Source organism: Pseudomonas sp. LBUM1673 (genome assembly GCF_059695645.1).
Genome location: NZ_CP166780.1, coordinates 2,688,333 through 2,743,704 on the forward strand (window position 1 = coordinate 2,688,333; position 55,372 = coordinate 2,743,704).

Sequence of the window (55,372 nt, forward strand, 5' to 3'; positions counted from 1 at the left end):
TGAGTCAGCCTAGTGATACTCACCTCAGTGGATTCATTCGAATCCGTGCAGCCAATCTCGATGAGGCTAAGGAGTTGCTTGCTGGCAATCCAGTTTATGAGGCTGGCGGTACAGTGGAGATTCGAGAGCTGCCCCACACCTAACGGCAAGACTCAAATATCATGACGGGCCGCTTTGGGTTGCGAGCGGCCTTTCACTACCGGCGGCTCTCGTTCCGAAGTGGTCATCGAACCTTGCGGCATCCATTTTGCCCTCCTGCTGACTCTTTCAATCCCACCTTCAAGGACCGAACCTGTGATCGCATCCCCCGCCAAACTTCTCTTCCTGCCCGGAGCCTCAGGTAACACCCGGTTTTGGCATCCGGTTGCTGAGCGCCTGGCCCACCCGGCGCAGCAGGTTCATATCGGCTGGCCCGGCTTTGGAGACACTCCACCCTTGCCTGGCGTGACCGGCATGGATGATCTGGTGACTCGCGTGCTGGCCGAGATCGACCGGCCCACAGCGCTGGTTGCGCAGTCCATGGGCGGTATAGTCGCTGTGCTTGCAGCGCTTGAACGCCCTGAGCTGATCACGCACCTGACGCTGACCGTTACCTCTGGCGGGGTGGATATGTCTGCTCTGGGCGCGCATGACTGGCGCCCGGATTTTGCTGCCGCCAACCCGACACTACCGAGTTGGTTTCTCGACGACCGCACCGACCTCACGCTCCGGTTGGTCGAGTTGCGCATGCCAGTCCTGCTCCTCTGGGGAGATTCTGATCTGATCAGCCCCGTTCGCGTCGGCCAGCGCCTTGCTCAACTGTTACCCCGCGCGGAACTACACGTTTTCCCTGGCGCCGATCACAGTCTGGGCTTTACTCACGCAGCCGAGGTGGCGAGGTTGATCGAGAGACATCTGGCCTGCTGGTGAGCGGAACACTTGTTGCCACCGCGTCGGGCTGATTGTGCGGCCCCGTGCGTTTCAAGACCTCTCGGATAGCGGACAGACAACCGGAGGCATATCGCTCCTAACCTCGCCGGATACTCTGCGCAAACCGCGTAGAGATGAGAAAAAATTAAAGCGTAGTCAAAAGTATACGAACCAACATTGAGTCTATGACATGTGATTTCGCACCTCGTTGACCACCTGCTACGGGGCGTTTTCTGCCGACTTTGACAGACAGAAAACGGCCAAAAGCAGCCGGCGAGTACCAACAAGAATCGGAGATCATTGGGGCGTTCGGTTGCGTCTACTAAGCCAGGGGCTATTCAATGCTACGCTTCCTGTGATTCGTACTTGAACCCTCATCTAGGGCCAAAAAATGACAGCACTGAGGTTCTTTTTCGTGAAGTACAGATATCGCCTCAAGTCGTCGCTCGATAGCGAGTCCTGGTCCGAAGGCACAAGGCCGATTCGGGCGGATAGCCAAGAAGATGCCAATTACAGTGCTAGTCAAATGCTCCCGCAGGAGATGCCAGATCATGTGGTTGAAATTTTAGACCTCAGAAACGAACCATAGGCCGCATACATGTCAACCGAACACCATCACGCAACATCTGTGTCGCTTCCTCCGGAGTCGGCGATTGCTAAAGCCTACGCATCGATGAATCTCGCCGACGCTTACTCGATCGAGCTTCCCACCGGAGCGTCAACCAATCCCGAATTGTTGGCGAGGTTCATCTTCGCTCACCAAGCGCCTTGGGTCAGCAGCCTCTTGACGGTTCGAGACGCGCTCGTAGCCGGTTTCGGCCTCAAGACAGCTAAGCATCTCGCATCACTGGATGCGGAGAGCGGAGCGGGCCGACTCGGCATCTTTAAGATCTACAGCACAAGTCCAACTGAAGTTGTTCTTGGAGAAGACGACAAGCACCTGGACTTCAGGCTCTCTGTTCTGTGTTCCGGTCAGTCGTCGCCGGGAGCTAAACGTCACTTGACTCTGTCGACCGTTGTTCATTGCCACAATCGCTTAGGTCGTCTCTATATTTTTCTCATTGCCCCGTTTCATCGCTTAGTCGTTCAGTCCAATCTTCGTAGTGCGGCACGGATCGGCTGGCCGTCGGCGACGGAGGCGTAAGCCAAAGTCCAAATCATCATGCGCGGCCAACTGAGGTCTAACCCTTCCCTCAACCCGGACCGCAACCGAAGACTGCCGCTGCGCGGCATAGGTTGCGGCCTGTTAGCTCGGCGTTGAACGACAGCTTCCGGGAAGCATGACCGACGGCAAAGGGTCGTTCTCTGCCAATCGTCATTACGGCGTGTGCTGGTCAAGTCGAATGCAAACGACTGGTAAGTGGCAATGCAATTACGCACCAAGATAAACTAGACAGGCATTTGACAGAGTTACCGGGCCTCCTCCGACCTTAAGCATGCAGCCATGCCGAATTGAAAAAACGCAGCCGGAGGACATACCAGCATTGGTGCTTTAGCTGGACAGGTTTTCGAGCACATATTCGGCCGCGGCCAAGTCCTGGGCACCAATTCCCACGAGTTTTGCCACTGTGATATCTGCACTCTTCGTGCGTCCAATTTTGTGCCCAACCAACACCTCACCTATTTCCCCTGCCACGCTCTCAGGGCGGTATTGTCCTTGTTGAATTGCGCGTAAAACATCTCCGTTCGAAACCGTCGTCTCGACCGAGTCTACGAAGACCCGAGCACGTTGCAATACCACGGCGTCTAACTCGCACTTGGTCGGATCGTCTGCGCCAACGGCTGTTATGTGCTGCCCTTCGCGTAACCATTCTCCTCGTACCAGTGGTTCCCTTGAGAGCGTCGCAGTGATGAGCACATCGGTGCTGCGAACCGTTTGTTCGAGGTCACTGGTGACACGGATTTCGACATTGGGCAGCCTCTCAATCAGGCGGGTTTTCAGAGAGTTGGCTTTGTCCTCGTTACGTGCCCAGATCAACAGAGTCTCGAATGGGCGCTCGCGATAAAGAGCTTGCGGTTGCCAATATGCCTGCACACCCGAACCGAGCACGGCCGCTGTTTTGATTCTGGTTGGCGCGAACGCTCGAGCAGCTAACGCACCCGCTGCGGCGGTGCGTATGTCCGAGAGGTAATGTTCTTCATTGAGCAATGCAAGCGTATGCCCCGTGTCTGCGTCGAACACTCCAATAAATCCCCCCTGGGGCTGGCCGCGTTCGAGGTTGACCTTAAACCAGGGTGAAACCTTGACGATGTACACGCGATGTCCGCGTAAGGTTCCGGTTTTGATGACAACATCACCCAAATCTGGTGTGGCTGCGGGGAACATTACGATCAAGCCGTTCTCGGCCTGCTTAGCGCTAGACTCCTGAAAGGCTCGGGAAACAGGTTCGATTAAGTCCTCAAATTTCACCAGTGCCCGAAGTTCATCGGCGTTTATTATGCGGACACTCATGGCAGCACCTCCAGCGTGCCACGCCCAACGAAGGAGACGTCCCCACCTACCTTAACCGTAGTGACCGCAAGGCTGCTGCCTTCAGGCTGCACACGAAGCACACTAGGGCGCCCAGTGAAGCGCCCCTGATGAAGCATGAATACTTCACCCGGGTTCGCCAATCCATGCTTCAAACGGTACGCACCGATAACGCCTGCGGCGCTGCCGGTGGCGACGTCCTCCATAATCCCGTCATTGTTCCAGTGGCGCACTTCGAGCGCCGTCTCGTCGAGCAGTACCGCAAATTGCGCGCCTAGGTCTAATAGCAGTTCGGTAATGTCCGCCACGATACGCGCACGTTCAAGTACGTCGGCTTGAACTGGCACAACCAGGTAGCGAAGGCCCGTACTGACCACCTCTATCGGCAGGTCGGCACGTAAATCGCTGAGTTTCAGGTTAAACGCTTGAGCGATTGCATCGCGGTCACAGACCGAGCCGAGGAATTCAGGCGCTCCCTGATCGAGCAAGCCGTAGTAGCCGCAATCGGTACGCTCGGTGGTAACGCTGACGGTTTTGCTTGGCAAAATCACCTGCCAGGTTTGGCGCACGGTTTTCTTTGTTGAATCGTAAAGCGTTGCCGCTGCCCCGATGATCGGATGGCCCGCAAAAGGTAGCTCCCCGAACAAATCATAGACTCGAGCGCGAACTGTCTGAGGGTGTTCGGTCTGCTCAAGAAAAATCGCTTCGAAGTGCCGTAGTTCCTGCGTAATGCGTAGCATCTGCTCGGAGCTCAAACCTCGAGCATTGGGGAAAACCGCAAGGCTGTTCCCGCTGTATGGAGTGGAGCTGAAAACATCAACGTGAATGAATTCAATGGTCATGGTAATCCTTCACAGTTCTTTAAGGTCTTGGGAGAATTGCGTGATAGCAACCTCATTACGTCGGTAAAACACCCAGCCTTTTTTACGTGTCGCAATAAGCAACTGAGCATCGGTTAGAAGCGTCAGATGACGCGAAGCAGTGGCAGCGGCAACGCCGAGTTTCTCGCGGATGAAATCGGCGCAGACGCCGTCAGTCTCAAAGTCGCCATCCACTTGCGGCGGGAAATGCGTAGCGGGCTCTTTGAGCCATTCGAGAACACGAAGACGTGGCTCGCTGGCCAATGCCTTAAGCACAAAAAGATAATTCATCACAATCAAGCCTTTAGCTATTTCGCATAAAAGCTAAATAGTACCCGCCATGCCTAATAAGTCAATACTGACGAGCCTGCGTATCCGTCCGGCCAAGTCATCTACATTTGAAGACTACGGATTGCTAATGCTGAGTCTCGGGCGACGTCCCTTTTGGTCAGAGCTGGAGCCTCAGTAAAAGCGCGTCACCGTTCACTTTCTTACTGTGAACCGATTGCTTTGGGTTGTTTTCTGCCTGTCACGACTGACTACTTTTGGCCGTTTTCTGCCTGTCCCAACAGACTGAAATCGACCCTTTGTCGCCTCTCGACTGATCACGCCTTTTAGGGTGTCTACTTCTAGTTAGGCCGTGTATGTACAGAGAGGAGGGTACGATGAGCAACGAACAGGTGGCACCTGAGACGAAAGGGGTTGCGGTGAAGTTACTTGCAACGGTTGACCTCGGCCCTGAGATCGAGGGCATGGCAGGGCGCCAGCTTAGAATGCGTATGGTGACCATCGAGCCTGGAGGCGTCTTCGGGCCGATTCACAACCATAAAGACAGACCAGGCACCGTCTACATACTGCAAGGAACGATAACTGACCATCGAAATGGAGTTGCCACGGACTATGGGGCGGGAGTGGGCTGGCCCGAGGATAGGGACACCACACACTGGCTTGAGAACAGAGGAACGGTTCCGGCGGTGGAGATCTCGGTCGATATTGTCAGGCAAGAATAAGCTCAGGCCCGATATCAACACGGTCGGGCCTGACACGTAGCTCAACCGGATGTGCTCCAGTCGGCTTCGTCTCCCTTCGCTCTCGACTTGGTCAATCTGGGTTTTGATCACAATCAGCCCCAATAGCGATTTCCCCAACGCCACAGTCACGAACCCTGTCGCCCGATGACAGGCGCATGCTGCGCCATCAACTCAGCAACCCAATCGATAAACACACGCAACTTGATGCTGATATGCCGATTCGGGGGAAATGCCACGTACATCGGCATCGGATCGAGGCGCCAGTCTTCGAACAGGGGCACTAACTCGCCGCGTGCCACGTGAGCCTTGGACATGTAGTCGGGCAGCCAAAGAACGCCCAGGCCGGCGAGGCCCGCCGCGAGGTAGGCATTGCCATCGTCGACCGCCAGCACGTAGCGCCCCTGGATATGGACGCTCTCACCGTTGAGGCGCATGGCATACGGCAGGGCTTTGCCGGTGCGTGCCCACAGAAAGCCGACGATACGATGACGAGAGTCTTCCAGCTCTCGCGGGTGCGAGGGTGTACCGATGCGTTCCAGGTAGCTCGGCGCCGCATAGACGCCAAGCTGAAGATCGCCAATACGCCGAGCCATTAGAGACTGATCGGTGAGCTCGCCGCCGCGTACGACGCAATCCACATTCTCACCGATCAGATCCACGATGCTATCGCTGACACCCATGTCGATCTGGATGTCGGGGTATCGAGCGTGAAATGCAGGCAAGGCCGGCACCAGAATCATGCTGGCCAGCGGGCTGGGCACATCCACTCGCAGCCGGCCCCGGGGTAGCGCCGAGGCGCTGGACAGGCTGGTTTCGGCATCGTCCATGTCGGCTAGAAGCTTTACCACGCGCTCGTAATAGACGGCGCCGTCGGCAGTGACGTTGACTTTGCGCGTCGTGCGATTGAGTAATTTGACGCGCAACCGTGCCTCCAGTTGCTGCACCAGTTGCGTCACGCTGGTTTTGCTCATATGCAGTGTTTCGGCTGCCTTGGTGAAGCTGCCTGTTTCCACCACCCGAGCAAAGGCCTGCATCGCATCGAAACGGTCCATTTTTGCCCCAAATATGTATGCGATTGTTTGGGTTTTACAAACAGTGATGGCTAGGGTTGCTCGTTTATCGTCAGAGCGCGTATTGCACGCGGGTGTAGTAGTAACCACCCGGGCCATTGAATATAAATCCATGAGCAGCATCCTTGATGCCTGGCCGACAGCGCTCATCAAAGCTGTTTATACCCTGATGCTCTAATGCCGGCGTTACGTTCATCACCCGATTTCACGCTACAACACAGGCAAATCGCTAGAAGGTCTGAATCCGACTTCAATACAGTCCCCAGAAGCCTCAACCATCAGCCAGTTTTGCGCTTTTTTTAAGGCACACAATGCCTATGTTTTCCTCTCCTCCCGCTAAATAGTACTTCGCCAACATTTTCGTACAGAAAACCGGATCTAGATCCTTCGGCACCAAATCAATATTAGGCACCTCGCACCGAGTTCTGGTTACGACGTATTGGGTGGCCAGGCCACGTTCAACGTGCTGTACACCACCGAGAAATTCCACGACGAAAACCCGAAAACCTACAAGGCGTTTTACGCGGCACTTGCCGAGGTCGAGAAAATAATCAAGGCCGATAAGCCCACAGCCGCCCAGACCTATATCCGGGTGGAACAATCGAAGCTGGCCCTGCCACTGGTTGAGAAAATCGTCGCCGACCCTGAAATCGACTTCACCGTCGTGCCGCAGCGCACCTTTATCTACGCCGAGAAACTTCAGGAATTAGGCGTACTGAAAAACAAGGCCACCAGCTGGAAGGATTACTTCTTTGAAGAAGCACACGCTAGCGAGGGCAGCTGAGCGGGTCTGCTACAAAGCGTGCGTCGCGGCTTAACTGCGCGGCATCAGGGCTTGCGCAGCACAAGCAACAGCAACGCCGCGGCCGCCAGCACCGCCCCTGCGATGAAAGTACTGGCTGAACCCGAGGTCTCCCACAGTGCGCCGGCCAGCACACTGGCGATCAACAGGCACACACCGCTGATCAGATTGAACAGACCGAATGCCGTGCCCCTGAGGTGTTCGGGCGCGGTGTCGGCGATCAGCGTCGCGAGAATGCCCTGGCTGAAGCCCATGTGCAGGCCCCACAGGGCGACACCCGCCAGCAGGGTCATGATCGAGTCCGCTTGCGCCAGTAGCAGGTCCGCCAGAATCAGCAGCCCCATGCCGACACACAGCACTTTGGTGCGGCTGATCCGGTCGGACAGCCAGCCGGCAGGGTAGGCCGACACCGCATAGAACAGCGACATGACCACCATCACCATGGGCACCCAAGTGGCCGACAGGCCTGTTTGCTGTGCTTTCAATACCAGAAAGGCTTCGCTGAAACGGGCGAGCGTGAAAAGCCCGCCGACGATCACGACCCACCAATAACTGCGGGAAAAATCCCGCAAAACCTTCCAGTGAATGGGCGAGCGAAAGGCCCGTTCGTCCGCGACGGCGATCGGCTCTTTAACCCCGCCGACAATCAGCGCCACCGATATCACCGCCGGGATCACCGCAAACCACAGCACCAGATGGATCTGCCCGAGCCAAAGCATCAGCACGATCGCCAGAACCGGCCCAAGAATGGCCCCCACGGTGTCCATCGACTGGCGCATGCCAAAACAGGCGCCACGGATTTCGGCGGGTGCGACATCGGCGACCAGTGCATCGCGCGGCGCGCCACGAATGCCTTTGCCGATGCGATCCAGCAAACGCGCGGCGAACACCACATCCACCGACTGCGCGAGGGGAAAAAGCGGTTTCGACAACGCCGCCAGACCGTAGCCCATCAACAGCAGGCCTTTGCGCCGGCCGATAAAATCGCTGATGGCGCCGGAGAATATCTTGCTCAGCATCGCGGTCGCCTCGGCGATGCCCTCGATCACCCCGACGGTCAATGCGCTGGCGCCTAAGGTCGTGACCAGAAACACTGGCAGCAGGCTGTGCACCAGCTCTGAAGACAGGTCCATGAACAGGCTGACAAAACCCAGGGCCCAGACCGTGGAGGGGATACGCAATGAGGCTGGTCTGGGTTTTGAGCGGTTGTCCATGCTGGTTTCCGGGGTCGAATACTCACCGATTGTTTATCTCGCCAACCCCGGCGATCAGGCCTTAAAGGTTCTGACTCAAAAAGACCAGCGTATTGCCATGCGCCTCGACCGCCGCCCGCTGGTTGTAGCTGTCACGGTGTGAGCAGTTGAAGCCGTGTTCGGCCCCCGGATAAACCTCGATATCGACGTCGTCGTTGAACTCGAAACGCTCGGCAATTTGCTTCACGGCGTCGATGGGGATGTGGCTGTCCTGTTCGCCGAAGTGCATCAATGTCGGCACCTTGATTTCACCGGCCCGATCCAGTTGGTTCTGAATGCCGCCGCCGTAGTAGGCGATCGCCACGTCCACGAAACCGTTGGCCGCGGTGTTGTACGACAGCATGCCGCCGAAGCAGAAACCGATAGAAGCGATCCTGCCGTCCAGCCCCGGCTGTGCCTTCAGGGCGTCGATGGCCAGTTTGATGTCGGCCTGGGCCTTGCTGCTGTCGGTGGCGTTCATCAGCTCGACGGCACGTTTCCAGCCGGCTTCGTCGTAGCCCAGTTCGATACGGTGGCCGTGGCGCCAGAACAGATCCGGCGCCACCACCAGGTAGCCATCGGCGGCGTATTGCTCGGCGACCGAGCGGATGTGCTCGTTGACGCCGAAAATTTCCTGAATCAGCACGATCCCCGGACCTTTACGGGTGTGGGGGATGGCCAGGTAAGCGCCGAATGTGCCTTCGGCGCTGCTGATCTCGATCCATTGGGTGGTTACGCTCATGATGGCTCCTTTACACAAGTTGGTTGGGTTATCGAGACGCTGGCGTATCAGCGGTGACTGCCCCGCCAGAAGAGTCGAGCCAACAACGCGTCCATGCTGAGTTTGCCGGCCCCCGAGAGCAACAACGGCAGGAGGGCTGTGAGGTAGATCAGCGGCAGTTTGAAGTTGCCGTGGCCTTTGTTGCTGATGGCATAACCCTGGGCAAGTTCACTCAATGTAGACCAATCGGCCGGCCAGTGAACGGCAGCGGTCGCAACGATCGTGACCACGATCAGAATGATCGCCGAAACCCGCGTCCCCAGGCCCACCAGCAGGGCGAGGGCGCCGATCAGCTCGGCCCACATCGCCAGTTCCCAGTTCAGCGTGGCGGGAACGTGGTTGAAGGGAAACGGGAAGCTGTTCTGGATGTCGGCGAACCAGTTCTGGCCGTTCCATTTTTCCAGGCCAGACTCGAAAAACTCCCAGGCCAGAAACACCCGCAAGGTCAGGGGCGCGATCCAGCGGCCGGCACGGTCGAGGTTCAGGTGCAGGCCTTTGATGGCCGACGAGAGAGAAGTATTCATGGGCTTGAGCTCCGGGATTTGATCGACAGGCGCATTCATTGTGGGAGCGGCTGTGGCGAGGGGGCTTGCCCCCGTTCGGCTGCGAAGCAGTCGTAAACCCGTTACATGCGGTTTAACTTTGAAATGCCGGGGCCGCTTCGCGACCCAACGGGGGCAAGCCCCCTCGCCACAGCCCCACATTGGATTGTGGTGTTATTGGGGTTTCATTCGGTCAATAACGTGTTCCTGGCTGACCGTTTGTACTTCAGCGCGATCTTGCCCAGCAGCCGAATGGCGATGGCCGAAAACATCAGGCCGAACGGCAGGACGTACCAGGCGCTCAGGGGGATGCGTTTGAAGTTGGAATAGGTGAACACCGCGGCGAGTACCCACATGCCGCTGACATGCAGGGCCTTCCAGGCGTTGGGGCCGATCAGGCGCGCCGTGGTTTTGAACGAGGTCAGCGCCATCAGCAGGATGAACAGGTGGCCGACCGACCCCGGGATGTTGCCGACCGTGGTACGGCCGGGCCAGAACTCGGGGTTCAGTTGGCCATAGCGGTAGATCAGAATTCCATGGACCAGGTGGGAAAACGCGAAGGCCAGGCCAATGAAGCGTCGCTCGCGCACCAGCGATCGGGTGAAAGGCGAAGGCACCAGCACGGCGGAGGCGGATGCGGTGAACGCGGCGAGAAACAGCGCAAACGAGGTGCGTGCCGTGGCGCGAATGGCGCTGCGGGTGGCGTCCACCAGATCCGGGTTCAGCAGCAGAATCAGGCCGGTCATCAACAGCACCAGCAAGGCCAGCAGGCTAAACAGCGACCAGCCGTGGTAACGGGGAACCTGGGTCATCATGACAACACTCCTGAGCAAGGGCCGACCCGGTTTTGCCGGTGGTCAGCAGACAGCCGGAGTGTTTCAACCGGGTGTGTGGGCGGTATGTCCGAAAGGTCGCCTTGTGCAAGTTCGTGTATCCAGGGCCGCGACAGATACATTCGCGTACAAAACTGTGATTCGGGGCCGACAGGCGTCGTCTAGCGACAGTGTCCCCGCAATCCCATGGGGCGAGACTTCGGAACCCGGCATGCAAACGCTGTTGAACGAGATCCTTGACGCAGTCCGACCGTTGATCGGTCAGGGCAAAGTGGCTGACTACATTCCCGCTCTCGGCACGGTGCCGGCCAATCAGTTGGGCATTGCCGTGTACGGCAACGACGGCGAGCTGTTTTGCGCGGGGGACGCCGACACGCCGTTCTCGGTGCAGAGTATTTCCAAGGTGTTCAGTCTGGTGCAGGCCATCGACCATTCCGGCGAAGCCATTTGGGAACGCCTGGGCCACGAACCGTCCGGCCAGCCGTTCAACTCGCTGGTGCAGCTGGAGTTCGAGCGCGGGCGCCCGCGCAATCCCTTCATCAATGCCGGTGCGCTGGTGATTTGCGACATCAACCAGTCGCGCTTTGCCGCGCCGGCACTGTCGATGCGCGACTTTGTCCGCCGTCTGTCTGGCAATCCGCACGTGCTGGTGGACAGCAAGGTCGCCGATTCCGAATACCAGCACCGCGCGCGCAACGCGGCCATGGCTTATCTGATGCAGTCATTCGACAACTTTCATAACGACGTCGAAGCGGTGCTGCGCAGCTACTTCAGCCATTGCTCGCTGCGTATGAGTTGCGTGGATCTGGCCCGGGCGTTCTGCTTCCTGGCCAACGACGGTTTCTGCAAGCACAGCGGCGAACAGATCCTCAGCGCCCGCCAGACCCAGCAAGTCAACTCGATCATGGCCACCAGCGGGCTATACGACGAAGCGGGCAACTTTGCCTATCGCGTCGGTTTGCCGGGCAAGAGCGGTGTGGGCGGGGGCATCGTCGCAGTGGTGCCGGGGCAATTCACGGTGTGCGTCTGGTCCCCGGAATTGAACGCCGCCGGCAACTCCCTTGCCGGCATGGCGGCGCTGGAGTTGCTGAGCCAGCGCATTGGCTGGTCGGTGTTCTAATGACATGCCTTGACTAGCGCCCGATGACCGCTACCGTGAAGCCATTCTTTGACTCACTCGAATGGGTGAAGGGGCGGGTGACTTCATGGTGAAATTCGGTTCCGCGTTGCTAGTCTTCAATGAGGCGGACGTTCATCTGCGCGACGGGTTGTCTGCCGTGGTGCAGATCGGCAATACCCTGTGGGTCGCCAATGATGAATCCTTGAGCCTTGAACGTTTCACTCTGCGTGAGCGCGCCAGCCCGGGCGAATTTCTTTTTGATGAGCAGAAGCGGTTCCCGTTGACGTCCCTGTTGACGCTGTCGGTTATGCCGGACGTTGGCAAAGAAGACGTTGAAGCGGACCTGGAAGGCATGAGTTACGACCACGACACGGGGTATCTCTGGATCGTGGGGTCCCACAGCCTGAAACGGAAAAAACCCGATAGCACCAAGTCCCTGAAGAAGAACGCCGAGCGTCTGGCAACAGTCATCCGCGATGGCAATCGTTTTCTCCTGGCCCGGATTCCGGTGGTCGAAGAAAACGGGACGTTCACTTTGGTGAAGAGCGCCGCCAGCGATGATCGAGTCGCCGCCCAATTGGCCGGTAACGAATTGCTCGATGAGCTCAAGGACGACGAGCATGTGGGGGCCTTTCTGCACATTCCCGGCAAGGACAACGGGTTCGATACCGAAGGCCTCGAGATCAACGGCAAGCGCGTTTTTATCGGGCTGCGAGGGCCTGTGCTGCGGGGCTGGGCAATCATTCTGGAGGTCGAACCCGAGGACCATCCCAAGGCGGCTCACACCCTGACGCTGAAAAAAATCGGGCCTGGGGGGCGCAAGTATCGAAAGCATTTTCTCCAGCTGGACGGGCTCGGTGTCAGGGACTTATGCATCGATGGTGACGACATGTTGATCCTGGCCGGGCCGACGATGGACCTCGACGGGCCTGTCAGCGTATTTCGATGGCGCGACGGCGCCATGCCAACAGACGAAGGTTTTGTCTTCGGCGAACAATTGACGCCGGTCCTGGAGGTTCCTTACGGGCAGCGAGAGGATAAAGGCTTCGATCATGCCGAAGGAGTGACCTTTGTCAGCACGGCAGGCGTAGAAGAACCCTTGCTGCTGGTGGTCTATGACGCGAACGCCCCGTGGCGCAAACAGGGGAGCAATCGCCTGGAGCAAGATGTATTTCGACTTGAGAAAAAGTAACCGCCACCGCACCCCGGTGAATGACGCTCCACGGATTTTCCTATACATTTTCCGACCGCCCCCCTGCATAGTGAAACCGTTTCATGTCTCTTGCGCTCGAACGTCTAGTCGCTGGCACGCCGATCCCTTTTGCCGGTAATCGTGTCACTGTCGTCAGCCCCGAACTGGCGGCGCGCTTTCAGCCCGGCGACCATCTGCTGGTGGAGCAGGTCAGCGGCGAGTTGTTGCTGATCCCGGTGGTGGACCAGCAAGCGGCGGCGGTCGCCATCGAGCGCGCCGAAGCGGCGTTCAGTGCGATGTCCAGCGTCTCGGATAACGCCATCAGCGCGTTCTTCGATCGCTTTGCGCAACGCCTGGAAATCCCGGAATGCTGGGCCTTGATTGCGGCCGCCAACCTGGCCGACATCGAGCGGGCCAAGGCGCGCGGGCGTTCCACCACGCGGTTGCTCGCCGATGAACGCATGCGCGGCGACATGATCGCAGGCCTGCGGGCCTGGCGCGATGCACCGGCCACCCGTGGCAAGGTGGTGAGCTGCGTCGAGCACGACGGCTGGAAAGTCGAGCAAGTGGTGTCGCCGCTGGGCATTGTCGCGTTCGTGTTCGAAGGCCGGCCGAATGTCTTCGCCGACGCCGCCGGTGTATTGCGCACGGGTAACACTGCGGTGCTGCGCATTGGCAGCGATGCGTTGGGCACTGCCCAGGCCATCGTCACCCATGCATTGAATCCGGCATTGGCCGACGCGGGGCTGCCGAGCGGTGCGGTGTCACTGGTCGAAAGTGTTAATCACGCCGCCGGCTGGGCGATGTTCGCCGACCGGCGCCTGTCGCTGGCCGTGGCCCGTGGTTCGGGGCGTGCGGTCAGTCAGTTGGGCAGCATCGCGCAACAGGCCGGCACCGCGGTCAGCCTGCACGGCACCGGTGGTGCGTGGCTGATCGCCAATAAGGACGCCGATGCCCAGCGCTTTGCCGCCGTGGTGCGCAACTCCCTGGATCGCAAAGTCTGCAACACCCTGAACGTTTGCCTGATCCACCGCGATCGCGCCGCCGAACTGGTGCCGCCGTTTCTCGACGCACTGCAACAGGCCGGCACCGCTCGGGGCCAGGGCTGCAAGTTACATATCGTCGAGGGTAGCGAGCAGCATTTGCCAACCGATTGGCAGACCGCGAGCGTCGAGGTGTACCGCGCCGAAGGCTATCAGACCGAAGCGTTGGCCGAGCTGCTGCCCGAGGATCAATTGGGTCGCGAGTGGGAGTGGGAAGAAACTCCGGAAGTCAGCCTGAAGATCGTCGACGATCTGGACCAGGCCATCGTCTTGTTCAACCGCTACAGCCCGCAATTCACCGTGTCGCTGATCAGTGAAGAGGCGCAGGCTCAGGAGCGTTTCTACAATGCGGTCAACGCGCCTTTTGTCGGCAACGGAATCACCCGCTGGGTCGATGGGCAGTACGCGCTGAACAAGCCGGAACTGGGGCTTTCGAACTGGGAGAGTGGCCGCCTGTTTGCACGCAGTGCGATTCTCTCGGGTGATGGCGTGTTTACGATCCGTAGCCGCATGACCCAGACGAATCTGTCGGTCAAACGCTGAGACGGTACTCCAAAAAGGTAAGTTAAGCCGCGCAAACCTGTGGGAGCGGGCTTGCTCGCGAAAGCGGTGTGTCAGGCGACATCAATGTTGACTGTGCCGCCGTCTTCGCGAGCAAGCCCGCTCCCACAGGATTTTCGTCGCTCTTATTACTTTACCGGCATTAGGGACAGCCCCCCGACCGCAGGCAACGGTCCGAACTATACTTAATGTGTGTCCGCGTCTGGTGGGGACGGACAGTACATCTGATTACGTGAGGGAGGGTTGCGCCATGAAACTTCATTCCTTTCAACATTACTCTCATGATCTGGAAACGGTCGTTCACGACACGTGGATTACCACGAGGGTGAAGTCGGCCCTGGCAATGGCCAAACCCGCCCTTGGCCTGAATGTCCATGTCAAAACCCATGCGGGCAGGGTGGCATTGAGCGGTCGCGTCAACACCCATAGGCAGTGTGAGCAGGCTGTTGCTCTGGCCCGTTCGGTGCCTGGTGTCGTCGACATTGATGCCAGCGAATTGCTCACCCACGTGTTCACGCCAGGCAGTTTTCCAGAAGCGCCTAATGCCGAAGACACGCCTGAACGTCGGTCACAATCGTCTACAAAGACGGACGACAAATGACCCTTCAGGCGGCTTCGACCGCTTTGCCATAAACGGCGCAGGTGTCCGGATGCTCGGCCAGCGACACGAAGTTGCGACGGCTGGCATCCAGGGCATCGACCGAACCGGTCTCGATGTCATAGACCCAGCCATGCAGGTTCAGCAGACCTTTTTCCTGGGCCAGGCGCACGCTCGGGTGGGTCTGAATATTCGCCAGTTGGGCGATCACATTTTCCCGCACCATCGAACTCACCTTGGCCGCGTCGTTGGCGTGAGGGCGGGATTCGTTGATCACCTTGGCCGACTCGGCATGCTGCAGCCAGCCACTGACGGCGGGCAGATGATCCATGCATTTGCACTGGGCAATGGCGGTCATGGCGCCACAGTCCGAATGCCCGCAGATCACGATGTCCGTCACGCCCAATACCGCGACCGCATATTCCACCGTGGCCGACACACCGCCGGGATGTGGGCTGTAGGAGGGCACGATATTGCCGGCATTGCGCACCACGAACAGTTCGCCGGGCTCTTGCTGGGTCAGCAGTTCCGGCACCACGCGACTGTCAGAACAGGTGATGAACAAGGTGCCGGGATGCTGGGTGGTGGCCAGGTGTTTGAACAGGTCAGTACGTTGCACAAAGGCTTCGTTCTGGAACTTCAATAAACCTTCGATGAGCGCTTTCATGATTGCGTCCTCATGTGTGAGTCGGGTAACGGTTCTGTAGCAGCTGCCGAGCCCGCGAGGCTGCGTCCGGCTGCGGAGCAGTCGCATGGATCGGCGAGGACTTCGTCCTCGAACGCAGCCTCGCGGGCTCGGCAGCTGCTACTGGGTATCGCGTGCTAAAGGTGGGGCTGTCTTAGAACGGACGCAGTGGCAGGAACTTGCCGTCCAGGGTGATCACTGCGCGGGAACCACCTTCCGGGTCTTCGACCTTCTTCATGTCCAGCTTGAAGTTGATCGCACTGATAATGCCGTCGCCGAACTGCTCGTGAACCAGGGCTTTGAGCGTGGTGCCGTAGATCTGGATCATTTCGTAGAAACGGTAGATGGTTGGGTCGGTCGGGACACCCGAGAGGCTGCCGCGCAGCGGGATGATCTGCAGGCGGGCCACGGTGTCGGCGTCCAGTTCGAGTTTCTCGCCGATTACCCTGGCTGCGGCTTCCGGCAGCGGATGCTGGCCGAGCAGGGCGGCGGTGACGTAGGCCAGGCCCAGACCGGTGCCGTCGGTCAGATCCTGCCAGGACAGACTCTTGCGAGCCTTGGCATCGAGGATCGAAGTGGTCATTGCCAGACTTGGGTCCTGGTAAGCGTGGGACTGTTGCATGGTGTGACTCCTATCGGTTGTGGCTGGAAAGTGGAGCCATCTTCGGTCGATTTATTAATAGCGTCCAAGACCGATATACAATGCTTTACATAAGTCCTACCTATAGGTTGTGTGCCCATGCTGCTCCGACATTTGCGCTATTTACTGGCGGTCGCCGACCACGGTGGCTTTACCCGTGCCGCCGAGGCGTTGCACGTGTCTCAACCGACGTTGTCCCAGCAGATTCGGCAACTGGAGGAAACCCTGGGCGTCAGCCTGTTCGACCGCACCTCACGCACGGTCAAACCGACCGACGCGGGGCAGGCCTATATCGAATGTGCCCGTCGGGTGCTGGTGGAACTTGAAGCAGGGAAACGCGCGCTGCATGACGTGAAGGATTTGTCTCGCGGCACCTTGCGACTGGCCATGACGCCCACGTTCATGGCGTATCTGGTGGGGCCGCTGGTGCGCGACTACGTGGCGAGGTTTCCCAATATCCATCTGCAGATTTTCGAGTTGTCGATGGACGACATCGAGGCCGGGCTGCTCGATGACTCGCTGGACATCGCCATTGCCTTTACCCCGGTGAGGAGCCCCGACATCGAGTGCCTGCCGGCGTTTGTCGAGACCTTGGGCGTGATGGTCGGGCGCAGTCATCCGTTGTACGAGCGCCAGAGCCCGCTGTCGCCAAAGGAGGTGGCGCAACTGGATTTCGCGTTGTTGACAGCGGACTTCATCACCCGATCCTCCATCGACGGGTATTTTCGGCAACAGAACATCACGCCCAAGGTGGCGATCGAGGTGAACTCGGTGAGTACGTTGTTGGAGGTCATTCGTCACGCGCCGATGGCCACCATCCTCCCGGAGCCTATCGCGACTGCGGAGCGGGCATTGCGCAAAATTCCGCTGCTGGGGGAGGCGCCCAACCGAGGGGCAGCGCTGCTTCGGCGCAAAAACAACTATCACTGTGCGGCGTCGGTGGCCTTTATGGACCTGGTATTGGGCGCGGCTGCGGTCGAGTCGGCGAAGTCAGTCATCCACTGATTGACACACCCCATTGGGAGCCTTGCCGGTGGAGGACACGGACACCGAATCGTCATCGGCAAGGATGATCGAGATCGTGATGCCCGAACCCCTGGCTTCGAAGCGGCGATCGTTGATGACTTTGGTTACCGCCTCTTTACTGTTGATCAATACCGGGCCGTCCTGATCCGCATGGACGACGACTTTACCGGGGCAGTCCACATCGAATGAGGGAATGCCAGGGAGGGTGTTCGCATAGGCAACATTCGCGATCGCCAACACTATGAATGTCAGGATTATGTTCATCGCAAACCTCCAAAGAACCAGCAGGGCATACGGTTAACCATAGCTTTGTTTGGTGCGCACGAGACAAACGAAAAGGCCCCGCTCGATATTCCGAGCGGGGCCTTCTTTCTTTACTGAGAGGGGATATCAATACAACCGATCAATCACCCGAACTTCGTTCTGGTTCTGCATCGATGCCCACGCCTGTTTCAGCGTTTGCAGCACATTACCGATAAAGTCCTTGTCGGCCGCGGCTTTCTTGCCGACGTAACCCTGGCCGCGACGGTACATCTTCAGTCGGGCGAGCAGGTTCTGGTTGTTCTGGTCGAACGCTTCTTCGTGGGCATGGGGCGACAGGCAGTCGATATGAACCTGGCCCGATTTGCTGATCCACAGAATATGGCTGTCTTGGCTGTCTTTTTGCGCAGCGAACAAGCGAGCCAGTTCATCGATAGTAGGTTGATTGTTCAGATTCATTGTTAGCCCCTTGACCATTTGGTGATCTTTCAAAGTTGATTCGCTAATACAGGTAGCCCATCGGTTAGTTGATCCCTGGCACCGAAACCAGGACGTCAGCGGTCGGCCGTCAATACGACGGGGTTACGCGTCTGTTGCATGTAGTCGTGTTGAATAACTGCTACGCAATAGCGTCACAACGAAGAGAAGCAGCGAAAACCTGGAGGCCACTGCCGACGTTTTCAGGGTCGGCCACAAGCTTCATGAGGATTGATCGCCAGCGCTTCTCGTCCTTGTACTGGACGTTCAGGCCAGGTCAGCTTCTTCAATCTGCCTTGTGGGCAGCGTGTATTCGGGAAAAACAGCTCGGCGGTCAGACGAGCTTGCTCAAACATGTTGCCTGTACTCCCGATCGGGGAGACGTCTGCATCATGCAAGGGCAAATCGGAGGCGTCAACGGTTTTGTAGTGATTATTTTTGGTCACTACATATTGTCGGACAAAGTGGTTTTGGAATTAGAAAGTCAGCGTGGCTGGCTGTGGCGTCGTTGGAATCGTCAAGATCGCAGCCTTCCATAGGAGCGAGCGGTGCGGCGATCCGACTTGCCCGCGAAAAACGATGACGCGGTCTAGCAGTTTGTCCGTGTGATGGCCTTCGCGGGCAAGCCTCGCTCCTACGGGACTGACTCCTACCCCGCAGGAGCTGCCGAAGGCTGCGAGCTTTTAAAGCCGTAAACGGTGCACGGATAACCGTCGATCGGCAGATGATGCAGAGTGAACGCACCGCCCGTGAGGTCAGGCATCACCTTGGCCCAGAACAGCCGCGCAGGCTGGTTGGCATCGATGTGGAAAACTTGCCATTGACCGGGGAACCGGCTCAAGAGGGCAGAGACGACAAACTTCGCGACGCCTTGGCCACGAAAGCGTCGACTGACAAAAAAGTAGCCGATGTTATGTTGGGCACCGTGCAGATGGGTTTCGTCATCCACGGTCACGAACCCCGCCAGCTCCCCGTCAACCCTGATCAGAAATGGCCTTGTTGCCGGATTGCGCCAGTAATCCAGTTTGGGCTGGATGTTGAAGAGGCCATGTTCCCCGAGCTTCAGCGGTAGCCATTCGCTGAAGTCGTACATATAGAATTGCATCAGGTTTTCGATGGTTTCCAGTTCGTCGCGTGGGGCGGCGTGCAGTTCTATCGAGGGCTGGCTCCTGATTGTCGTCATGGTCGTACCTTTCAGAAAGCAGGGCTGTTGCCTGGCGCGGAACCTGTGGGAGCGGGCTTGCTCGCGAAAGCGGTGTGTCAGGCGACATCAATGTTGACTGACACTCCCTCTTCGCGAGCAAGCCCGCTCCCACAGGTTTTGTGTCTTAACTGACGTGAGGAACACTAGACCATTTCGGTTCGCTCAAGCTGCCCTCAAGCCTTGCTCGCCGGTTTTGTCGCACGTTTGGTGCCGGTCGAGGGCTTGCGTTTGGCGGGTTTGCGTTTGTTTTTCCAGGGTGTGGCGCCTTTCCCGGCCGGGCTTGCCGGTCCGCTGATGGTCAGGTTCAGGCCGGCGCAACGCGTCACCTGTTTGCTCATCCACGCAGCCTGTTTGGTGACGAATTCTTCCAGGCTCATTTCACCGCTCTGCACCATGTCCAGCGCCTGTTCCCAGATCGCCGTGGTCCCGGGGTCGGCAATCGCGCGCGGCACGGCGTCGATCAAGCTGAAAGCCGCAGGTGTCGCGGCCAGGGCCTTGCCGTTCTTCACCAGATAACCACGGTCGAGCAAGCCCTGGATGATCGAGGCTCGTGTGGCTTCGGTGCCGATGCCGGTGGTGTCCTTGAGCTTCTGTTTGAGCAGCGGATCTTCCACCAGTTTGGCGACGTTCTTCATCGCCTTGATCAGATCGCCTTCGGTGAACGGTTTGGGCGGCTGGGTCCAGAGGTCCTTGAGCTTCACGTCAGCCACCGCGCAGTCACACCCCTCGGCCAGTGCCGGGAGTGTTTGCGGCGCTGGAGCTTCGCGGCCCTTGGCAGGGGCGAGGGCTTCGGGCAGGGCGCGTTTCCAGCCAAGCTCGACAATCTGCTTGCCCACGGCGCGCAAGGCTTCACCGGCACAGTCGAAGTCGGCCTGGGTTCGGTCGTATTCATGGTTGGGCAGGAACTGCGCCAGGTAACGTGCACGAATCAGGGTGTAGACCGCCCGTTGCTTACCCACCAGTCGGTCGAGGTTTTTCGCCGCGGCCGTCGGAATGATGCCGTGGTGAGCGCTGACCTTGGCATCGTTCCAGGCCCGGGAGCGGCGTTGGGGTTCCAGGTGGTCGTGCAAGGCGTTCAGGGTTGGGTCGGCTTGCCGGAGCGCGGCAAGAATACCCGGGGCTTCACTGTGCTGGCTCAGGGGCAGGTAACCGCAGTCGCTGCGGGGGTAGGTGATGACTTTGTGGGTTTCGTACAGCGCCTGGGCGATGTCGAGGGTTTCCTGAGCGCCGAGCCCGAGCTTCTTCGAGCAGACTTCCTGCAAGGTGCCCAGGTCGAACGGCAAAGGCGCGACTTCGCGCATCCGTTCGGTGCGCAGTTTGATCACCCGAGCGCTCGCCGCGTTGCCGATGGCCGCTGCCGCCTTCTGGGCCAGCGCCTGATTCAGGCAACGGTCCTGATCGTCGCAAGCGTCGGAGGCTGCACGCCACTGGGCGGTGAATGCGGTGTCATCGTGCAGCAGTTGCACCTCGATCGCCCAGTAGGGCACCGGGACGAAATCGGCAATGCTGCGGTCGCGATCCACCACCAGTCGCAAGGTTGGCGTCTGCACCCGGCCGACCGGCAATACACCCTGATAGCCGGACTGACGCCCCAGCAGGGTGAACAGCCGGCTCATGTTCATCCCGATCAACCAGTCGGCCCGGGAGCGCCCCAACGCCGAATGATAAAGGCTGAACGTCTCGGCCCCGGGCTTGAGCGCCGCCAGCGCCTTGCGAATCGACGCATCGTCCAGCGCCGACAACCACAACCGCCGGATCGGCCCGCGATAACGGCAATGCTCCACCAGTTCCCGGGCGATCATTTCCCCCTCACGGTCGGCATCGGTGGCAATCACCAGTTCACTCGCCTCGCCGAGCAAGCGCTTGACCGCCTTGTACTGGCTGGCCGTGCGCGGTTTGACGGTCATTTTCCATTTCTCGGGAATGATCGGCAGATCCGCCAGCACCCAACGCTTGTAACGCGCGTCATAGGCATCCGGCGGCGCGGTTTCCAGCAAATGGCCGATGCACCAGGTCACCGTGACGTTCGTTCCCAGCCAGCAGCCGTCGCCCCGGCGCGTGGCGCCGAGCACGGCCGCGATGTCTTTGGCCTGGGAAGGTTTTTCACAGAGGTACAGCCGCATAACCACCATCGTCGTTCAGGGACCCAGAGGTGCACAGAATGGCGGTTGATGAGCGTTGGAGCAATCTTTATCTGTATGGATGTACAGCTTGTACGTTGCCATCGCAAGCCAACCCTGCCAAATGTCAGTCCTGGCAACAATTGTTGCGAAATGCGTGTGCTATGCTTGACTCATCAAGTATATGGCAACCAAACCCAGGAACCAAAAATGAGCATCGACGGGAAAATGACTGACACTGGCAGCGGCGCGGACGCAGGCCTTGAGTTTTGCATCAGATTGTCACGCGCCTACGCCACCCTGACGCGGCGCCTTGACAACGTGTTGTCCGGCTTGCACGGGCTCAGCTTTGCCGATTTCATGACCCTCTACTACCTTGAGCGCGCGCCAGGCGGCAGGCTGCGTCGGGTGGACTTGGCCGAGCGCTTGGGCTTGACCGCCTCTGGCGTCACTCGCAGCTTGCTTCCCCTGGAAAAGTTGGGCCTGGTATCACGACAGCCTGACCCGAGGGATGCACGAGTGGGCTACGCAACACTGACAGATTCTGGGCACCAGCTCTTGCGCTATGCAATGACTTCGGTCCGCAGCGTTGCACAAGACGCAACCGAATGGGTTCCAACAGAACAAATCGAGGCGGCATCTGCACTACTCGGGCGACTGGCAGGGATGAACTCGTCGAATAGTTGAGAGGTCTCAGCCAGCCAGGATTGGCGCAGGCGTTCTCACTCAAGGCGCTGCAATACGATTTTCTCCGAATTCTGCGGGCTCCCCTGGCTGCGTTGTGTTCCTGTCAGTCTTTGCTTTAATAAACGGCAAGCAGCGACATCGGACTTCTCTGCATTCGAGCTTTCTGGCCCAAGGAGCGGTAATGGCATATTTGATGGCTCGCCCAGTGCTTGGCGCTCTCGACGAAATCAAGTTGTGGGTCGGGGTGTTTGGCGTGGCCCAACCGCCAGCCGTCGAATTTACCGTGGATGGCGCGCCGTGTTTGCCGGTCACGGTGGATGGACTTCACCCCATCCGGGACCGAACGCCGGGCAAGGGGTATCTCAACCATCAGGGACTCTTTACCTTCGACATCAAGGGCGCTGGTTGCGAACATCGCATTGTGGTTCGCGCGGGTGCTGATTTCGAACCCTGCACCTTGCGGGTTTTTTCCTTGCCGGCCAAGGTGCCGCAAAAAATGGAAGGGAGCTTCAAGATTCTGCTCTCTTCCTGTTATTGCGCCGAAACCGACAAGGCGGATGTAGGGCGGTTCATACAGAGCTTGCCCATCAGGCCTGATATTGCCTTGTTCGCGGGAGATCAGGTCTACCTCGATCAACTGCCCTTCGAGACCCTGCCGACGACGGAAGATGAACTGCGTCAGGTTATTTCCTCAAAATATCAACGCAACTGGACATCTGCATTCACCGGTGTGGCGGGTCTTCAGTCTGCTCTGGCCAAAGCGCCCGCCGTCTGCCTCCCGGACGATCATGAGTACTGGAACAACTACCCTTGGCCGCAGTTCTGGAAAAAGGGTACCCAGACAGCCCCGACCGCCAGTGGCAGTGTGAACATTTGGGCTGATGCGGCGCTTGAAATGTTCCAGGACTACCAGTTGGGAGGTTCTGCGCAGAAGCCCTGGCTGCGCGTGGATATCGAGCCCTTGTTCATGCTGTTTCTCGATACCCGAAGTTATCGCAAGCAAGACTTCAACGACCCTTTCGGTCTGATGCCAGAGGAGGCCGAACAAGCGTTGCAGCAGTGGGCAAGCGAACTGATCGATTGTCAGAACCAGGGGATACCGCGAATCGGCGTGCTGTCGACCGGGCAGGCGCTACTGGTCAAAAAGCGCTTCTTCGACGAGATGGGCGATGCCGAACTGTCCAATTACAAAAGACAGTTCAAGATGATTATCGAAACGCTCGAGAGGCTGGGGCAAGAAGGCATTCAGGTGGTTTTCCTGACCGGGGACGTGCACTGGAGTCGTGTTGCACAGGCCACCTGTGTCAAGCGCGGGCAAATCACCCTGACCGAAGTCATCTGTTCGCCAACGAGTCTGCTGGTCACTCCGGGTTCCGATCAGGTGGCGCGACTCAACGATTATCTGAAAAGTATTTTCGGCGAACGAAAACGTTGGCCTCTTCATCCTGCAGCCGAGCTGGCTCCCGCCTACATCGGTGAGAAGTCTTTTTGCCCGGTCAAGCAGCAAGACTGGAGTGGAAACCAGGTGGCCATTCTTGAGTTTTCCTGTCTGGGGCTTGGCGTGGAACTGAACGTCACCTACCACCCCATCACCGCACCCGCTTCGCCTGCCACTCAAATCGGTCCATTTACGTTGCTCAATACCTGAAGCCATCGATGCTGGAGAAGAGCCATGCCCGCCAAATTTACCACCGTATCCAAATCCAACCCCGAGATACAAAAACTACGGCGCAAGGGTCAAGAAGGCAACGTTGAATGGATTGGTAGGGCGATCACCGAACTGGTCGACAAAAAAAACACCGATCAATCCTATGTGTTGCTGCTGGGTGCCACCGATACGCTGGGATGGCGTCTGAGAATCGGTCAGTCGCACCTGCGCTTCGACATGTTGCCTTCTTATTGGTCCACCTCGGCGTTTCTCAAGGTTTCCCCTAAAGGAATTGCACAATCGAGCATTCTCCATGTGCCCCTGTTTCAGCCGGAAACCGGCATGTTTGCGTCCGAGCGAAACGGTGTGGTCGAGACGCCTCTCCAGCATCTGGAAGACCCTGACCACTGGAAAAACATTGCAGTCATTGCGTTACCTAAATCGCAGAAAGAAGTATTGAGCAAACTCGACCAGTTTGAGAAAGGACGTGCCTACGTGGATGCGCTGGAGCACGTATTGCGCTGGCTCGCTTTCTCCTGGGGCGTGGCGCGCACCCCGAACCCGATACATGACGGGATTGGGTTGCCGTCGGCCTGCATGCTGGAAACCCTCTACGCCAGTGCAGGGCTGGATCTGACTCCAGGGCTCGAAACCCGGGCGTCGAGCCCGGAAGCCATCTGGGCGACGGCGATGTTTTGGTACGACTACTACACCAAAAACAACGTGCAGCCTCCAAAGGGCAGGTACTGGACGCCGCACGAATACAAAATCGAGGATGGCAAGTAGCTGGCCCCAAGGCGTTGGCGCTTGTGGCGAAGGCGTTGCTGCCGTTTGGCTGTGTAACCGTCATGATCCCGGAACATGAGGTATACCTGATGGATCGCGGTTACAGCGAAAAAGCAGGGAGGAACCCTTTCATGAAAGCCCCTGGCCCCGGTCAGCCCATCGCCATCACCCCCCAACCCGGCTGCGTGGTGGTGAAATTCCACGGTATTCAAGTCGCGTCCTCCGAGCGGGCGCTGGTCATGCATGAGGCCAATTATCCTCCAGTGTACTACATCCCCCGGGAGGACATCGCCGAACAGTATTTCGCCCGCACCGACCACACCAGCTATTGCCCGTACAAGGGCGATGCCAGCTATTTCAGCCTGCAGATCCCCGGGCATGAAGGTGCCAATGCGGTGTGGAGTTATGAGCAGCCCAAGGTGTCAGTTGCGCAGATTCGCGGGTATGTGGCGTTCTATCCTGAGGAAGTCACTTTTGAGGTGCTCGATACCTGATGTGTGGCGTCGCAATCCCTGTGGGAGCGGGCTTGCTCGCGAAGGCGGTGTACCAGACAACATCGATGTCGACTGACACGTCCTCTTCGCGAGCAAGCCCGCTCCCACAGGTAAGCCTCCGCTAGAGGTTCGTGACGTCAGTTCTTGTCCAGATCCACGTTCTTGGTCTCACGCAAACACATCATCCCCACCACCAGACTCACCCCGGTAATCACCACCGGGTACCACAGCCCGTAGAAAATATCCCCGGTGTACACCACCAACGCAAACGACACCGTCGGCAGGAAACCACCGAACCAGCCGTTGCCGATGTGGTAGGGCAGGGACATGGAGGTGTAGCGGATGCGGGTCGGGAACAGTTCGACCATCAGCGCCGCCAGCGGGCCGTAGCACATGGCGGAGATGATGATCAGCGCGACGATCAGCGCCACGATCATCGGTTTGTTGATCAGTTGGGTGTCGGCTTGCGACGGATACCCGGCCAGGGTCACTGCGCCGCGCAGGGCTGCCTCATCGTAGCCATCGATTTTCACCTCGCCGATGCTGACCTGCACGCCGCTGCCAGCCGGGGCCGCTTCGCTGTTGTAGGGCAGGCCTTGTTTGACCAGGAAGGTTTTGACCTTGTCGCACGGGCTATCAAATTTAGCCTTGCCGACCGGGTCGAACTGGAAGGTGCAGGTGGCCGGGTCGGCCAGCACGGTGATCGGTGCCTGGCGGCTGGCCTGGTCGATGGCCGGGTTGGCGTAGTGGGCCAGGGTCTTGAAGATCGGAAAGTACAGCGCGGTGGCCAGCAACAGGCCGATCATCAGCACCGGTTTGCGCCCGACCTTGTCCGACAGCCAGCCGAAAAAGATGAAGAACGGCGCGCCGATGATCACGCTGACAATCAGCAAGCTGTTGGCCAGGGCCGGATCCATTTTCAGGAACTGGGTGAGGAAGAACAGCACATAAAACTGCGCCGCGTAGAAGGTCACCGCTTGCCCGGCGTTGATGCTGAACAGCGCAATCAGCACCACTTTAAGGTTGTCCCATTTGCCGAAGGAATCGCGCAGCGGCGACTTGCAGAGTTTGCCTTCTTCTTTCATTTTCACGAACGCAGGCGACTCATGCAGGCTCAGGCGAATCCAGGTCGAGATGCCCAGCAGCACGATTGAAAACAGAAACGGAATGCGCCAGCCCCAGACTTCGAACTGGTCGCCGGTGAAGTAGCGGCAGCCGAGCACCACCAGCAGCGACAGCAGCAAGCCGAGGGTGGCAGTGGACTGAATCCAGCTGGTATGGAAACCGCGTTTGCCCATCGGCGCGTGTTCCGCGACGTAAGTGGCCGCGCCGCCATACTCACCGCCCAGCGCCAGGCCCTGAAGCATGCGCAGCACCACGAGGATGATCGGCGCGGCGATGCCGATGCTCGCGTAAGTCGGCAGCAAGCCGACGCAGAAGGTTGCCACGCCCATGAGAACGATGGTTGCGAGGAACGTGTATTTGCGCCCGATCATGTCCCCCAAGCGTCCGAACACCAGCGCGCCGAACGGCCGCACGATGAAGCCGGCGGCAAACGCCATCAGCGCGAAGATGAACGCCGTGGTGTCGTTGACCCCGGCGAAGAACTGTTTACTGATGACCGCCGCGAGGGCGCCATAGAGGAAAAAGTCGTACCACTCGAACACCGTCCCGAGGGACGAGGCGAAGATGACTTTCTGGGTTTCCTGACTGGTGCCGGCGCTGCGGACGGCTTCCAGGGGCTGAACATGTTCTGACATATCGGTATCCCTCACAGTGATTGTTTTTGTTGTTCCACTGGTGTTGCGTGTTCCTTGCAGGGGTAATGCTCAATGCTCGCGAATCAGCTGCAATCCCTGTTGGAGTGCAATCCCTTGTGGGAGCGAGCCTGCTCGCGATGGCGGTGTATCAGTCACCATAGATGTTGGATATCAGACCGTCATCGCGAGCAGGCTCGCTCCCACAGTGGGGGTGTTGGCGGTAGTTTCGAGGATCAGTTGCGCGGCTTTCTCGGCGATCATCAGCGTCGGCGAGCACGTGTTGCCCGAGGTAATGCGCGGCATGATCGAGGCGTCGGCGATGCGCAGGCCGGGGATGCCGTGGACGCGCAGCTCGGCGTCGACCACTGCGTCTGCATCGTTGCCCATCCGGCAGGTGCCCACCGGGTGGAAAATCGTGGTGCCGATTCGGGCGGCGGCTTCGTGCAATTGCTCTTCGCTCTGCAAGCTGTCGCCCGGCAGGTACTCGACCGGTTTGAACGCTTGCAGGGCCGGCGCGGAAACGATGCGACGAGTCAGGCGGATGGCGTCGGCTGCCACTCGCAAGTCTTCGGGATGGCTCAGGTAGTTGGGCTGAATCAGCGGCGCTTCCCGCGGGTCGGCGGAGCGAATGTCTATTCGGCCACGGCTTTTCGGGCGCAGATCGCAGACCGATGCAGTGAAGGCGGGGAAAGCGTGCAGCGGCTCGCCGAAACGCTCCAGCGACAACGGTTGTACGTGGTATTCGAGATTCGCCGAGGTCTGTTCCGGTCCCGAACGGGCGAAGGCGCCGAGTTGGCTCGGGGCCATGGACAGCGGACCACTGCGGTCATACAGGTAACGCAGGCCCATGCCCATCTTGCCCCACAGCGTGCCGGCGATCTGGTTCAGAGTGCGAGCGTTTTCCAGTTTGTAGATCAGGCGCAGTTGCAGATGGTCCTGCAGGTTGCCGCCCACACCGGGCAGTTCATGGGCAACGCCGATACCCAGTTTTTGCAGCAGCGGGCGAGGGCCGATACCGGAACGTTGCAGGATGCCCGGTGAGCCGACGGAACCGGCACACAGGACGATTTCTTTGCGCGCCTTGAAGGTTTTCGCCTGGCTTTGCCAACGTGCGTTGACCGCTGAGGCACGGCCGTTTTCCAGCAGCACGCGGTCCACTTCAACGTCAGTCAGCACCGTGAGATTGACGCGCTGGCGAATCGGCTTGAGAAACGCCTTGGCCGCGTTCCAGCGTACTCCAGCCTTCTGGTTGACCTGGAAGTAGCCGCAACCTTCGTTGTCGCCCTGATTGAAGTCATCGATGCTGGCGATGCCGCTTTGCTCGGCCGCCGTGCGGAAGGCGTCGAGGATCGGCCACGACAGCCGCTGCCGCTCGATCCGCCATTCGCCGGCGGCGCCGTGAAATTCCGAATCGCCGGCAAAATGGTTTTCGCTGTGTTTGAACAATGGCAGCACGTCTTGCCAGCCCCAGCCGGGATTGCCCTCGGCCACCCAGCCGTCGTAGTCACCAGCCTGGCCGCGCATGTAGATCATGCCGTTGATCGAGGAACAACCGCCGAGCACTTTGCCGCGCGGGTAGCTCAGGGCGCGGCCTTGCAGACCGGATTGCGCTTCGGTCTTGAAGCACCAGTCGGTGCGCGGGTTGCCGATGCAGAACAGGTAACCCACGGGGATGTGAATCCACGGGTAGTTGTCGCGGCCACCGGCTTCGAGCAGCAACACGCGATGCTGCGGGTTGGCCGACAGTCGATTGGCCAGCAAACAACCGGCCGGCCCGGCGCCGACCACGATGTAGTCGTATTCATCAAGGGAAGTCTGCATCCCTGACCTCGTATTGTTGTTCTTGTTGTCGGCCATCCTAGTTGTTAGCTTTCGTTAAAAGAATGTTAGTTTTTGCTCAGCTGCTGTGCGTTTTTAAACAGCGTCATTAACGGCATAACGTCAAGGATGGTTCATGTTCGACTGGAATGACCTGCGGTTTTTTCTCGAATTGCAGCGCAGCGGCCGCTTGCTGACCGCCGCTCGCCGTTTGAACACGACTCACGCCACCGTGGCCCGGCACATCGAAGCCATCGAAAAAAGCCTCGGTACCGCGCTGTTCGTCCAACATGCCCAAGGCTACGAATTGACCCCGGCCGGCGAAGCGCTGCTCAAACACGCCGAAGCCATGGAAAACGTCGCGCTGCTGGCTCAGGAGGAAATCACCCAATCATCCGCGCCGCTGGGCAAGATCCGCGTCGGGGTGACGGAGGGGCTGGGCATCATGTTTCTCGCCAGCCGCATGAACGGCTTGTTCGAGCGCTATCCGGGGCTGGAGGTAGAACTGGTGGCGGTGCCGCGCTTCGTCAGCATCCTCAACCGTGAAGCGGAAATCAGCATTCACCTGGAACGCCCGGCCGCCGACATGCTGGTCACCCGCAAACTCACCGACTATCGCCTGGCGCTCTATGCCAGCCAGGCTTATCTGGACCGCTCACCACCACTGCGCAGCCGCGAAGACCTTGGTCGTCACGCGTGGATCGGCTACGTCGACGACTTGCTGTTCAGTCAGGAACTGATGTTCCTCAACAGCTTCTGCCGCAACCCTCAGGTGGTGTTTCACAGCACCAGCGTCATCGCCCAGCAACAGGCCGCGCGCTCGGGCCTGGGGATCGCCGTGCTGCCGTGCTACATGGCCAGCACCGATCCCGGGCTGGTGCCGTTGTTGCCGGACGAAAGCATCCAGCGCAGTTATTGGATCAGTACGCGGCGCGAGCTGCACAAGTCCGTGAGGCTGCGGGTGTTGTGGGATTACGTGGTGGAGTTGTGTGAGCGGGAGCAGAATCTGCTGCAAGGCTCCTACGGGTAATGCTGCTCACTTAAGAGAATCTTGAGTCAGTGAGAAACCTGTGGCGAGGGAGCTTGCTCCCGCTTGAGTGCGTAGCACTCACAAAAATCGGCGATTGTTCAGATTTGGGGCCGCTACGCAGCCCAGCGTCGGAACGCCGCCCGGAGCAAGCTCGCTCGCCACAAAGCTAGGCATGACTGAAGAGTCGCGCTTAAGTGAACAGCATTACGCTGCTACGGGGCACGTTTTAAACAAGAAAAATCACGATCGTTTAAATGAAGCTTGCCGTTACCACCCAAAGGCTACAACGCCTTGCGCCACCGCCTACAGGTAAGACAGAATCCGCCGGCTTGTGCGTCTAGGGGGCCGTCGGTAACTTGATTTCCGTCACTGCTCATCAGTGATCGGGTTTAGTAGCCCGTGGCTAAATCTAAGACGTACGACGCTTCTATCAGTCGGGCTTTGCGCCTGCATTTGATGGTGGCTGTACGTAGGGCGTCCTTGGGCGCGCCGGCTTCTTAGATTCCCCGGTCTACTAACCTGCGTACAGCTGCCACCCCTTCTTTAGTAGAGAAGTGCTGGGAGCCCACATCAGGAATCTAAGACATGTTCAAACCTACGCCCAATCCGCCGGACACTGATCCGATATCCCCGTACGAACCCGATTCAAAAAAACTCAACGAAGCCGCCGAACGCGCCCTCGACTTCCACTTTCCATCGAATGCCGATATCAAAGCCACCGCGCGTAAACCCAGCAAACTGTTTGCCGTGGCCCCAGAGGCCACAGCCGAAACCCTGGCGATTTTTTTGGTCGAGACGCTGGCCTCGGTCGATGTGATGGTCCATCAGTTGGTGGATCATCTGGAGGGTGAGTCGCGCTACGCCCTGCTGGGCATTTCAAACAGCATCATGGTGGCGGAGATCACCGCGAACCGGGTTCTGGATCACATTGATACGCTCGAGTAGGTATGGGCTGCTGTGGTGAGTGAGTGACTGACGCAGGGTTGTGCAGTGGCTCCTTTTTTGGGGCCGCTTCGCGGCCCAGCGGGAGCAAGCTCCCTCGCCACAGATTGTTCAGCGGCCACGAACAGGATGTGCCGCATGCGCCATTCCCCTGTAGGAGCGGGGCTGAAGTCATTCAGCCATTGGGCGGCAGTTCGCGGGTGGTCCGTTGCACCGAGCTGTGGTGCTGGCCATCGGGAATCGATAGGGTCGCCCGCAGCCCGCCTTCGGGTGGATTTACCAGCGTAATCCGCCCACCCAGCCGTGTCGCGATGGTGCTGACGATGGTCAGCCCCAACCCCGCGCCCCCGGTATTTCCACGGCTGTAAAAACGTTCGAACAACCGCGCGCGATCCGCTTCGTCGATGCCCGGCCCCTGGTCCTGGACGCTCAAGTTGTAGAACCCGTCGTCCTGGCTCAATTGCACGGTGATGACGCCATGTTCCGGCGAAAAATTCGCGGCGTTGGTGACCAGGTTGTTCAGGGCGATGTCGATGGCAGCGGCGTCGGCGAGGACTTTAAACGGCTGCTCATCGACGTCGAAGGCCAGTTCCAGGCTCCTGCTCAGCAACCAGGGTGTGAGCTGGGCCAGGCTGGCGCGCACGGTTTCGCTCAGGTCGATGCTGTGCAGCACCGGCGCCACCGCCTTGGGTTCGAGACGGGCCATAGTCAGCAGCTGATTGACCAGGCGACTGGTGCGGTCGACCCCGGCAATCAGAAACGCCAGGGACTCACGACGTTCCTGTTCCGTGCCGGCTTCCTGCAGGTTTTGCGCATGCACCCGCAACACGGCCAGCGGCGTGCGTAATTCGTGGGCGGCGTCGGCGATGAAGCGCCGCTCACGACCAAGCACTTCTTGAATTTGCGCGAGCATGCGGTTGAGCGCTGCCTGCATCGGTTCCAGTTCGCTGGGCAATGGGGTCAGTTGCAACGGCTCCAGAGAACCGCTGTGCCGTGCCCGCAACGTTTCCGCCATATTGGCCAGGGGTTTGAGCCCCCAGCCAATGGCCAGCCAGACCATGGCCGCCAGTACCAGGCTGCCCAGCACATTGGGCCACAGGGTATGACGCACGATCCGGTGCACCAGGTCCGCACGCACGTCGTCCCGTTCACCGACCCAGATGCGCAGGTCATTCTGTTTGTCTTCGAGCATGAACACCCGCCAATGGCGGTTGTGCAGATCCACCACATCGCTGAAACCGGATTTTGTCGGCGGCGCCGTGAAGGAGGGTGCACTGGCGGTGTGCACCAGCACTTCGCCCTTGTGATTCCAGACCTGAAAGGCAATTTTGCTTTCATAGGGATGACCATCGACTCTCGGCACCGCTTCACTCAAGGCTTTGTTGAATGCTTGATACAGCTCGGCGTGTTCATCGCTGGCCAGCGGCATGCGCATCACACCCTGCAGCAGCCGGGCGTTCTGGGCCAGTTGGGCGTCGTAGACTTCGGCAATTTCGTGATTGCTGTCGTGCAGGTTGAGCACGCTGATGATCGCCAGGCCAGTCAGCATCAGGCCGATGATCAGCGTCAGGGTGCGACGCCGGATCGAAGTCATCGACGCTCCTCCACCAAATACCCGACACCGCGAATGGTGCGGATCAGGTCGGTGGAGAACTTCTTGCGCAGATGATGGATATGCACTTCCAGGGTGTTGCTTTCGGCTTCTTCGTTCCAGCCGTAAAGCAGTTGCATCAGATGATCGCGAGTCATGACCCGGCCCGGAGGCGAAAGTAATTCGTGGAGCAGTTGATATTCCTTGGGCGTCAGCGCCACCGGCTCGCCTTGATAGCTGACTTGCTGGGTACCGGGGTTCAGGCTGATGCCGGCGTGTTCGATCAGCACTTGGGCGCGACCGGCGCTGCGTCGCAACAAGGCCCGCAAGCGAGCCTTGAGTTCGGCCAGGTCGAAGGGCTTGATCAGGTAATCGTCAGCCCCGGCATCCAGCCCGGCGATGCGGTCTTCGGTGGCATCCCGGGCGGTGAGGATCAGTACCGGCAGGTTGGAGCCGCTTTCACGCAGGCGGTGCAGCACTTGCAGACCGTCCATGCGCGGCAGACCGAGGTCGAGCACGGCCAGGTCAAACGTCTCGCTGAGCAGCGAATGCAAGGCATTGCTGCCGTCCTGCAGCCAGTCGACGGTGTAACCCTCACGGCCCAGGGCCTGATGAATGCCCTCGCCGAGGGCCACGTCATCCTCGATCAGTAATAAGCGCACGCGGACTCCTGTCAGTTGAGTTTCTTATTCACGTCCACCAGTAATGCTTCGATCTCTTTGCGGCGCCCGGCGTCGGCGCTTTCCCGGCCAGGGCGGGGTGCCGCTTGCAGGGCTTTTTGCAGTGCATCCTTGGCTTCACCATAGCGCTTTTGACGGTAAAGGTGATCACCCCAGAAGTACAGACTGTCGATACCGGCCGGGTTCAGCTGCAAGGCCTGCTTTAACAGTTGTTCGGCCTTGTCGGCATCGCCGAAACCGAGGGGCCAGCCGGGCACGCGATCATACAGCGCCGCCAGGCTGGTATAGGCCGAGCCTTGCAGAGCCTTGGGATCAATGGCGAGGGCTTTTTCCAGGTCGACTTTGGCGACCTTGACCTTGCTCAAGGCGCCGAGGCCACCCTGGGCTCCGGCCCAACTGCTGGTGACAATGCCGGACCAGATCCACGCTTCGGCCAGGGATTGGCGCTCCTGGGTGAAGGCCGAGGCCTGGGTCGCGAGTTTTTCGAAGGCCGCGGTGCGCTGTTCGGCAGGCAATTCGTATTGAATGTGCGCCCAGCTTTGCTGAATGCCATTAAGGCGCTGCTGATCGGCGGCGTCCAGCGCCCAGACGCTTTGGCTCAACACCCCGAACAGCAGGCAAGTGACGATTTTTTTCATGGTTTGAGGCTCTCGTTATCGGGCTTCTGACTGAGGCGACGGATCAGTGGCAACTGCTTGCGCAAGCCACGGTCCACCAGGTGCGGCAACAGACTGTTCAGGCGAACGAAAAAGCGTTCCGGCCAGCCCAGGTACAAATCGCGACGGTCACCGGCAATGGCGTGAATGACCGCCGAGGCGACGGTTTGCGGATCGTCGACATTGGCTTTGAGCGCATCGTTCAGCGCCTGGGCCGCCGGGCTGTTCATGCTGGTGTGGGTCGCCCGAGGGGCAACGTAAAGCACGCTGATCCGGGTGTCGGCCAGCTCCCGCCGCAGGGCTTCGGAGAAACCGCGCAGGGCAAACTTGGTGGCGCAATAGCTGGCGTAACCGGGGTAGCCAATGGAGCCGTAGGTCGAGCCGACGTTTACCACCATGGCGCTCTCGGCTTGCTTGAGCAGCGGCAGCAAAAGCTTGGTCAGGCAGATCGGCGCGCTGATGTTCACCGCCAGCATCGCATTGATCTCGCTGTCATCGAGCTGTTCGAGCATGGCGAAGTGGTTGACCCCGGCGGCGTTGATCAGCAAGTTGATGCCGCCGATGGCTTCGGCCGCAGCCAGCACTTTGTGTCGGTCGCCGGGGACGGTCAGGTCAGCACCGACCCAACACAAGTGCAGCGGGTAGCGTTCGAGCAAGGGCTCCAGCGACTCCCGGTGCCGGGACACGGCCAACACCCGCGCGCCACTGGCACACAGGGCGCTGGCGATGGCCAGGCCGATACCGCCGCTGGCTCCGGTCAAAACCACACGGGCTTCATGCAGCTGCATGCAGGTTCTCCCCATCGCGGGGCAGGCCGCGGAACATGTCGGTGTAGAGCTTGTAAACGACCTTCGAGGCATGAATCACCGCGGCTTGATCCGCCGGGTCTTCGAGTGTGTTCATCAGATGGCGGTAGGTCTGCATGTGTTCGATATCCAGCGAGCCGTGGGAACTGAGATAGCTGAAGGCGGTTTCCGGCAGCGCCAGGCGCTCGCGAATGCTGCCGGCCGCGTGGGTGGCCAGGGCGATGCTGGTGCCTTCCAGCACGTTGACCATGCCGAACAGGCCCACCGGGTTGTCTCGGGCAATCAGGTCGTAGAGGAAGCTGACCATCAACTCGATCGGCAACGAGGGGCGACCGTCACGCACCGCGTCTTTGTCCCCGCCACAGGCCTCGATGTCGTCGAGTACCCATTGCTCGTGGCCGTATTCGTCCTCGATGTACTCGCACACCGCTTTGCGCAGCCATTCCAGCCGCTGCGGCAGACGCGCGCCGCACGCCATCATCAACGGCACGGTATGGCGCACGTGGTAGTAGGCCTGGGCGAGGAAGGCGCGGTAGCTCTCCAGGCTGACCTTGCCCTCAAGGGCATCGCGGATGATCGGCAGGTTGAACAACTCGTGGCGTTCCTGCTGGGTGGCTTCTTGCAGGGTGTCGAAAAAACTCATGATGCGGATTCCTCGAAAAAAACGGAGTCAGTGAGCTGCGCCCGGTAACGCTCGACGATGGCGTCGCGGCGCGGTCGGCCATTGGCGGTCAGCAAGCCGTTGGCGGCGGTGAACGGTTGATCGAGACGGGTCCAGTGATGAACCTGGGCGTAATCGGGCAAGACCTCGTTGGCCTGGGCCACGGCGGCGGTCAGTTCTTCATCGGTGCAGTCCGGCCGATGGGGCCAGAGCAGGGCGTGGTTGGTCGGCATCGCTTCGCCGTAGACGAACGCCTGAGCGATGTGGCGACGCTGGGTGAGTTCGGCCTCGACCCATTCCGGATTGACGTTGCGGCCGAAACTGGTGACGAACTGATGCTTCTTGCGCCCGTTGAGGTAGAGAAAACCTTCCGGGTCGAATTCGCCGAGATCGCCTGTCGGCCACCACTCATCGCTGTAGGTGGCCTGCCCCAGATAGCCGAGCAGGGCCGAGCCCTTGACCAGCACTTCACCATCGTCGGCCAGGCAAATCTCGACATGGGGCAGGGGCCGGCCGACGCTGCCGGCGCGGCGCGCCCCTGGACGATTGAGGCACACCACCGACGAGCATTCCGACAACCCGTAACCCTCGTAAACCGGAATGCCGATGCGCTGTGCGCGATGCAGTAACTCTTCAGAAACTCGTGCGCCACCGACCGCGGCAAAACGCAACGATTGGGGGTTGAATGCTTTTTGCTCGGCGGCGTTGACCAGCGTCAGCAGCAACTGCGGCACCAGAATCAGACTTTCCGGTTTCCGGGTGGCCAGACAACCCAACAGCCGCGGCACATCGACACCGCTGGCACCCTGAATGCCCAGGGTTTTCTGGCTCGGTACGCTCAAGGTCGCGCCGGCATACAGCGCGGCATAACAGCCGAGGTTTTCCAGCAGAATCGCCAGGGGCAGCAGTGCCAGGTGGTGCCGCGGATCGGTGGGATTGCTCGCCTGATCCAGTTCACAGGCCACCCGCAAGAGGCTTTCAGCGCTCAGGCACACGCCTTTGGGCGTGCCGGTGGTGCCTGAGGTGAAGGTCAGTTTGGCGGTGCCTTCGGGTATCTGGTTCGGGCCGCTGAAGGTGCGACGCCAGAATTCGCCGGTCTTCTCGTAGCCGGCCGCCTGCAGTTCGGCTTCCAGTTCCGGTTCGGCAATCACCAGTTCGGCCTGGCTCTGTTCCAAGCAATGATTGCGTTGTGCCGGGCTGAAGAAGGGCGGCAACGTCAGGCAGGTCAGGCCTTCGAACAGTACGGCCAGGTCCCAGAGCATTGCCTCGGTGCCATTGTCCAGGGCCAACGCGACCACGTTGACGTGCTCATCGCGCAGACGCTGTTGGCGGTACATGACCTCGGCGTACAGCGTGGCGTAGTCCAGTTTCAACTGATCGCCCCACAAGGCGATGGCGTTGGTCTTGCGTTCGGCGTGATTGCGCAGGGTCTGCTTGAACCGCTCCATTTCAGGCGACATGGCTGGACTCCTCAAGGGACATCGCCAACCCCAGGCGATTGAACAGACCGATGTTGCGCAAATGGATGAAGCCGGCGCGGATGTTGCCGACATGCACCCATGGCTGACTCTCGTAATAACTGCCCCAGAGGTGGCGGTCGTCGCCCAGTCGCGCCGGGTCGGCGGCGCAGAGCGTCACCGGCTTCAAGCCCAGGCGATGAAAACTGTTCACCAGCCCGATGTTGCCGGTGAACGCCACCCATTCCAGCCCGCCCATGGCCAACAGGTAGGTGATGGCAATGATGCTCAGGCGCGCACTGCCGGTATCGCTGGCGGCGAGGTTCCCGACCTCGACAACACCGGCCCGGTCCACGGGTTGGCCGGCAGCGTCGCTGATCAGCGGATCAATTGCCTCGTCCAGGTAACGCTCCAGAAACAAGGGTTCGGTACTGGCCAGTCGTACGCCGGCCACCGCACACAGCGTGCTTGACGCATCGCTCATGCCGAACAGCTGCGGCATGAATTGGCGAATGTCGGCGCCGTGGGCCTTTCGAAAACGCTGCTGGATAAAAGCTTCGAAGAGCGGACGCTGGGCATCGTCCGGCAAGGCTCTGGCCAGACTCATCTGCGGGGTTTCGGCTTGACCGAAGTGCAGGGGCAGAGGGATGTTCCAGTCGAAATCGGGCATGGGCAAGAACGCCTCCCTGAGTAAGTTCGGGAGGAGTATCAAAGGCAATTCTTAACGGAGTCTGAAGGTGACCTTCAGATTGCCTTAAGACTGGACGGGCAGGGTGGCGCCGGTCGGTTCGACGAAACCGGATCCAGGCTGTACGAAATGAGTCGGCAGCCGCCACTGATCTTCACGAGGCCCTGTATGACCCGAGATTCAGCAGTACACCGGTATGGAAAACTCTCGATCACCTTGCACTGGCTGATGCTGGCGCTGTTCGTCGGCGTTTATGGTTGCATCGAGATCAAAGGACTGCTGCCCCGTGGACATGCCTTGAAGGGCTTGTTTCTGGGGTTGCACGGCGTATTCGGGTTGAGCATTTTTGCGCTGGTCTGGGTTCGCTTGCTCGGGCGCCTCACGCCCCGACCACTGATTACCCCCGCCCCGCCAACCTGGCAGACCGGCGTCTCGCACCTCATGCATCTGGCGCTGTATGGGCTGATGATCGCTACGCCGCTATTGGCCTGGTTGATGCTGGCCGCCGGGGGCAAGCCGATGCCGTATTTCGGCTTTTTCCTGCCGGCGCCGGTTGCGGTTGATCCCGATCTGGCCAAGCAACTCAAGCATTGGCATGAATTGCTCGGCAGCACCGGCTACTGGTTGATTGGTTTGCACGCAGCGGCGGGGTTGTTCCATCACTACTGGGTCCGCGACAACACGCTCACGCGCATGCTGCCGGGGGGCTCTGGTGCGGGCGTCAATGATCGTCAGCGATAATTCGGAATTGGGTGCTGGCCAGCCGTTCGCCGTTTACCAGAATGTGCACCGCGTGCTGGCCGGCATAGTGCCTGCGGGTGGTCAGTTCCTTGATGTGCTGACTGCGGCTGATGGATTCGCTGGCATTGTCGGACAGCGTGAGGGCTTTAAGTTTGAACACCTTTGCCGAGGTGCTGCCGTTGGCTTTGACATAATCGATCGCGTAATCGATCACCAATCGCTGACTGTCCGGGACCGTGGACTTCACTCTGAAAGACAGGGTGATTTTCTCACCCAGGCGAATCACTGCCGGTTCGACCTTCACGTCAATGATTTCAACCTCGGGCTTGCCGCCCGCACCAATGATTGCCAGCGCCCGCTTGTTACCTTGTTTGATCAAACTGCGCAGAGCGTGTCTGGCGATCCACGCTGTGTGTTTGTTTTCCAGCGACCATCCTTCGATCAGCGCCAGTACCCACTCGGGATGATCCTTGGTGATGTCGTTGAGGTGGTTGGCCACGGATTTGCGCACGTAGATGCTGTCGTCCGCCTTGAGATTGTCGAGGATCGCGGCCGCCAGTGTCGGGTCGGCCTGGACCTGTTCCAGGCGGAACGACCAGGGCAGGCGTGGTCGGCTGCCTTCGCTGGCCAGGCGCCGGACGTGTTCGTTTTCATCCTGCGACCAGTCGTGCATCAGCGCCAATGAGCGTTCGATATCGCTGCGCAAAAAATGCCGGATGGCGAATTCTGATGAGCCGAAGGTCGTGAAATATTTGAGCGCGTCCATCGACAGATCGAACGTGTGAGCGCCATATTTCGCGACGTAGTGCGGCAAAAACATGCTGACGAAGGCGCTGTTGAGGCGCGGGGCGAGGGCGTGCAAGACGTCGAGGGCTTCTTCATAACTGAGTGGCAATACCGCGTGCAGGCATTCGCTGACGCGGGCCATGCGTTGCATGACTGACAATTCCGCCAGACCGGTTTTGGCCAGTTTCAGGAAGGCCTTGGCATCGAAGCAGGGATAGACCGCGGTCATCTCGGTGGCGATGTGTGCGAGGCGTTCGGCGTTGAAGATTTCCTTCAGAGCGGGAGAGGTTTGGTCAGCCATCGTGGGTTCCTTGGTCGTTGTTATTTATCCAATACACCGCGTTATCGTTCATCGCGAGCAGGCTCGCTCCCACAGTGACCGAGTCAGCCACAAGATTTGCGGCTGACATTGATCCAATGTGGGAGCGAGCCTGCTCGCGATGAGGCCCTCACAATCACCTCAACTCTTACCCGCTTCCTCTTCCAACTGATCCGACTCAAACAGTTTTGCCAATTCCGCCCGCGCTTCCTGAGCGGTCTGCATGACTTTGGCCGCATCGTCATACACCGCATGCTGGGCTTCCAGCACCTGTTCATCGTGATGGGTAAAGCGCTTGATCCGCGCATCTGCCTGGGCCTGCGTCAGCCCTAGTCCAACCAGGGTCCGCCGGGTCATTTCCAGGCTGGAGTAATAGGTTTCCCGCACCGCCTGAGCCCCGACATCCACCAACCGGTGCACATGCTGACGGTTGCGGGCGCGGGCGATGATTTTGATGTGCGGGTAGAGCTTGTGCACCACCTCGGCCGTCTTGATGTTGGTCTCTGGATCATCGGTGGCGATCACGAAAAACTCCGCTTGCTCGACCTTGGCCGCGCTGAGGATTTCCGGGCGCATCGGGTCGCCGTAGAACACCGGCACGCCGCCGAAACTGCGGGACAGTTCGATGGTTTCCACCGACGTGTCGAGGGCGACGAACTTGATGTTCTGCGCCCGCAGAATCCGCGCCACGATCTGCCCCATACGGCCCATGCCGGCGATGACCACGCGCGGCGTGTCGGTATCGATTTCACGGAACTTCTGCGGCACCTCCACCGGTTGAACCTTGGGTTTGACCAGTCGTGCGCAGGCCAGCAACAACAGTGGTGTCAGCGCCATCGACAGGGTGATGGTCAGCACCAGCAAGTCGTACAGGCGCGGCTCGAACAAGCCCTGATCCCGGCCGATCTTGAACACCACAAAAGCAAACTCACCACCGGCCGCCAACACAATCCCCAAGCGAATCGCATTGACCTTGCCCAAGCCCCCGGCCAGTCGACCAACCACAAACAGCAGCGGCAACTTGATGGCGATCAGCAGCACAGTCAGCCCCAACACCACAATCGGCGCACTGAGCAGCAAACTCAGATTGGCACCCATGCCGACACTGATGAAAAACAACCCCAGCAGCAGGCCTTTGAACGGCTCGATCTGCGCTTCCAGTTCGTGGCGGTATTCGGAGTCCGCCAGCAGCAAACCAGCAAGGAACGCGCCGAGTGCCATGGACACGCCGACCAGGTCCATCAGCCACGCCGTACCGATCACCACCAGCAATGCAGTGGCGGTGGACACCTCCGGCAAGCCAGTCTTGGCCACCACGCGAAACACCGGTCGCAGCAAATACCGCCCGCCAATCACCACCACCGCAATACTGCCCAATACCCGCAAGCCATGGTTCAGATCTTCGGCGGCACTGCTGGTGTGATCACCGCCGGCCAGCAGCGGCACCATCGCGATCAGCGGGATCGCGGCGATGTCCTGGAACAGCAAAATCGCGAACGCCAACCGCCCATGAGGGCTGGTCAGTTCCTTGCGCTCGGCCAGGCTTTGCAAACCAAATGCAGTGGACGACAACGCCAGGCCCAGGCCCAATACGATGGCACTGTTGAGGGATTGGCCGAACACGAACAACGCCAGCACACCAATCACCGAACCGGTCAGTAACACCTGCGCCAGGCCCACGCCGAACACTGACTTGCGCATCACCCACAAACGTCGCGGCGACAACTCAAGGCCGATGATGAACAGCAACAGCACCACCCCGAGTTCGGAAATGTGGCTGACGCTTTGCGGGTTGCCGATCAAGCCCAGCACCGACGGCCCGATGATCACCCCGGCAAACAGATAACCCAACACCGCCCCCAGTTGCAGGCGCTTGGCCAAGGGGACGGTGAGCACCGCCGCGAATAAAAAGACGACAGCGGCTTGCAACAGGTTGCCTTCGTGGGGCATGGCGAAACTCCAGGGTGTGGCAGGCGAGAGCGGCGCTCGTCCGATTTTCAGCGGGGCGTCAGGATAAAGGCTGGCGTCCGTTCAGTCAGCAAGGAGGTTGCTGAGAATTTACGGTTTAGTGGGGCCATTGTTCGAGCAGGATCGAAACGAACTTCTCCGCCGCCGGCGATAGCGATGCGCCCCGACGGTACACCAGACCGAGTGTCCGGTTCACCACAGGATCGGTGAGCGGAATGCTCACCAGTGTCGGGTGATCCGCTGTCGGCATCGCAAGGCTCGGCATCGCGGAAACTCCCAGACCGGCTTCGACCATGCCCAGCGAGGTGGACAAATGCTGTACCTCATAAAACCACTGCGGACGCCAGCTCAGGCCCGACAAAGCGTGGTCCAGGATCATGCGGTTGCCGCTCAGGCGCCCGACCCCGATCAACCGGTAATCGCTCAATTCTGACCAGGTGACGGACGTCCGCCCGGCCAGTTCATGGTCACGGCGGCAGGCAAGGACAAAGGGCTCGTTGACCAGTGAAACGAATTCGATGTCCGGGTGCTGGCCACTCATCATGTTGATGCCGAAGTCGGCTTCCCCTCGCAGCACCGCTTCGAGCCCTTCATTGGCGCTGAGGTCGAGCAAACGGATGCGGATTTTCGGGTAGCGTTCGTTATAGAGACGAATCACCGACGGCAGGAAGTAAAACGCAGCGGTTGGAATGCAGGCCAGGGTCACCTGACCGATTTGCCGCTCAGCCAACTCACGGATATTCAGGATCGAGTCGTCGAAGTCATCCAGCAATCGGCGAGCCTTGGGCAGGAAATCACGGCCGACACTGGTCAGGCTGACCTTGCGCGTGGTTCGGTCGAGCAAGGTAGTCCCCAAACCCTCCTCAAGTTTTTTTATCCGTCGGCTCAAGGCCGGTTGTGACAGATGCAGTGCGTCGGCAGCCTCGTGAAAACTCCCCAGTTCGGCGATTTTCACGAAAGATCGGATGTCCTGAAGTTCATATTCCATGTTCTGTCTCGTCGGAGGAGGGCGCTGAATCACGGTAAAACTTTCTTTTGTGAAACGCAATAATTGCTCCGATCTTTGCATTGGAAACACAATTACTTCCCTGTCACTCTTGTTTCCAAGACATCAATTACCTCGATTGATTAACAAGAGTTAGTAGTCATGCAACGAATTCCTTGTGTGCTGATGCGCGGCGGTACTTCAAAGGGTCCGGTATTTCTCGCTTGGGATCTGCCGGTATCGATTCAAGAACGCGATGAGCTGTTGCTCTCGGTGATGGGCTCCGGTCACGAACTGGAGATCGACGGCATCGGCGGTGGCAGCCCGCAAACCAGCAAGGTCGCCATCGTCAGCCCTTCGTTACATCCCGATGCCGATGTTGATTACCTGTTCGTCCAGGTCATGGTGTCTCAGCGTCGGGTGGATACCGCCCCCAATTGCGGCAACATGCTCTGCGCGGTCGGGCCGTTTGCCATCGAGCAGGGTCTGGTCAAGGCAGCCGGTGAGCTGACCCGCGTGCGGATTCGCAACCTCAACACCGGCACCTTCGTCACCTCTGATGTGCAGACGCCAGACGGCAAGGTCAGCTATGAAGGCGACACCGCCATCGATGGCGTGCCTGGCAGCGCGGCACCGGTTCAGCTGACATTCCTCGATGCCGCCGGCAGCAAGACCGGCAAGCTGTTTCCAACTGGCAGCACCGAAGACCGGTTCGACGACATTCCCGTGACCTGCATCGACATGGCCATGCCAATGATGATTCTCGAGGCGCGTCACTTGGGCAAACGCGGCGACGAAACGCCGGCCGAACTGGACGCCGACAAAGACTTTCTGCAGCGCCTCGAAGCCCTGCGGCTACAGGCCGGCATGGCCATGGGTCTGGGCGATGTCAGCGACAAGGTCATTCCCAAGCCTGTGCTGGTATCGAAGGCCAAGGCCGGCGGCACGATTCAGGTCCGCTACTTCATGCCGCACAACTGCCACCGTGCGCTGGCCATTACCGGTTCCATCGGTCTGGCCACGGCGTGTGTCAGCGAAGGCAGTGTGGTGGCGCAGATGCTCGGCAATATCGGTGGGCCGCGATTGCAACAGGTGCGAATCGAGCACCCGAGCGGCGGCATCGATGTCGTCTTGTCCTACACCGGGGAGAACGGTGAGACAATCCGCGCCTCTGTTGTTCGTACCGCCCGAAGGCTGTTTTCCGGCTTTGTGTATGTCCCGGTTTCCCAACGGTTCGCCGGGTAGTCTTCCCACGTAGTCACCGCAGTTTTGCATCAGAACAAGCTCGGGGTCGTACGCCTGGCGCGTCGGCCACGCATTCCATAACAACAAAAGAGTTGCCTTATGCTTGCCTTACTCGGCTTGGCCATGGTGGTTGTGTTCACGTTCCTGATCATGACCAAGCGTCTATCACCCATCGTTGCGTTGACCGTTGTTCCGATTGTCTTTGCGATCATCGGTGGTTTTGGCGGGACCACCGGCAAAATGATGCTCGACGGCCTGAAGATGGTCGCACCCTCGGCGGCACTGCTGCTGTTCGCGATTCTGTTTTTCGGCTTGATGATCGACTCGGGGTTGTTCGATCCGCTGATCCGCAAGATTCTCAAACGGGTCAACGGTGACCCGATGAAAATCGCGGTCGGTACTGCGCTTCTATCGCTGACTGTCGCCCTGGACGGTGACGGCACCACCACTTACATGATCACTTGCGCGGCAATGTTGCCGTTGTACAAGCGCATTGGGATGAACCCGATGATTCTGGCGACCATTTCCATGCTGGCGTTGAGCATCATGAGCGGCATGACTCCTTGGGGCGGCCCGGCGACCCGGGCGATTGCCGCATTGGGGCTGGATGCCGGGGCGTACTTTGTTCCGTTGTTGCCGACCATGATCGGCGGCGCTGCGTGGGTGGTATTCACCGCGTTCCTGCTGGGCCGCGCCGAGCGTAAACGCATTGGCAACGTCCAGCTGCAAAGCGGCGGGAGTGATTGCTATATCAAGGCGATTCTTGAGGACACGCCGCACAAACGCCCGAAACTGGCCTACGTCAACCTGTTGCTGGTGACGGCGGTGATGGTCGCGCTGGTGATGGGGCTCATGCACTCGGCAATCCTGTTTCTGATTGGCTTCGTGCTGGCGCTGATGATCAACTACCCGCAACTGAACATTCAAAAAGAGCGCATCCTCGCGCACTCCGGCAATGCCATGACGGTAGTCCTGCTGGTGTTCGCGGCCGGTATCTTCGCCGGGATTTTCTCCGGAACCAAAATGGTCGATGCATTAGCGCAAACTTTGGTGGACTGGATTCCACCGTCCTGGGGGCACCTGTTCCCGTTGGTGGTGGCGATCACCAGCATGCCGTTGACCTTCGTGCTGTCCAACGATGCCTATTATTTCGGCGTGGTGCCAATCCTCGCTAACGCGGCGGCGGCCTACGGGATCGATCCGGTGGAAATCGCCCGGGCGTCGATTCTTGGCCAGCCGGTGCACTTGATGAGCCCACTGGTGGCCTCCACCCTGTTGCTGGTGGGGATGGTCGATCGCGACCTAGGCGACTTTCAGCGCGCCACCTTCAAATGGGCGGTGCTCACTTCCCTGGTGGTCACAGCTTTAGCCCTGCTGACCGGGGCCTTGACGCTGTTCGCCTGATTCACCCCTGACTCGCCACTTGACAGAGCTCCACGCGCCCGATGTCGGACGCGCGGCCACGTGCATCCATAAAACAACAATATGAGTAGTTCGACATGACCCACTTTCTGACGTGCGGGGCTCTTCTTCCTCTTCTGGGTGTGTTGCCGATGGCCACTGCCATTGCGAGTGATTTCATCGACGACAGCAAGTTGAAGTTGCAACTGCGTAATGTCTATATCAACGAAAACTTTCGCGATGAGCATGGTTTGAGTGCGCGCTCGGCCAGAACCGCCAAAAGTGAACGCACCGAGTGGGCCCAGGGCTTCCTGCTGGATTTTCAGTCGGGTTTCACCCCTGGCACAGTGGGTTTCGGGGTTGATGCACTGGGCTTGCTGGGGATCAAACTTGATTCCGGTCGTGGCCGCAGTGGCACCGGTCTGCTGCCGGTGCACGATGACGGCCGTGCCGCCGATGAGTTTGCCAGTGCCGGGGCGGCGGCCAAGGTCAAATTGGCCAAGACCACCCTCAAGTACGGCACTTTGCTGCCCAAAAATCCGGTACTGATCTACAACGATGCGCGTTTGCTGCCGCAAACCTACGAGGGGGGGCAAGTCACCAGTACCGACATTGAAAACCTGACCCTGACCGGCGGTCGTCTGGACCGATTCAAACTGCGCGATTCCACCGACATCGTGTCGATCGTTCCTGACGGTTATTCAGGCGATAAAGGTGGCGATTTCACCTACGCCGGTGGTGACTACAAACTCGGCAAGAACACGCGAGTGAGTTACTTCTACGGTGAGCTGGAAAACTTCTATCGGCAGAATTTTGCCGGCATCCAGCACGATCTGCCGTTGGGTCCCGGGGTGTTGACCGGTGACCTGCGCTATTTCAACAGCAAGGACGCGGGCCGTGCCTACGCCTCGAAAATCGATAACGACATGCTCAGCGGCCAGTTGTCCTACGCGGTGGCGGGGCACACCTTGGGTGGCGGTTACCAACAACTCAGCGGTGACGCCGGGTTGCCTTACATCAGTGGTGCGACGGTGTACTCGTTCAGCAACGCTGGCATCGGCAAGTTCATCGAGGAGGACGAGAAGACCTGGATGCTCAGTTACGCTTACGACTTTGCGCCGATGGGCGTGCCCGGGCTGACATTCATGACCCGTTATCTCAAAGGCAACGATGGCCAGTCCGACACCAGCATCAAAGAATCCGAACGCGACATGGAACTGGCCTACGTGGTCCAGAGTGGCACGTTCAAGGGCGTGGGCGTGAAGCTGCGCAACTACGTCTACCGTTCGGACTTCGCGCGCGGACGTGACAGCAACCGGATCTATTTCACCTACGATATTGCCCTCTGGTAAGGGTGCCGAGCGGGGTCTATCTGAATAAGTTGCCAATCGCCCGTATTTCTGGGAAAACGGCGCCCATGAAGCCCTGTTCGGGCAAGCGCGCAAAAGAGTGAATGTGATGAATGATGAGTTGCAGGTCATCGACCTTGAAGTGGGCGACGGCAAAGCCGCTGTCAAAGGCGCGCTGATCACTACCCAATATCGCGGGTGGCTGGAAGACGGCACTGAATTCGATTCTTCCTGGAGTCGGGGTAAACCTTTTCAGTGCGTGATTGGCACGGGGCGAGTGATCAAGGGCTGGGATCAGGGAATCATGGGCATGCAGGTCGGCGGCAAACGCAAGCTGCTGGTGCCGGCGCATCTGGCTTATGGTGAGCGGACGATGGGCGCGATTACACCGAATTCGAATCTGATTTTCGAGATTGAATTGCTGGAAGTGCTGACGCGGGATGATTGATGGCTGTGTGAGCTGAAACGACAAAACCCGCTGACACTGTGAGGAGAGCGGGTTTTTACTATTTGTGGCGAGGGAGCTTGCTCCCGTTGGGTTGCGCAGCGGCCCTGAAACCTGTGCATGCGGTGTATCAGGTAAATCTCCGCTCGCCAGTTTTGCGGCTGCTGCGCACCCGAGCGGGAGCAAGCTCCCTCGCCACAGTTCAGTGCTCGGCTCGCGGCCAGTGTCCCTTTGCTAAACGGTGAGTCAGGTGAATGCCTCAATATCATCAAGGGTGTCCGCCACAATCCCTTCCAGGGAGGGAAATTTTTCCTTCACTTCTTCAAGGGCCGGGAGTACAGCACCCAAGTCCAGATCACCCTGTCTGCGGGCTATGTGACCGAGCGCGGTGATGGCAGCTGCTGCAACCGATTCGGATTCACTCTCGAGGCACTTCAGGCAGGTGTTTTGAGCCCAAATCTTGTCTTGCTCATTTAGCCCGACAGAAACCAATGCGGCGGCAACGTTAGTTTCTACGTCGCTCGCTAGAAGCCTCGTTGCTTCCTCGTGGTTCATTGATGGATCTTGGTAGAGAGGGCTCACTTTTTAACTCCCACCTCAGTTGTACCTACTCCCGCACCCCTATGAAGAGATCCAGTTCGGTCGGTAACTGCTCATTGAGAGCTATAGCAATTTGTTGGATTTGCTCGCCGGTTAGTAACCACTCTCCATCCGCGCTTTCATCAAGACTTTTCCACCCAAGAACACCCATTACCGCGACTTCAAACTCAGGTCGAACTGTAAGGTCGTATTTTAAGGAATCATCTTCGTCATCACCTTTTAAAAACCCACTAATCCATAAAAACATAAATAGCCTCTTAATTTATTTTGGGGTAGTTCTGCCGGGTTTTGCGGGGTCTATCTGTTCACCAGTTTCGTGGTTGAACTCGCCAAGATGCTTACCTTGACTGTCATACTTCTCTATTGCGCCTGTCTTACTGTCCCATTCATATATTCGCCCCTTTCGGTCTTTCCACCGGCTGCGCTTACTCCCCCCGCCCTGAACACTGCTTTTTGATTTAACAGGAAGGGCATCTGGAAATGCAGGCAATGCCAACGGCGGCCGGTGGTACTTTATATCACCGCCGCCAGCAGATCTTGAAGCCACAACATACAACGGCTGCACACCGGAATCAGCCGGGAAAACAAGAATGAAGTCCTTGTACTCAGGCGGGTAGATCGGGTTGACGATGATGTTATCTGCCTGTTCGGTAGGCGGATAAATCAAGATCTGAGGTGCTTGTGGTGCGGCTTCTAGCGGGGGAATCCCTGAGGTGCTGGATGGGTCAACCGCTGGCGTCCATATCAGAGTTATTCCATCACCAATGTCAGCCACCTGCTGAGAACTCTGACTTTTGAACCGGACTACAGGGATCATTTCCCAGTCACGGCGCTTCTGGGTGTTGTATCCATAACCCTTCAAGGTGCCATCAGCTTATTGCTCGACATGCAGTCGAACCCGTGTACGGCCTTTCTCGAGCGAATTGAGCTGTTCTTCTGTGTACAGGGAGCTGTCGCCCAAGCTCGACGGCCACAGCAATGCAACCATTCCGGCCAAGGCGCCAGCAGCAACACCAGCCGTCAATGCGCCTGCGCTACCAGCAGCCCTCGTCCCGGTGCCAGCAGTACCAACTCCGCCCAGAAGAAGCGTTCCCAGTGCAGCAGGTAATGTGCTTCCACTGATTTTTTTGAGTGGGATGTTTCCCGCCGCATCCCTTTCGCGGCCACCCAGCAGGGAAAATTTTCCGTAGTCGGTCAGTTTCTCGACAGGGACAAACCCGGTTGGGTTGTCGTGGTTGATTACGCCGTCGGGGAGGTTGCAACTTTTGGTGAATACGCAACCCATGGAGCTGGATTGATCCTGCTGCAGAGGTTGCCTGACAAAACGGTCTTCATATGCTTGCTGTCGGGCCAATATGTCGTCATAGGATTTTTGTCTGGCGTCGCGCTCTGCCAGTTCGGTGGCGGTCATGTAGCGGCTGGTGATGTGGTGCCCGTCGCCCGATGGTGGGTTTTGAACCCGAGGTATGTCTGTTTTGCGAGCCATGAGCGTCCTTGTTTCATCTTCTGAAAGCGATGCGGACGCTCTATCAAAGGGCATTTGATAGATGTAGGACTAGTCTGAAACTCTGCCCGTTGTTACAAATGACGCTTGTCGCTATGCACTGAGCTCAGACGGAAAAAACCACCCTCTCTTCTTACAGATATGGCGGTTTTTTGGTTTTGTGGCGAGGGGCTTGCCCCAATACCAGTAAGTAAGCTTTCGGTATCCATGTCGGGGGCGACGACGAACATTTTGCTTGGTTTGCGTGGGGGCTTGGGCGAAACCGACGTAGTTGTAGGCAATGATGCAAGGCGATGTAGCCTGTTGCGCACGTCGCATGTGATGCGTCGTTTGTCAGGCCGCCATCGCGGGCAAGCTCGCTCCCACAGGGTATTGCGCTGAACCTGTGGGAACGAGTCTGCCCGCGATGAACGATGACTCGGTCCACCTGACTTGCCAGCCCCATCCGTATAGGTAACCATGCACGCCATATAGGAGTAGGGGGTATAGGTATGTCACACATCCACGAACACAAAGACGATTTGCTTAACCGCGTCCGCCGTATTGCCGGCCAAGTCCAGGCGGTGGAGCGGGCGTTAGAATCCGATGCCGAATGCGCCAAAACCCTGCATCTGGTCGCGGCGATTCGCGGTGCGGTCAACGGTCTGATGGACCAGTTCATCGACGCCCATGCCCGTGAACACGTGGCGCGTCCCGGCCTCAGCGACGAAGCGCGCGCCGAAGGCGTTGAAGACTTGCTGCAAGCCATCCGCCGTTACTCGAAATAGAGGCTCGCCCCATGACACTGACACCTCAAACTTCGCGTTTTACCCACGACCACCTGTTTCTGGGGGCGGCCCACGATGACAATGCCCGCCGCACGTTGTGGGTGGTGGCGCTGACGTTTGTGATGATGATTGGCGAAATTGCCGCCGGTTACATCACCGGTTCCATGGCACTGCTGGCGGACGGTTTTCATATGGCGACCCACGCCGGCGCCTTGGGCATTGCCGCGGCGGCTTACGGTTTTGCCAGGCGGCATGCCAACAATTCGCGCTTCAGTTTCGGTACCGGTAAGGTCGGGGACTTGGCAGGATTTGCTTCAGCCATAGTGCTGGGCCTGGTGTCGATCGGCATCGCTGGCGAATCCATCGTGCGACTGTTTCAACCGACCACCGTTGCCTTCACCGAAGCGACGGTGATTGCGGTGGTGGGGCTGGCAGTGAATATCGTCAGTGCGTTTCTGTTGTCGGGCAATCATGGACATCACGGCCATGATCATCACGATCACGGCCATGACCACGCTCATCATCACGACAACAACCTGCGTTCGGCGTATTTCCATGTGCTGGCCGACGCGTTGACCTCAGTACTGGCCATCGCGGCATTGTTGGCGGGTCGCTATTTGGGCTGGGTCTGGCTGGACCCGGTGATGGGCATCGTCGGCGCCCTCGTGATCGCGAGATGGGCCTATGGCTTGATGCGCGCCAGCGCCGCGGTGTTGCTCGACACCACTGACGAACACGTCGCCGCCGAAATTCGAGAACTGCTCGAATCGACGGACGATGTTCGCATCAGTGACCTTCACGTCTGGCAGGTCGGCCCCCAGGCACGGGCGGCGATTATCAGCGTCGTGGCTGCGGCGAATGTCAGCGCCGACGCGATTCGCGAACGTCTGGCGCCAATTCATGAGTTGTCTCACCTGACGGTCGAGCATCGCCACGCTTGAGCTGTCTTTCAGGCAAAGAGCGGAATGCGCCCGTTCAGGGAAGGGCGGTAGTGCCAGGTCAGTTGGTCCAAAGCAGGTTTCATTGCCAGAATCTCCGTCAGCGTGGTGCTGGCGATGTATTGAGCCAGCACCTGCCCCGGACATTGATGACGGCCTGCACCGAAAGTAAAGCTGCGGCGATTCGGGCGGTCGAGCAGAAACGTGTCGGGATTGTCATTAAGCTGCGGATCGCGATTGGCCGAGGCCAGCAGCACCAGGATGACGTCACCGGGTTTCATGCTCACGCCGTCGATTTCACAGGGTGCGGCGACGAAGCGACGGGTGTTCTGCACTGAAGGGTCGAAGCGCTGGACTTCAGCGATCAGGTCGTCGACTTGAGCCGAAGCCAACGGTGGATTTCGAATCAACGCCAATAGCGCATTACCGATCAGCCCGGCGGTGGCTTCGTAAGTCTGGGAGAACAGGCCGATCAGGTTGGCGATCAAGGTTTCAGGGTCGGTCGATGTTGCCGCGAAACGCTGCCGGATACCGGTGAGCAGGGTGCTTCGATTGTTCGGGTCGTCCAGAAGCTCGATGAAATAACCCTTCAGCTGTTCCGCCGCGACATGGGCGGCGTCCAGTTGCGCCGGATCGCTGAGAGGCGACAGGCAGGCGACGAAGTCGGCGGTCAGCTCGCTGATGGCCCGGCCTTGAGCCGGAGAAAACCCCAGCAACGCCGCCACTACGCAGACCGGCCCGCGAAACATCGCCGTGTACAACCCGTCGGCGCCCGGGGTGATCAGTCGAGCGCCAACTAATGTGTTGACCTCGTTCACATCAATCAACGCCAGCCCCGGCTCAATCGCCGTCCTCGGGCAACGCTGCCGTTCGCCTTCGTTCATCCGCATCAACTGAGCGAACACCTTGCCGGCCATGCCTTGAGCAATGGTCTTGGGCACCGGCTCATGGGACGGTCGCACATGACAGTCCGGATGCGCCAGTACGGCGGCAACGGCTCGGGCGCTGCTGGCCACCCACAGTTTCAGTCCTTGATGAAAAAACAGTCCGCCTTCGGCGCGCAGTTGTGCGTAATAAGGATAAGGATAAGGATAAGGATCGGCATGAGTTGCAGCTTTGATCGGGTCCATGGGGTCGCAGCCTTGTCGGTCGGGAAAGTATTGCTACTATCTCCTGCTCGAAAGGACGACGATTCGTCCGGGAGCGAAATATGAGCGCAGAACAACACGACATCGGCGTCTCTCAAGTGGCTGCCGCAATCGCGGAACCTGCCCGGACGAAAATCCTCTGCTCGCTGATGGACGGCCACGCCCGCACCAGTACCGAACTGGCGGCGGTTGCCGAAGTCAGCGCCTCGACCGCCAGCGCACACTTGGCCAAGCTCAAGGAACTGGCGCTGGTGCGTTTGCATGTTCAGGGTCGTCACCGCTATTACAGCCTCGCGGACAAGCGCGTGGCCCAGGCCCTGGAAGCGCTGATGGTGATCGGCCAGAACGCTGCGCCAACGTTCAACCCGCGCACCCCGGATCGCCTGCAATTCGCCCGTACCTGCTACGACCACATGGCCGGCACGTTGGCGGTATTGCTGCATGACCGGATGATCGAAGCGGGGTGGTTGCTGGAAACCGACGAACAGGCTTATCGACTGAGCGCCAGCGGCGAAGTGTTGTTCGAAGGATTGGGCATCGACGTCAAAGACCTCGGCACTTTGCGCCGCTGCTTCGCCTGCCCGTGCCTGGACTGGAGCATGCGTCGGCCGCACCTGGGCGGCGCCTTGGGCGCGGCGTTGCTGCAAACGGCGATCAAACGCAAATGGGTGACGCAGGATCTGGACAGCCGGGCGCTGGCGTTGACGGCGGTGGGGCGCAAGGAATTCAGTAGCCGGTTCGCCGTCGAGCTGCCGGTTCAGGCGACGACCGCACAACCCGCGGCCACCGAGAACCGGCGCCGCGCGATCGCCAGTCCTGCGGCTTAGCGACTGCTCGAGGCCATGAGCACGCCAAAGCCGGCGAAGGTCACGCCCGAGACTTTCGCCGCCAGCCAGGCACCCTTCGGGCTCGACAACCAGCCTTTGGCGGCATTGGCGAGCAAGGCATAGCTGCCATGCACCAGAATCACCAGTACGCCGTAGGAAGCGACCAGTTTGATGAACTGGGTGTAGAAGTGCGCCGAGGTGTCGATGAATTGCGGGAACACCGCGAGAAAGAAAAACACCGCCTTGGGGTTTAAAAGCTGCATCGAAGCCGCTTCAAGGAAGCGATAGCCAGGGCTTGAGGGGCGCGTTTCAAGCGGCGTGCTGAAACGATCCGAGCGCCAGCTTTTGTAGCCCAGGTACAACAAATAGGCGGCCCCTGCGTATTTCAACGCGGTGAAGGCGTTCGCGGAGGTGCTGAGTATCAGGCCAACACTGGTGGCGCTGATGGCGGCGACGACAAACGCCCCCGACGCGATCCCCAGAATGCCCGGCACGGCTCCCGTCCAGCCGTGGCGCACTGCGTTGGACAGGGTCAGGACCACGCCAGGCCCCGGGCTCAAAATGGTCAGGGTGGCGAAAAGTACAAAGAGTCCGTAGCTGTTCATGTCTTGCTCCGTCAGGTGGCGCTGGCTGCGTGCTGGCAGATTGGCGTGACGACGAGGGCGTGACAAACGCTTTAATTAAAGCGCATAGGTGACTAAATTAGACGCATGATCAATCAACTACCGCCTCTTAATGCTGTTCGCGCCTTTGCCGTTGCTGCTCGTCATCAGAGCTTCAGCCTGGCGGCCGAAGAGCTGCATGTCAGCCACAGTGCCGTCAGCCGGCACATCAAATTGCTTGAGGAGTACCTGGGCGTGCTGTTGTTCGAGCGACGCATCCGTCAATCGGTGCTGACGCCCGCCGGCCAGCGCTTTTATGAGCAGGTCAATGCCGGGCTGTCGCAGATCGCCAACGCCGCCGCTGCGCTCAAGCAGCATGCCTCGCTGCCCACCGTGAAGATCAATGTCCGTCCGTCCTTTGCCATGCTTTGGCTGACGCCCAGGCTGGCGGATTTCAGTGCGCAGCACCCGGACATCAAGCCGCAGGTGATCACTCAAACCCAGGCACCGGATCAGGCACGCGACGGGTTCGACATCGTCATTCGCCGTGGTCGTGACGACTGGGCTCCGGCGATTGAGGCGCGAGCGCTGTTCGAAGACGAACTATTGCTGGTCGCGGCACCCTCGCTGATCGAACGCCTGCCACTTGAAGACCTCACTTCGTTGAGCCGGCACACGTTACTGACCGCCAAGGCACGTCGCGAAGACTGGCACAATTGGGCCATGCACTTTGGTCAAAGTCAGTCAGCCACTCAGCTAACCCGGCAGTTTGATCACATGCACCTGGTGCTTCAGGCCGCCGTGGATGGACAGGGCATTGCCTTGTGCCCGACCTCTTTGCTGGGCACCCATCTTTTGAGCGGACACTTGATCTGCCCGTTGCCCGAGTTGCGTATGCCGTTGCCGCGTTATTACTACGGTGTTGCGCCGGACGTGACGGTGCAGACACGGGTGTTTGTGGAGTGGTTGTTTGCCCGGATTACTCAGGATGAGCTGCGTTGGCAAACACCTCGTGCTGTGAACGCTACGCCCTAAAAACCCAGACAATCTCTACAACCCGCACCGCCAGCACTAGGTAAACCAAGAACAGAATGATCTGAAACGCTGTGTGATACGGCAACCTGGACAGCCGACGCAATCCGTCGCTGACATTGAGCAGCATCAGCAGCGCTGACACCAGGATCAACCCCCAACCGGCCAGATTCGAGGCGAACAATCCCATAAACAGGTGATGTTCGCTGTGCAACGCGTTGCTCCCCGCTGCGAACAGCAGGGCGCACACCAGCAGGTTCTTGATGTTGTCGAATACCTGCGTGGTGAAGTCGGTGTCCAGCAAGGCCAGATACTTTCGCCAGAGTCTTTCCATGGTTAAGCACCTGATGGTCGGCAATGAGTGGATAGCCGGCGCGTGGCCAAGGTCTCTACCAGTCTAGTGATGATTTTGCCCTGAGCCCGTTCAAATTGATCTGAATGCGATGCGCCGTCGTTTCGTCCGCCCGTTTCTGCCATGTTGGATAACCTCGTTGGGTTATTGGCTGGCGGTTAGATTCTTGGGAGCACAGCAAGTTATAGCCGAGTATTTCGATGATGCAAGTCGTACGGTTATATGTATTTCGAAATAATTTTACGGAAGCTGCATGACACACTTGTATAGATAAGTTGTGCGCTTGCAACTTGGCACTGCCGTGCAGATTTATTGTGAAATAAAAAAGACAACTCGACGAACAGTGTCTCTATAAAAAAACGAGGTTCGTCGGGAGGGGTTCGAGGGGTGGTTTCTGCTTTTTTTTTCGTCGATGGCCCTGATTTCATTGTCTTTTATGGGTAAAAGCATTCGCCTTTCTGTCTCGGGAGAACTGTGTTGATCAAGCTCCGGGGATTAGCAAATTTAGTAACTCATGCTTCTTGACTCACTCTGTGACGTACGCTAGGTTTGGCGAACGGAAGAAAACTCAAGATATGGATGTCTGTAGAGCATGAGTACGTTAATAAAAATTATTAATGACTTTGAGAAGTTGCCTCTGGTTGACATAACCGAGCTGAATGCTGCCGCCAATGCTTCTTTTTTCTATGATGTCCGTTTTCTCAAGGCCGCGCATTATTACCCGCTACTCCCCATTCTCGATGCCTATTATCTTCTCGCTTATCAGCAGGACCGACTGGTCGGTTTTACCGTCGTCTATTCGCAATTGTCTCCAGATCCTTTCGGTTCCTTGTCTCGCGCTACCGGCCTGAACTTCAATGACAGTCTCGTTTGTCTTGGTCATATCATGCATGGCTATGAGAGCGAGATCATTGCTTCGACTGCGCGGGCAGACCTGGTTCGCAGTGAAATTCTCAAATCGATAAAGTCACTGGGTGCCAGCATCGGGGCGAAGTACGTTGGCCTTATTAATATTGCCAATGATCGGTTGGTCTCGGCGGGGGGCTATGAGGGTTACCAGGCGAATTTCATGTGGGATCGTTACTTTATGGATATCGCCTGTATCGAGACGGTTGAAGATTACATCGCCGGGCTTCCTGCAGACGGCCGCCGGGAAATGAATCGCCAGCAAAGAAAGCTCCAGAGCAGCAATCATTGTGCTT

Annotated in this window: 55 protein-coding genes and 2 pseudogenes (1 of these 57 running past the window's edge); 25 read left to right on the forward strand and 32 right to left on the reverse strand. The window is 58.8% G+C overall.

What is annotated here, in order from left to right:
- Positions 1–294 precede the first annotated feature (294 nt).
- Together ACA044_RS12285 and ACA044_RS12290 are read left to right on the forward strand one after the other, a co-directional pair.
- Positions 295–909, forward strand: coding sequence for an alpha/beta fold hydrolase (locus ACA044_RS12285; RefSeq protein ID WP_497446574.1), 615 nt, complete (start codon positions 295–297; stop codon positions 907–909).
- A 598-nt stretch (positions 910–1,507) separates the two neighbouring features.
- Entirely contained in the window at positions 1,508–2,053 is a 546-nt protein-coding gene (locus ACA044_RS12290; RefSeq protein WP_140893114.1) for a DUF2867 domain-containing protein, read from the forward strand.
- A gap of 348 nt (positions 2,054–2,401) precedes the next feature.
- Here ACA044_RS12290 and ACA044_RS12295 read toward each other — a convergent pair whose 3' ends face one another.
- From ACA044_RS12295 to ACA044_RS12305, 3 genes are read right to left on the reverse strand one after another with little or no spacing between them, the layout of a single operon-like run.
- Complete coding sequence (locus tag ACA044_RS12295; protein ID WP_497446575.1) at positions 2,402–3,361, reverse strand: ornithine cyclodeaminase family protein; 960 nt, start codon at positions 3,359–3,361, stop codon at positions 2,402–2,404.
- Complete coding sequence (locus ACA044_RS12300; RefSeq protein ID WP_497446576.1) at positions 3,358–4,221, reverse strand: PhzF family phenazine biosynthesis protein; 864 nt, start codon at positions 4,219–4,221, stop codon at positions 3,358–3,360. The genes ACA044_RS12295 and ACA044_RS12300 overlap by 4 nt, the downstream gene beginning before the upstream one ends.
- Positions 4,222–4,230: 9 nt before the next feature.
- Positions 4,231–4,530 carry an ArsR/SmtB family transcription factor gene (locus tag ACA044_RS12305; RefSeq protein WP_497446577.1) on the reverse strand — a complete coding sequence of 100 codons (300 nt, stop codon included), beginning with the start codon at positions 4,528–4,530 and terminating at the stop codon, positions 4,231–4,233.
- A 374-nt stretch (positions 4,531–4,904) separates the two neighbouring features.
- Here ACA044_RS12305 and ACA044_RS12310 point away from each other — a divergent pair, with 374 nt between their 5' ends.
- Positions 4,905–5,249, forward strand: coding sequence for a cupin domain-containing protein (locus ACA044_RS12310; protein ID WP_497446578.1), 345 nt, complete (start codon positions 4,905–4,907; stop codon positions 5,247–5,249).
- Between the two features lie 146 nt (positions 5,250–5,395).
- On the opposite strand, the gene ACA044_RS12315 is transcribed toward ACA044_RS12310, so the two are convergent.
- Positions 5,396–6,322 carry a LysR family transcriptional regulator gene (locus ACA044_RS12315; RefSeq protein ID WP_497446579.1) on the reverse strand — a complete coding sequence of 309 codons (927 nt, stop codon included), beginning with the start codon at positions 6,320–6,322 and terminating at the stop codon, positions 5,396–5,398.
- 442 nt (positions 6,323–6,764) lie between these two features.
- Here ACA044_RS12315 and ACA044_RS12320 point away from each other — a divergent pair.
- Positions 6,765–7,124 (forward strand): annotated as a pseudogene (locus ACA044_RS12320) (ABC transporter substrate-binding protein); the annotation flags it as partial.
- A 44-nt stretch (positions 7,125–7,168) separates the two neighbouring features.
- Here the strand turns inward: ACA044_RS12320 and ACA044_RS12325 are convergent.
- From ACA044_RS12325 to ACA044_RS12340, 4 genes are all read right to left on the reverse strand, one after another.
- Positions 7,169–8,356 (reverse strand): MFS transporter, encoded by a 1,188-nt coding sequence (locus ACA044_RS12325; RefSeq protein WP_497446580.1) that lies wholly within the window; start codon positions 8,354–8,356, stop codon positions 7,169–7,171.
- Positions 8,357–8,417: 61 nt separating this feature from the next.
- The gene (locus tag ACA044_RS12330; protein WP_497446581.1) at positions 8,418–9,116 is read right to left on the reverse strand and encodes a dienelactone hydrolase family protein; all 699 of its coding nucleotides are present in this window, start codon (positions 9,114–9,116) and stop codon (positions 8,418–8,420) included.
- A gap of 47 nt (positions 9,117–9,163) precedes the next feature.
- Positions 9,164–9,679 carry an HvfX family Cu-binding RiPP maturation protein gene (locus tag ACA044_RS12335; protein ID WP_497446582.1) on the reverse strand — a complete coding sequence of 172 codons (516 nt, stop codon included), beginning with the start codon at positions 9,677–9,679 and terminating at the stop codon, positions 9,164–9,166.
- A gap of 203 nt (positions 9,680–9,882) precedes the next feature.
- Entirely contained in the window at positions 9,883–10,512 is a 630-nt protein-coding gene (locus tag ACA044_RS12340; protein WP_497446583.1) for a hypothetical protein, read from the reverse strand.
- Between the two features lie 229 nt (positions 10,513–10,741).
- On the opposite strand from ACA044_RS12340, the gene glsB reads away from it, so the two are divergent.
- From glsB to ACA044_RS12360, 4 genes are all read left to right on the forward strand, one after another.
- Positions 10,742–11,650 (forward strand): glutaminase B, encoded by a 909-nt coding sequence (gene glsB / locus ACA044_RS12345; RefSeq protein ID WP_497446584.1) that lies wholly within the window; start codon positions 10,742–10,744, stop codon positions 11,648–11,650.
- Positions 11,651–11,735: 85 nt separating this feature from the next.
- Entirely contained in the window at positions 11,736–12,842 is a 1,107-nt protein-coding gene (locus ACA044_RS12350) for a DUF3616 domain-containing protein (protein ID WP_497446585.1), read from the forward strand.
- Between the two features lie 83 nt (positions 12,843–12,925).
- Positions 12,926–14,428 (forward strand): aldehyde dehydrogenase family protein, encoded by a 1,503-nt coding sequence (locus ACA044_RS12355; protein WP_497446586.1) that lies wholly within the window; start codon positions 12,926–12,928, stop codon positions 14,426–14,428.
- Positions 14,429–14,696: 268 nt separating this feature from the next.
- Positions 14,697–15,047: a BON domain-containing protein gene (locus ACA044_RS12360; protein WP_497446587.1), complete on the forward strand. Its 351-nt coding sequence runs from the start codon at positions 14,697–14,699 to the stop codon at positions 15,045–15,047.
- A gap of 4 nt (positions 15,048–15,051) precedes the next feature.
- Here ACA044_RS12360 and ACA044_RS12365 read toward each other — a convergent pair whose 3' ends face one another.
- Positions 15,052–15,711: a carbonic anhydrase gene (locus ACA044_RS12365; RefSeq protein WP_497446588.1), complete on the reverse strand. Its 660-nt coding sequence runs from the start codon at positions 15,709–15,711 to the stop codon at positions 15,052–15,054.
- Between the two features lie 172 nt (positions 15,712–15,883).
- Positions 15,884–16,351, reverse strand: coding sequence for a cyanase (cynS, locus tag ACA044_RS12370; protein ID WP_497446589.1), 468 nt, complete (start codon positions 16,349–16,351; stop codon positions 15,884–15,886).
- Positions 16,352–16,468: 117 nt separating this feature from the next.
- Between cynS and cynR the strand changes: the two genes are divergently transcribed.
- Positions 16,469–17,374, forward strand: a complete 906-nt coding sequence (cynR, locus tag ACA044_RS12375) for a transcriptional regulator CynR (RefSeq protein ID WP_497446590.1) — start codon at positions 16,469–16,471, stop codon at positions 17,372–17,374.
- On the opposite strand, the gene ACA044_RS12380 is transcribed toward cynR, so the two are convergent.
- The 4 genes from ACA044_RS12380 to ACA044_RS12395 form a co-directional block, all read right to left on the reverse strand.
- On the reverse strand, positions 17,360–17,659 hold the full coding sequence (locus ACA044_RS12380; protein WP_497446591.1) for a hypothetical protein: 300 nt from the start codon (positions 17,657–17,659) through the stop codon (positions 17,360–17,362). The two genes, cynR and ACA044_RS12380, sit on opposite strands and share 15 nt — an antisense overlap.
- 126 nt (positions 17,660–17,785) lie before the next feature.
- Positions 17,786–18,115: a hypothetical protein gene (locus tag ACA044_RS12385; RefSeq protein ID WP_038984224.1), complete on the reverse strand. Its 330-nt coding sequence runs from the start codon at positions 18,113–18,115 to the stop codon at positions 17,786–17,788.
- Between the two features lie 667 nt (positions 18,116–18,782).
- On the reverse strand, positions 18,783–19,316 hold the full coding sequence (locus tag ACA044_RS12390) for a GNAT family N-acetyltransferase (protein WP_497446592.1): 534 nt from the start codon (positions 19,314–19,316) through the stop codon (positions 18,783–18,785).
- A 194-nt stretch (positions 19,317–19,510) separates the two neighbouring features.
- Positions 19,511–21,460: a DNA topoisomerase III gene (locus tag ACA044_RS12395; RefSeq protein WP_497446593.1), complete on the reverse strand. Its 1,950-nt coding sequence runs from the start codon at positions 21,458–21,460 to the stop codon at positions 19,511–19,513.
- Positions 21,461–21,667: 207 nt separating this feature from the next.
- Between ACA044_RS12395 and ACA044_RS12400 the strand changes: the two genes are divergently transcribed.
- The 4 genes from ACA044_RS12400 to ACA044_RS12415 all read left to right on the forward strand — a co-directional run bounded on the left by ACA044_RS12400 (position 21,668) and on the right by ACA044_RS12415 (position 25,072).
- Positions 21,668–22,144 carry a MarR family winged helix-turn-helix transcriptional regulator gene (locus ACA044_RS12400; protein WP_497446594.1) on the forward strand — a complete coding sequence of 159 codons (477 nt, stop codon included), beginning with the start codon at positions 21,668–21,670 and terminating at the stop codon, positions 22,142–22,144.
- 94 nt (positions 22,145–22,238) lie between these two features.
- Positions 22,239–23,792, forward strand: a complete 1,554-nt coding sequence (locus ACA044_RS12405; protein WP_497446595.1) for an alkaline phosphatase D family protein — start codon at positions 22,239–22,241, stop codon at positions 23,790–23,792.
- 24 nt (positions 23,793–23,816) lie between these two features.
- The gene (locus ACA044_RS12410; RefSeq protein WP_497446596.1) at positions 23,817–24,578 is read left to right on the forward strand and encodes a hypothetical protein; all 762 of its coding nucleotides are present in this window, start codon (positions 23,817–23,819) and stop codon (positions 24,576–24,578) included.
- A gap of 131 nt (positions 24,579–24,709) precedes the next feature.
- Entirely contained in the window at positions 24,710–25,072 is a 363-nt protein-coding gene (locus ACA044_RS12415; protein ID WP_497446597.1) for a DUF427 domain-containing protein, read from the forward strand.
- Positions 25,073–25,209: 137 nt separating this feature from the next.
- Here ACA044_RS12415 and ACA044_RS12420 read toward each other — a convergent pair whose 3' ends face one another.
- Both ACA044_RS12420 and ACA044_RS12425 read right to left on the reverse strand, forming a co-directional pair.
- Positions 25,210–26,832 (reverse strand): MFS transporter, encoded by a 1,623-nt coding sequence (locus ACA044_RS12420; protein ID WP_497446598.1) that lies wholly within the window; start codon positions 26,830–26,832, stop codon positions 25,210–25,212.
- A 171-nt stretch (positions 26,833–27,003) separates the two neighbouring features.
- A complete protein-coding gene (locus ACA044_RS12425; RefSeq protein ID WP_497446599.1) occupies positions 27,004–28,653 on the reverse strand; it encodes a GMC family oxidoreductase in 1,650 nt (549 codons plus the stop codon).
- A 133-nt stretch (positions 28,654–28,786) separates the two neighbouring features.
- Here ACA044_RS12425 and ACA044_RS12430 point away from each other — a divergent pair, with 133 nt between their 5' ends.
- Both ACA044_RS12430 and ACA044_RS12435 read left to right on the forward strand, forming a co-directional pair.
- The gene (locus tag ACA044_RS12430) at positions 28,787–29,680 is read left to right on the forward strand and encodes a LysR family transcriptional regulator (protein ID WP_497446600.1); all 894 of its coding nucleotides are present in this window, start codon (positions 28,787–28,789) and stop codon (positions 29,678–29,680) included.
- Positions 29,681–30,265: 585 nt separating this feature from the next.
- Positions 30,266–30,625 (forward strand): DUF6124 family protein, encoded by a 360-nt coding sequence (locus tag ACA044_RS12435; protein WP_497446601.1) that lies wholly within the window; start codon positions 30,266–30,268, stop codon positions 30,623–30,625.
- Positions 30,626–30,797: 172 nt separating this feature from the next.
- On the opposite strand, the gene ACA044_RS12440 is transcribed toward ACA044_RS12435, so the two are convergent.
- Genes ACA044_RS12440 through ACA044_RS12470 form a run of 7 tightly spaced genes read right to left on the reverse strand, consistent with a single transcriptional unit; the run spans position 30,798 to position 37,143 of the window.
- On the reverse strand, positions 30,798–32,216 hold the full coding sequence (locus ACA044_RS12440) for an ATP-binding protein (protein ID WP_497446602.1): 1,419 nt from the start codon (positions 32,214–32,216) through the stop codon (positions 30,798–30,800).
- Entirely contained in the window at positions 32,213–32,875 is a 663-nt protein-coding gene (locus ACA044_RS12445; protein WP_497446603.1) for a response regulator, read from the reverse strand. The genes ACA044_RS12440 and ACA044_RS12445 overlap by 4 nt, the downstream gene beginning before the upstream one ends.
- 11 nt (positions 32,876–32,886) lie before the next feature.
- Positions 32,887–33,531, reverse strand: coding sequence for a tetratricopeptide repeat protein (locus tag ACA044_RS12450; RefSeq protein WP_497446604.1), 645 nt, complete (start codon positions 33,529–33,531; stop codon positions 32,887–32,889).
- Entirely contained in the window at positions 33,528–34,337 is an 810-nt protein-coding gene (locus ACA044_RS12455; protein WP_497446605.1) for an SDR family oxidoreductase, read from the reverse strand. Before ACA044_RS12455 ends, ACA044_RS12450 begins: the two co-directional genes overlap by 4 nt.
- Positions 34,324–34,998, reverse strand: a complete 675-nt coding sequence (locus ACA044_RS12460) for an iron-containing redox enzyme family protein (protein ID WP_497446606.1) — start codon at positions 34,996–34,998, stop codon at positions 34,324–34,326. The genes ACA044_RS12455 and ACA044_RS12460 overlap by 14 nt, the downstream gene beginning before the upstream one ends.
- Positions 34,995–36,476, reverse strand: a complete 1,482-nt coding sequence (locus ACA044_RS12465) for an AMP-binding protein (RefSeq protein WP_497446607.1) — start codon at positions 36,474–36,476, stop codon at positions 34,995–34,997. Before ACA044_RS12465 ends, ACA044_RS12460 begins: the two co-directional genes overlap by 4 nt.
- Positions 36,466–37,143 (reverse strand): thermostable hemolysin, encoded by a 678-nt coding sequence (locus ACA044_RS12470; protein WP_497447215.1) that lies wholly within the window; start codon positions 37,141–37,143, stop codon positions 36,466–36,468. Before ACA044_RS12470 ends, ACA044_RS12465 begins: the two co-directional genes overlap by 11 nt.
- A gap of 186 nt (positions 37,144–37,329) precedes the next feature.
- On the opposite strand from ACA044_RS12470, the gene ACA044_RS12475 reads away from it, so the two are divergent.
- Positions 37,330–37,902 carry a cytochrome b gene (locus ACA044_RS12475; RefSeq protein ID WP_497446608.1) on the forward strand — a complete coding sequence of 191 codons (573 nt, stop codon included), beginning with the start codon at positions 37,330–37,332 and terminating at the stop codon, positions 37,900–37,902.
- Here the strand turns inward: ACA044_RS12475 and ACA044_RS12480 are convergent.
- From ACA044_RS12480 to ACA044_RS12490, 3 genes are all read right to left on the reverse strand, one after another.
- On the reverse strand, positions 37,883–38,989 hold the full coding sequence (locus ACA044_RS12480) for a DNA alkylation repair protein (RefSeq protein ID WP_497446609.1): 1,107 nt from the start codon (positions 38,987–38,989) through the stop codon (positions 37,883–37,885). The two genes, ACA044_RS12475 and ACA044_RS12480, sit on opposite strands and share 20 nt — an antisense overlap.
- A gap of 159 nt (positions 38,990–39,148) precedes the next feature.
- Positions 39,149–40,957, reverse strand: coding sequence for a monovalent cation:proton antiporter-2 (CPA2) family protein (locus ACA044_RS12485; protein WP_497446610.1), 1,809 nt, complete (start codon positions 40,955–40,957; stop codon positions 39,149–39,151).
- Between the two features lie 115 nt (positions 40,958–41,072).
- On the reverse strand, positions 41,073–41,963 hold the full coding sequence (locus ACA044_RS12490; RefSeq protein WP_237884538.1) for a LysR family transcriptional regulator: 891 nt from the start codon (positions 41,961–41,963) through the stop codon (positions 41,073–41,075).
- Positions 41,964–42,122: 159 nt separating this feature from the next.
- Between ACA044_RS12490 and ACA044_RS12495 the strand changes: the two genes are divergently transcribed.
- From ACA044_RS12495 to ACA044_RS12510, 4 genes are all read left to right on the forward strand, one after another.
- On the forward strand, positions 42,123–43,205 hold the full coding sequence (locus tag ACA044_RS12495) for a 4-oxalomesaconate tautomerase (protein ID WP_497446611.1): 1,083 nt from the start codon (positions 42,123–42,125) through the stop codon (positions 43,203–43,205).
- A gap of 99 nt (positions 43,206–43,304) precedes the next feature.
- Positions 43,305–44,609 (forward strand): CitMHS family transporter, encoded by a 1,305-nt coding sequence (locus ACA044_RS12500; protein WP_497446612.1) that lies wholly within the window; start codon positions 43,305–43,307, stop codon positions 44,607–44,609.
- Between the two features lie 95 nt (positions 44,610–44,704).
- A complete protein-coding gene (locus ACA044_RS12505; RefSeq protein WP_497446613.1) occupies positions 44,705–45,958 on the forward strand; it encodes an OprD family porin in 1,254 nt (417 codons plus the stop codon).
- Between the two features lie 106 nt (positions 45,959–46,064).
- The gene (locus ACA044_RS12510; RefSeq protein ID WP_447790152.1) at positions 46,065–46,403 is read left to right on the forward strand and encodes an FKBP-type peptidyl-prolyl cis-trans isomerase; all 339 of its coding nucleotides are present in this window, start codon (positions 46,065–46,067) and stop codon (positions 46,401–46,403) included.
- 243 nt (positions 46,404–46,646) lie between these two features.
- Here ACA044_RS12510 and ACA044_RS12515 read toward each other — a convergent pair whose 3' ends face one another.
- From ACA044_RS12515 to ACA044_RS12525, 3 genes and pseudogenes are all read right to left on the reverse strand, one after another.
- Positions 46,647–46,955: a hypothetical protein gene (locus tag ACA044_RS12515; protein ID WP_497446614.1), complete on the reverse strand. Its 309-nt coding sequence runs from the start codon at positions 46,953–46,955 to the stop codon at positions 46,647–46,649.
- Positions 46,956–47,007: 52 nt separating this feature from the next.
- Positions 47,008–47,247: a pyocin S6 family toxin immunity protein gene (locus tag ACA044_RS12520; protein ID WP_218396419.1), complete on the reverse strand. Its 240-nt coding sequence runs from the start codon at positions 47,245–47,247 to the stop codon at positions 47,008–47,010.
- Between the two features lie 15 nt (positions 47,248–47,262).
- Positions 47,263–48,486, reverse strand: a pseudogene (locus tag ACA044_RS12525) (colicin E3/pyocin S6 family cytotoxin).
- Between the two features lie 509 nt (positions 48,487–48,995).
- Here ACA044_RS12525 and ACA044_RS12530 point away from each other — a divergent pair.
- Together ACA044_RS12530 and dmeF are read left to right on the forward strand one after the other, a co-directional pair.
- The gene (locus tag ACA044_RS12530; RefSeq protein ID WP_019648873.1) at positions 48,996–49,271 is read left to right on the forward strand and encodes a metal/formaldehyde-sensitive transcriptional repressor; all 276 of its coding nucleotides are present in this window, start codon (positions 48,996–48,998) and stop codon (positions 49,269–49,271) included.
- Between the two features lie 11 nt (positions 49,272–49,282).
- Entirely contained in the window at positions 49,283–50,212 is a 930-nt protein-coding gene (dmeF, locus tag ACA044_RS12535) for a CDF family Co(II)/Ni(II) efflux transporter DmeF (RefSeq protein ID WP_497446615.1), read from the forward strand.
- 8 nt (positions 50,213–50,220) lie between these two features.
- On the opposite strand, the gene ACA044_RS12540 is transcribed toward dmeF, so the two are convergent.
- On the reverse strand, positions 50,221–51,339 hold the full coding sequence (locus ACA044_RS12540) for a cytochrome P450 (RefSeq protein WP_497446616.1): 1,119 nt from the start codon (positions 51,337–51,339) through the stop codon (positions 50,221–50,223).
- 80 nt (positions 51,340–51,419) lie between these two features.
- On the opposite strand from ACA044_RS12540, the gene ACA044_RS12545 reads away from it, so the two are divergent.
- Complete coding sequence (locus ACA044_RS12545) at positions 51,420–52,184, forward strand: ArsR/SmtB family transcription factor (protein ID WP_497446617.1); 765 nt, start codon at positions 51,420–51,422, stop codon at positions 52,182–52,184.
- Here the strand turns inward: ACA044_RS12545 and ACA044_RS12550 are convergent.
- Complete coding sequence (locus ACA044_RS12550; protein WP_497446618.1) at positions 52,181–52,789, reverse strand: LysE family translocator; 609 nt, start codon at positions 52,787–52,789, stop codon at positions 52,181–52,183. The two genes, ACA044_RS12545 and ACA044_RS12550, sit on opposite strands and share 4 nt — an antisense overlap.
- Positions 52,790–52,894: 105 nt before the next feature.
- On the opposite strand from ACA044_RS12550, the gene ACA044_RS12555 reads away from it, so the two are divergent.
- Positions 52,895–53,821, forward strand: a complete 927-nt coding sequence (locus tag ACA044_RS12555) for a LysR substrate-binding domain-containing protein (RefSeq protein WP_497446619.1) — start codon at positions 52,895–52,897, stop codon at positions 53,819–53,821.
- On the opposite strand, the gene ACA044_RS12560 is transcribed toward ACA044_RS12555, so the two are convergent.
- On the reverse strand, positions 53,811–54,152 hold the full coding sequence (locus ACA044_RS12560) for a hypothetical protein (protein ID WP_497446620.1): 342 nt from the start codon (positions 54,150–54,152) through the stop codon (positions 53,811–53,813). The two genes, ACA044_RS12555 and ACA044_RS12560, sit on opposite strands and share 11 nt — an antisense overlap.
- Positions 54,153–54,762: 610 nt before the next feature.
- Between ACA044_RS12560 and ACA044_RS12565 the strand changes: the two genes are divergently transcribed.
- Positions 54,763–55,372, forward strand: partial view of a GNAT family N-acetyltransferase gene (locus ACA044_RS12565; protein ID WP_497446621.1) — the 5' portion only. The gene runs 401 nt beyond the window's last position; only the first 610 of its 1,011 coding nucleotides appear in the window; it begins with the start codon at positions 54,763–54,765; its stop codon lies beyond the right edge, outside the window.

Excerpts from the sequence above, each read along its gene's own strand:
- ACA044_RS12450 (WP_497446604.1), bottom strand. The coding sequence starts at position 33,531 with ATGAAAAAAATCGTCACTTGCCTGCTGTTCGGGGTGTTGAGCCAAAGC.
- ACA044_RS12305 (WP_497446577.1), bottom strand. The coding sequence starts at position 4,530 with ATGAATTATCTTTTTGTGCTTAAGGCATTGGCCAGCGAGCCACGTCTT.
- ACA044_RS12455 (WP_497446605.1), bottom strand. The coding sequence starts at position 34,337 with ATGCAGCTGCATGAAGCCCGTGTGGTTTTGACCGGAGCCAGCGGCGGT.
- ACA044_RS12300 (WP_497446576.1), bottom strand. The coding sequence starts at position 4,221 with ATGACCATTGAATTCATTCACGTTGATGTTTTCAGCTCCACTCCATAC.
- ACA044_RS12440 (WP_497446602.1), bottom strand. The coding sequence starts at position 32,216 with ATGACTTCGATCCGGCGTCGCACCCTGACGCTGATCATCGGCCTGATG.
- dmeF (WP_497446615.1), top strand. The coding sequence starts at position 49,283 with ATGACACTGACACCTCAAACTTCGCGTTTTACCCACGACCACCTGTTT.
- ACA044_RS12515 (WP_497446614.1), bottom strand. The coding sequence starts at position 46,955 with ATGAACCACGAGGAAGCAACGAGGCTTCTAGCGAGCGACGTAGAAACT.
- ACA044_RS12550 (WP_497446618.1), bottom strand. The coding sequence starts at position 52,789 with ATGAACAGCTACGGACTCTTTGTACTTTTCGCCACCCTGACCATTTTG.
- ACA044_RS12475 (WP_497446608.1), top strand. The coding sequence starts at position 37,330 with ATGACCCGAGATTCAGCAGTACACCGGTATGGAAAACTCTCGATCACC.
- ACA044_RS12505 (WP_497446613.1), top strand. The coding sequence starts at position 44,705 with ATGACCCACTTTCTGACGTGCGGGGCTCTTCTTCCTCTTCTGGGTGTG.
- cynR (WP_497446590.1), top strand. The coding sequence starts at position 16,469 with ATGCTGCTCCGACATTTGCGCTATTTACTGGCGGTCGCCGACCACGGT.
- ACA044_RS12395 (WP_497446593.1), bottom strand. The coding sequence starts at position 21,460 with ATGCGGCTGTACCTCTGTGAAAAACCTTCCCAGGCCAAAGACATCGCG.
- ACA044_RS12520 (WP_218396419.1), bottom strand. The coding sequence starts at position 47,247 with ATGTTTTTATGGATTAGTGGGTTTTTAAAAGGTGATGACGAAGATGAT.
- ACA044_RS12470 (WP_497447215.1), bottom strand. The coding sequence starts at position 37,143 with ATGCCCGATTTCGACTGGAACATCCCTCTGCCCCTGCACTTCGGTCAA.
- ACA044_RS12465 (WP_497446607.1), bottom strand. The coding sequence starts at position 36,476 with ATGTCGCCTGAAATGGAGCGGTTCAAGCAGACCCTGCGCAATCACGCC.
- ACA044_RS12560 (WP_497446620.1), bottom strand. The coding sequence starts at position 54,152 with ATGGAAAGACTCTGGCGAAAGTATCTGGCCTTGCTGGACACCGACTTC.
- ACA044_RS12480 (WP_497446609.1), bottom strand. The coding sequence starts at position 38,989 with ATGGCTGACCAAACCTCTCCCGCTCTGAAGGAAATCTTCAACGCCGAA.
- glsB (WP_497446584.1), top strand. The coding sequence starts at position 10,742 with ATGCAAACGCTGTTGAACGAGATCCTTGACGCAGTCCGACCGTTGATC.
- ACA044_RS12325 (WP_497446580.1), bottom strand. The coding sequence starts at position 8,356 with ATGGACAACCGCTCAAAACCCAGACCAGCCTCATTGCGTATCCCCTCC.
- ACA044_RS12530 (WP_019648873.1), top strand. The coding sequence starts at position 48,996 with ATGTCACACATCCACGAACACAAAGACGATTTGCTTAACCGCGTCCGC.
- ACA044_RS12545 (WP_497446617.1), top strand. The coding sequence starts at position 51,420 with ATGAGCGCAGAACAACACGACATCGGCGTCTCTCAAGTGGCTGCCGCA.
- ACA044_RS12290 (WP_140893114.1), top strand. The coding sequence starts at position 1,508 with ATGTCAACCGAACACCATCACGCAACATCTGTGTCGCTTCCTCCGGAG.
- ACA044_RS12540 (WP_497446616.1), bottom strand. The coding sequence starts at position 51,339 with ATGGACCCGATCAAAGCTGCAACTCATGCCGATCCTTATCCTTATCCT.
- ACA044_RS12355 (WP_497446586.1), top strand. The coding sequence starts at position 12,926 with ATGTCTCTTGCGCTCGAACGTCTAGTCGCTGGCACGCCGATCCCTTTT.
- ACA044_RS12365 (WP_497446588.1), bottom strand. The coding sequence starts at position 15,711 with ATGAAAGCGCTCATCGAAGGTTTATTGAAGTTCCAGAACGAAGCCTTT.
- ACA044_RS12330 (WP_497446581.1), bottom strand. The coding sequence starts at position 9,116 with ATGAGCGTAACCACCCAATGGATCGAGATCAGCAGCGCCGAAGGCACA.
- ACA044_RS12435 (WP_497446601.1), top strand. The coding sequence starts at position 30,266 with ATGTTCAAACCTACGCCCAATCCGCCGGACACTGATCCGATATCCCCG.
- ACA044_RS12295 (WP_497446575.1), bottom strand. The coding sequence starts at position 3,361 with ATGAGTGTCCGCATAATAAACGCCGATGAACTTCGGGCACTGGTGAAA.
- ACA044_RS12400 (WP_497446594.1), top strand. The coding sequence starts at position 21,668 with ATGAGCATCGACGGGAAAATGACTGACACTGGCAGCGGCGCGGACGCA.
- ACA044_RS12335 (WP_497446582.1), bottom strand. The coding sequence starts at position 9,679 with ATGAATACTTCTCTCTCGTCGGCCATCAAAGGCCTGCACCTGAACCTC.
- cynS (WP_497446589.1), bottom strand. The coding sequence starts at position 16,351 with ATGCAACAGTCCCACGCTTACCAGGACCCAAGTCTGGCAATGACCACT.
- ACA044_RS12420 (WP_497446598.1), bottom strand. The coding sequence starts at position 26,832 with ATGTCAGAACATGTTCAGCCCCTGGAAGCCGTCCGCAGCGCCGGCACC.
- ACA044_RS12390 (WP_497446592.1), bottom strand. The coding sequence starts at position 19,316 with ATGACGACAATCAGGAGCCAGCCCTCGATAGAACTGCACGCCGCCCCA.
- ACA044_RS12385 (WP_038984224.1), bottom strand. The coding sequence starts at position 18,115 with ATGAATCTGAACAATCAACCTACTATCGATGAACTGGCTCGCTTGTTC.
- ACA044_RS12425 (WP_497446599.1), bottom strand. The coding sequence starts at position 28,653 with ATGCAGACTTCCCTTGATGAATACGACTACATCGTGGTCGGCGCCGGG.
- ACA044_RS12315 (WP_497446579.1), bottom strand. The coding sequence starts at position 6,322 with ATGGACCGTTTCGATGCGATGCAGGCCTTTGCTCGGGTGGTGGAAACA.
- ACA044_RS12415 (WP_497446597.1), top strand. The coding sequence starts at position 24,710 with ATGAAAGCCCCTGGCCCCGGTCAGCCCATCGCCATCACCCCCCAACCC.
- ACA044_RS12490 (WP_237884538.1), bottom strand. The coding sequence starts at position 41,963 with ATGGAATATGAACTTCAGGACATCCGATCTTTCGTGAAAATCGCCGAA.
- ACA044_RS12340 (WP_497446583.1), bottom strand. The coding sequence starts at position 10,512 with ATGATGACCCAGGTTCCCCGTTACCACGGCTGGTCGCTGTTTAGCCTG.
- ACA044_RS12485 (WP_497446610.1), bottom strand. The coding sequence starts at position 40,957 with ATGCCCCACGAAGGCAACCTGTTGCAAGCCGCTGTCGTCTTTTTATTC.
- ACA044_RS12380 (WP_497446591.1), bottom strand. The coding sequence starts at position 17,659 with ATGAACATAATCCTGACATTCATAGTGTTGGCGATCGCGAATGTTGCC.
- ACA044_RS12350 (WP_497446585.1), top strand. The coding sequence starts at position 11,736 with ATGGTGAAATTCGGTTCCGCGTTGCTAGTCTTCAATGAGGCGGACGTT.
- ACA044_RS12555 (WP_497446619.1), top strand. The coding sequence starts at position 52,895 with ATGATCAATCAACTACCGCCTCTTAATGCTGTTCGCGCCTTTGCCGTT.
- ACA044_RS12310 (WP_497446578.1), top strand. The coding sequence starts at position 4,905 with ATGAGCAACGAACAGGTGGCACCTGAGACGAAAGGGGTTGCGGTGAAG.
- ACA044_RS12500 (WP_497446612.1), top strand. The coding sequence starts at position 43,305 with ATGCTTGCCTTACTCGGCTTGGCCATGGTGGTTGTGTTCACGTTCCTG.
- ACA044_RS12430 (WP_497446600.1), top strand. The coding sequence starts at position 28,787 with ATGTTCGACTGGAATGACCTGCGGTTTTTTCTCGAATTGCAGCGCAGC.
- ACA044_RS12410 (WP_497446596.1), top strand. The coding sequence starts at position 23,817 with ATGCCCGCCAAATTTACCACCGTATCCAAATCCAACCCCGAGATACAA.
- ACA044_RS12495 (WP_497446611.1), top strand. The coding sequence starts at position 42,123 with ATGCAACGAATTCCTTGTGTGCTGATGCGCGGCGGTACTTCAAAGGGT.
- ACA044_RS12460 (WP_497446606.1), bottom strand. The coding sequence starts at position 34,998 with ATGAGTTTTTTCGACACCCTGCAAGAAGCCACCCAGCAGGAACGCCAC.
- ACA044_RS12360 (WP_497446587.1), top strand. The coding sequence starts at position 14,697 with ATGAAACTTCATTCCTTTCAACATTACTCTCATGATCTGGAAACGGTC.
- ACA044_RS12510 (WP_447790152.1), top strand. The coding sequence starts at position 46,065 with ATGAATGATGAGTTGCAGGTCATCGACCTTGAAGTGGGCGACGGCAAA.